The 56,620-nt window shown below is 66.2% G+C and carries 53 protein-coding genes and 2 tRNA genes (2 of these 55 only partly in view); 34 read left to right on the forward strand and 21 right to left on the reverse strand.

What is annotated here, in order from left to right:
* The 7 genes from dapB to Q5H94_RS13675 form a co-directional block, all read left to right on the forward strand.
* Positions 1 to 694 carry the 3' portion of a 4-hydroxy-tetrahydrodipicolinate reductase gene (dapB, locus tag Q5H94_RS13645; protein WP_304561833.1) on the forward strand. The gene continues 35 nt to the left of window position 1, outside the view, so the window shows 694 of its 729 coding nt (coding positions 36–729); the start codon falls outside the window, past its left edge; the stop codon is at positions 692 to 694.
* Positions 691 to 1,344: an endonuclease III gene (nth, locus tag Q5H94_RS13650; RefSeq protein ID WP_304561834.1), complete on the forward strand. Its 654-nt coding sequence runs from the start codon at positions 691 to 693 to the stop codon at positions 1,342 to 1,344. The genes dapB and nth overlap by 4 nt, the downstream gene beginning before the upstream one ends.
* A gap of 44 nt (positions 1,345 to 1,388) precedes the next feature.
* Positions 1,389 to 1,465, forward strand: a tRNA-Arg gene (locus Q5H94_RS13655).
* Between the two features lie 225 nt (positions 1,466 to 1,690).
* Complete coding sequence (locus Q5H94_RS13660; RefSeq protein ID WP_304561835.1) at positions 1,691 to 2,320, forward strand: glutathione S-transferase family protein; 630 nt, start codon at positions 1,691 to 1,693, stop codon at positions 2,318 to 2,320.
* A 202-nt stretch (positions 2,321 to 2,522) separates the two neighbouring features.
* Positions 2,523 to 3,443, forward strand: a complete 921-nt coding sequence (locus Q5H94_RS13665; protein WP_304561836.1) for a hypothetical protein — start codon at positions 2,523 to 2,525, stop codon at positions 3,441 to 3,443.
* Positions 3,440 to 4,798: an MmgE/PrpD family protein gene (locus Q5H94_RS13670; protein ID WP_304561837.1), complete on the forward strand. Its 1,359-nt coding sequence runs from the start codon at positions 3,440 to 3,442 to the stop codon at positions 4,796 to 4,798. The genes Q5H94_RS13665 and Q5H94_RS13670 overlap by 4 nt, the downstream gene beginning before the upstream one ends.
* A 15-nt stretch (positions 4,799 to 4,813) precedes the next feature.
* Positions 4,814 to 5,623: an alpha/beta fold hydrolase gene (locus Q5H94_RS13675; RefSeq protein ID WP_304561838.1), complete on the forward strand. Its 810-nt coding sequence runs from the start codon at positions 4,814 to 4,816 to the stop codon at positions 5,621 to 5,623.
* Between the two features lie 46 nt (positions 5,624 to 5,669).
* On the opposite strand, the gene Q5H94_RS13680 is transcribed toward Q5H94_RS13675, so the two are convergent.
* Complete coding sequence (locus Q5H94_RS13680) at positions 5,670 to 6,503, reverse strand: alpha/beta fold hydrolase (RefSeq protein ID WP_304561839.1); 834 nt, start codon at positions 6,501 to 6,503, stop codon at positions 5,670 to 5,672.
* Positions 6,504 to 6,699: 196 nt separating this feature from the next.
* On the opposite strand from Q5H94_RS13680, the gene Q5H94_RS13685 reads away from it, so the two are divergent.
* Positions 6,700 to 7,494, forward strand: coding sequence for a glutathione S-transferase family protein (locus tag Q5H94_RS13685; RefSeq protein WP_304561840.1), 795 nt, complete (start codon positions 6,700 to 6,702; stop codon positions 7,492 to 7,494).
* Here Q5H94_RS13685 and Q5H94_RS13690 read toward each other — a convergent pair.
* Positions 7,483 to 8,448 carry a LysR family transcriptional regulator gene (locus Q5H94_RS13690; protein ID WP_304561841.1) on the reverse strand — a complete coding sequence of 322 codons (966 nt, stop codon included), beginning with the start codon at positions 8,446 to 8,448 and terminating at the stop codon, positions 7,483 to 7,485. The two genes, Q5H94_RS13685 and Q5H94_RS13690, sit on opposite strands and share 12 nt — an antisense overlap.
* A 160-nt stretch (positions 8,449 to 8,608) precedes the next feature.
* Between Q5H94_RS13690 and Q5H94_RS13695 the strand changes: the two genes are divergently transcribed.
* From Q5H94_RS13695 to Q5H94_RS13720, 6 genes are all read left to right on the forward strand, one after another.
* Complete coding sequence (locus tag Q5H94_RS13695) at positions 8,609 to 9,469, forward strand: alpha/beta hydrolase (RefSeq protein WP_304561842.1); 861 nt, start codon at positions 8,609 to 8,611, stop codon at positions 9,467 to 9,469.
* Entirely contained in the window at positions 9,462 to 9,653 is a 192-nt protein-coding gene (locus Q5H94_RS13700; protein WP_304561843.1) for a hypothetical protein, read from the forward strand. The genes Q5H94_RS13695 and Q5H94_RS13700 overlap by 8 nt, the downstream gene beginning before the upstream one ends.
* Positions 9,650 to 11,002, forward strand: a complete 1,353-nt coding sequence (locus Q5H94_RS13705) for an amidase (RefSeq protein WP_304561844.1) — start codon at positions 9,650 to 9,652, stop codon at positions 11,000 to 11,002. The genes Q5H94_RS13700 and Q5H94_RS13705 overlap by 4 nt, the downstream gene beginning before the upstream one ends.
* A gap of 97 nt (positions 11,003 to 11,099) precedes the next feature.
* Positions 11,100 to 12,263: an acyl-CoA dehydrogenase family protein gene (locus Q5H94_RS13710; protein WP_431312171.1), complete on the forward strand. Its 1,164-nt coding sequence runs from the start codon at positions 11,100 to 11,102 to the stop codon at positions 12,261 to 12,263.
* The gene (locus Q5H94_RS13715) at positions 12,263 to 13,381 is read left to right on the forward strand and encodes a CaiB/BaiF CoA transferase family protein (protein WP_304561846.1); all 1,119 of its coding nucleotides are present in this window, start codon (positions 12,263 to 12,265) and stop codon (positions 13,379 to 13,381) included. The genes Q5H94_RS13710 and Q5H94_RS13715 overlap by 1 nt, the downstream gene beginning before the upstream one ends.
* A gap of 54 nt (positions 13,382 to 13,435) precedes the next feature.
* Positions 13,436 to 13,726 (forward strand): DUF1330 domain-containing protein, encoded by a 291-nt coding sequence (locus tag Q5H94_RS13720; protein ID WP_304561847.1) that lies wholly within the window; start codon positions 13,436 to 13,438, stop codon positions 13,724 to 13,726.
* Here Q5H94_RS13720 and Q5H94_RS13725 read toward each other — a convergent pair whose 3' ends face one another.
* Positions 13,727 to 14,347, reverse strand: a complete 621-nt coding sequence (locus Q5H94_RS13725; protein WP_304561848.1) for a glutathione S-transferase family protein — start codon at positions 14,345 to 14,347, stop codon at positions 13,727 to 13,729.
* Between the two features lie 137 nt (positions 14,348 to 14,484).
* Between Q5H94_RS13725 and Q5H94_RS13730 the strand changes: the two genes are divergently transcribed.
* Together Q5H94_RS13730 and Q5H94_RS13735 are read left to right on the forward strand one after the other, a co-directional pair.
* Positions 14,485 to 15,963 carry a flavin-containing monooxygenase gene (locus Q5H94_RS13730; RefSeq protein WP_304561849.1) on the forward strand — a complete coding sequence of 493 codons (1,479 nt, stop codon included), beginning with the start codon at positions 14,485 to 14,487 and terminating at the stop codon, positions 15,961 to 15,963.
* Positions 15,960 to 16,868, forward strand: a complete 909-nt coding sequence (locus tag Q5H94_RS13735; protein WP_304561850.1) for an alpha/beta hydrolase — start codon at positions 15,960 to 15,962, stop codon at positions 16,866 to 16,868. The genes Q5H94_RS13730 and Q5H94_RS13735 overlap by 4 nt, the downstream gene beginning before the upstream one ends.
* Here Q5H94_RS13735 and Q5H94_RS13740 read toward each other — a convergent pair.
* Complete coding sequence (locus Q5H94_RS13740; RefSeq protein ID WP_304561851.1) at positions 16,843 to 17,466, reverse strand: isochorismatase family protein; 624 nt, start codon at positions 17,464 to 17,466, stop codon at positions 16,843 to 16,845. The genes Q5H94_RS13735 and Q5H94_RS13740 overlap by 26 nt on opposite strands.
* A 239-nt stretch (positions 17,467 to 17,705) precedes the next feature.
* Here Q5H94_RS13740 and Q5H94_RS13745 point away from each other — a divergent pair, with 239 nt between their 5' ends.
* From Q5H94_RS13745 to Q5H94_RS13755, 3 genes are all read left to right on the forward strand, one after another.
* Entirely contained in the window at positions 17,706 to 19,454 is a 1,749-nt protein-coding gene (locus Q5H94_RS13745; protein WP_304561852.1) for a tannase/feruloyl esterase family alpha/beta hydrolase, read from the forward strand.
* A gap of 37 nt (positions 19,455 to 19,491) precedes the next feature.
* Positions 19,492 to 19,941, forward strand: coding sequence for a hypothetical protein (locus Q5H94_RS13750; RefSeq protein WP_304561853.1), 450 nt, complete (start codon positions 19,492 to 19,494; stop codon positions 19,939 to 19,941).
* Positions 19,942 to 20,121: 180 nt separating this feature from the next.
* Positions 20,122 to 21,423, forward strand: coding sequence for an MFS transporter (locus Q5H94_RS13755; protein WP_304561854.1), 1,302 nt, complete (start codon positions 20,122 to 20,124; stop codon positions 21,421 to 21,423).
* Between the two features lie 79 nt (positions 21,424 to 21,502).
* Here the strand turns inward: Q5H94_RS13755 and Q5H94_RS13760 are convergent, their stop codons facing one another.
* The 3 genes from Q5H94_RS13760 to Q5H94_RS13770 are packed head-to-tail and all read right to left on the reverse strand — an operon-like array spanning position 21,503 to position 24,268.
* Positions 21,503 to 22,282, reverse strand: a complete 780-nt coding sequence (locus Q5H94_RS13760; RefSeq protein ID WP_304561855.1) for a DUF1838 family protein — start codon at positions 22,280 to 22,282, stop codon at positions 21,503 to 21,505.
* Positions 22,283 to 22,286: 4 nt separating this feature from the next.
* Entirely contained in the window at positions 22,287 to 23,069 is a 783-nt protein-coding gene (locus tag Q5H94_RS13765; protein WP_304561856.1) for a maleate cis-trans isomerase family protein, read from the reverse strand.
* The gene (locus Q5H94_RS13770) at positions 23,066 to 24,268 is read right to left on the reverse strand and encodes an FAD-dependent oxidoreductase (RefSeq protein ID WP_304561857.1); all 1,203 of its coding nucleotides are present in this window, start codon (positions 24,266 to 24,268) and stop codon (positions 23,066 to 23,068) included. Before Q5H94_RS13770 ends, Q5H94_RS13765 begins: the two co-directional genes overlap by 4 nt.
* Before the next feature lie 252 nt (positions 24,269 to 24,520).
* Here Q5H94_RS13770 and Q5H94_RS13775 point away from each other — a divergent pair, with 252 nt between their 5' ends.
* The 8 genes from Q5H94_RS13775 (at position 24,521) to Q5H94_RS13810 (ending at position 33,426) form a co-directional block, all read left to right on the forward strand.
* Positions 24,521 to 25,396 carry a phytanoyl-CoA dioxygenase family protein gene (locus Q5H94_RS13775; protein WP_304561858.1) on the forward strand — a complete coding sequence of 292 codons (876 nt, stop codon included), beginning with the start codon at positions 24,521 to 24,523 and terminating at the stop codon, positions 25,394 to 25,396.
* A 113-nt stretch (positions 25,397 to 25,509) separates the two neighbouring features.
* The gene (locus tag Q5H94_RS13780) at positions 25,510 to 26,304 is read left to right on the forward strand and encodes a helix-turn-helix domain-containing protein (RefSeq protein WP_304561859.1); all 795 of its coding nucleotides are present in this window, start codon (positions 25,510 to 25,512) and stop codon (positions 26,302 to 26,304) included.
* Positions 26,305 to 26,442: 138 nt separating this feature from the next.
* The gene (locus Q5H94_RS13785) at positions 26,443 to 27,945 is read left to right on the forward strand and encodes an aldehyde dehydrogenase (RefSeq protein ID WP_304561860.1); all 1,503 of its coding nucleotides are present in this window, start codon (positions 26,443 to 26,445) and stop codon (positions 27,943 to 27,945) included.
* 3 nt (positions 27,946 to 27,948) lie between these two features.
* The gene (leuC, locus tag Q5H94_RS13790; RefSeq protein WP_304561861.1) at positions 27,949 to 29,346 is read left to right on the forward strand and encodes a 3-isopropylmalate dehydratase large subunit; all 1,398 of its coding nucleotides are present in this window, start codon (positions 27,949 to 27,951) and stop codon (positions 29,344 to 29,346) included.
* A 2-nt stretch (positions 29,347 to 29,348) separates the two neighbouring features.
* Positions 29,349 to 29,930, forward strand: coding sequence for a 3-isopropylmalate dehydratase small subunit (gene leuD, locus Q5H94_RS13795; RefSeq protein WP_304561862.1), 582 nt, complete (start codon positions 29,349 to 29,351; stop codon positions 29,928 to 29,930).
* A gap of 14 nt (positions 29,931 to 29,944) precedes the next feature.
* Positions 29,945 to 30,799 carry an isocitrate lyase/PEP mutase family protein gene (locus Q5H94_RS13800; RefSeq protein WP_304561863.1) on the forward strand — a complete coding sequence of 285 codons (855 nt, stop codon included), beginning with the start codon at positions 29,945 to 29,947 and terminating at the stop codon, positions 30,797 to 30,799.
* Positions 30,796 to 32,262, forward strand: a complete 1,467-nt coding sequence (locus Q5H94_RS13805; protein ID WP_304561864.1) for an NAD-dependent succinate-semialdehyde dehydrogenase — start codon at positions 30,796 to 30,798, stop codon at positions 32,260 to 32,262. The genes Q5H94_RS13800 and Q5H94_RS13805 overlap by 4 nt, the downstream gene beginning before the upstream one ends.
* A 27-nt stretch (positions 32,263 to 32,289) precedes the next feature.
* Complete coding sequence (locus Q5H94_RS13810) at positions 32,290 to 33,426, forward strand: iron-containing alcohol dehydrogenase (protein WP_304561865.1); 1,137 nt, start codon at positions 32,290 to 32,292, stop codon at positions 33,424 to 33,426.
* Positions 33,427 to 33,431: 5 nt separating this feature from the next.
* On the opposite strand, the gene Q5H94_RS13815 is transcribed toward Q5H94_RS13810, so the two are convergent.
* Positions 33,432 to 34,268 carry an alpha/beta hydrolase gene (locus Q5H94_RS13815; RefSeq protein WP_304561866.1) on the reverse strand — a complete coding sequence of 279 codons (837 nt, stop codon included), beginning with the start codon at positions 34,266 to 34,268 and terminating at the stop codon, positions 33,432 to 33,434.
* 378 nt (positions 34,269 to 34,646) lie between these two features.
* Between Q5H94_RS13815 and Q5H94_RS13820 the strand changes: the two genes are divergently transcribed.
* Entirely contained in the window at positions 34,647 to 37,076 is a 2,430-nt protein-coding gene (locus Q5H94_RS13820) for a TonB-dependent receptor (RefSeq protein ID WP_304561867.1), read from the forward strand.
* Between the two features lie 170 nt (positions 37,077 to 37,246).
* Here Q5H94_RS13820 and Q5H94_RS13825 read toward each other — a convergent pair whose 3' ends face one another.
* From Q5H94_RS13825 to Q5H94_RS13845, 5 genes are all read right to left on the reverse strand, one after another.
* Positions 37,247 to 38,758: an aldehyde dehydrogenase family protein gene (locus tag Q5H94_RS13825; RefSeq protein ID WP_304561868.1), complete on the reverse strand. Its 1,512-nt coding sequence runs from the start codon at positions 38,756 to 38,758 to the stop codon at positions 37,247 to 37,249.
* Between the two features lie 228 nt (positions 38,759 to 38,986).
* A complete protein-coding gene (locus Q5H94_RS13830) occupies positions 38,987 to 40,282 on the reverse strand; it encodes an acetyl-CoA hydrolase/transferase family protein (protein WP_341850111.1) in 1,296 nt (431 codons plus the stop codon).
* Positions 40,279 to 40,551 carry a hypothetical protein gene (locus tag Q5H94_RS13835; protein ID WP_304561869.1) on the reverse strand — a complete coding sequence of 91 codons (273 nt, stop codon included), beginning with the start codon at positions 40,549 to 40,551 and terminating at the stop codon, positions 40,279 to 40,281. The genes Q5H94_RS13830 and Q5H94_RS13835 overlap by 4 nt, the downstream gene beginning before the upstream one ends.
* Positions 40,552 to 40,673: 122 nt before the next feature.
* Positions 40,674 to 42,041 carry a sensor histidine kinase gene (locus tag Q5H94_RS13840; RefSeq protein WP_304561870.1) on the reverse strand — a complete coding sequence of 456 codons (1,368 nt, stop codon included), beginning with the start codon at positions 42,039 to 42,041 and terminating at the stop codon, positions 40,674 to 40,676.
* Positions 42,041 to 42,703, reverse strand: coding sequence for a response regulator (locus Q5H94_RS13845; RefSeq protein WP_304561871.1), 663 nt, complete (start codon positions 42,701 to 42,703; stop codon positions 42,041 to 42,043). The genes Q5H94_RS13840 and Q5H94_RS13845 overlap by 1 nt, the downstream gene beginning before the upstream one ends.
* Before the next feature lie 122 nt (positions 42,704 to 42,825).
* On the opposite strand from Q5H94_RS13845, the gene Q5H94_RS13850 reads away from it, so the two are divergent.
* From Q5H94_RS13850 to putA, 3 genes are all read left to right on the forward strand, one after another.
* On the forward strand, positions 42,826 to 43,371 hold the full coding sequence (locus Q5H94_RS13850; protein ID WP_304561872.1) for a hypothetical protein: 546 nt from the start codon (positions 42,826 to 42,828) through the stop codon (positions 43,369 to 43,371).
* Between the two features lie 135 nt (positions 43,372 to 43,506).
* A complete protein-coding gene (locus tag Q5H94_RS13855; protein WP_304561950.1) occupies positions 43,507 to 44,889 on the forward strand; it encodes a phospholipase D-like domain-containing protein in 1,383 nt (460 codons plus the stop codon).
* A gap of 60 nt (positions 44,890 to 44,949) precedes the next feature.
* Entirely contained in the window at positions 44,950 to 48,561 is a 3,612-nt protein-coding gene (gene putA, locus Q5H94_RS13860) for a trifunctional transcriptional regulator/proline dehydrogenase/L-glutamate gamma-semialdehyde dehydrogenase (RefSeq protein ID WP_304561873.1), read from the forward strand.
* 7 nt (positions 48,562 to 48,568) lie between these two features.
* On the opposite strand, the gene Q5H94_RS13865 is transcribed toward putA, so the two are convergent.
* Positions 48,569 to 49,702: a glycosyltransferase family 2 protein gene (locus Q5H94_RS13865; protein WP_304561874.1), complete on the reverse strand. Its 1,134-nt coding sequence runs from the start codon at positions 49,700 to 49,702 to the stop codon at positions 48,569 to 48,571.
* A 112-nt stretch (positions 49,703 to 49,814) separates the two neighbouring features.
* Between Q5H94_RS13865 and Q5H94_RS13870 the strand changes: the two genes are divergently transcribed.
* A tRNA-Val gene (locus Q5H94_RS13870) sits at positions 49,815 to 49,890 on the forward strand.
* 156 nt (positions 49,891 to 50,046) lie between these two features.
* Positions 50,047 to 51,339 (forward strand): tyrosine-type recombinase/integrase, encoded by a 1,293-nt coding sequence (locus tag Q5H94_RS13875; RefSeq protein ID WP_304561875.1) that lies wholly within the window; start codon positions 50,047 to 50,049, stop codon positions 51,337 to 51,339.
* Between the two features lie 131 nt (positions 51,340 to 51,470).
* Here Q5H94_RS13875 and Q5H94_RS13880 read toward each other — a convergent pair whose 3' ends face one another.
* The gene (locus Q5H94_RS13880; protein ID WP_304561876.1) at positions 51,471 to 53,312 is read right to left on the reverse strand and encodes a methyl-accepting chemotaxis protein; all 1,842 of its coding nucleotides are present in this window, start codon (positions 53,310 to 53,312) and stop codon (positions 51,471 to 51,473) included.
* Positions 53,313 to 53,772: 460 nt separating this feature from the next.
* On the opposite strand from Q5H94_RS13880, the gene Q5H94_RS13885 reads away from it, so the two are divergent.
* On the forward strand, positions 53,773 to 54,366 hold the full coding sequence (locus tag Q5H94_RS13885; RefSeq protein ID WP_304561877.1) for a hypothetical protein: 594 nt from the start codon (positions 53,773 to 53,775) through the stop codon (positions 54,364 to 54,366).
* Between the two features lie 109 nt (positions 54,367 to 54,475).
* Here the strand turns inward: Q5H94_RS13885 and Q5H94_RS13890 are convergent, their stop codons facing one another.
* The 6 genes in view from Q5H94_RS13890 to Q5H94_RS13915 are tightly spaced (each overlapping or abutting the next) and all read right to left on the reverse strand, a layout consistent with a single transcriptional unit that may run on beyond the window.
* Positions 54,476 to 54,703, reverse strand: a complete 228-nt coding sequence (locus Q5H94_RS13890) for a helix-turn-helix transcriptional regulator (RefSeq protein ID WP_304561878.1) — start codon at positions 54,701 to 54,703, stop codon at positions 54,476 to 54,478.
* Positions 54,693 to 55,085 carry a hypothetical protein gene (locus Q5H94_RS13895; RefSeq protein ID WP_304561879.1) on the reverse strand — a complete coding sequence of 131 codons (393 nt, stop codon included), beginning with the start codon at positions 55,083 to 55,085 and terminating at the stop codon, positions 54,693 to 54,695. Before Q5H94_RS13895 ends, Q5H94_RS13890 begins: the two co-directional genes overlap by 11 nt.
* The gene (locus tag Q5H94_RS13900; protein ID WP_304561880.1) at positions 55,082 to 56,044 is read right to left on the reverse strand and encodes a hypothetical protein; all 963 of its coding nucleotides are present in this window, start codon (positions 56,042 to 56,044) and stop codon (positions 55,082 to 55,084) included. Before Q5H94_RS13900 ends, Q5H94_RS13895 begins: the two co-directional genes overlap by 4 nt.
* A complete protein-coding gene (locus Q5H94_RS13905) occupies positions 56,041 to 56,337 on the reverse strand; it encodes a hypothetical protein (protein WP_304561881.1) in 297 nt (98 codons plus the stop codon). The genes Q5H94_RS13900 and Q5H94_RS13905 overlap by 4 nt, the downstream gene beginning before the upstream one ends.
* The gene (locus tag Q5H94_RS13910) at positions 56,331 to 56,615 is read right to left on the reverse strand and encodes a hypothetical protein (RefSeq protein WP_304561882.1); all 285 of its coding nucleotides are present in this window, start codon (positions 56,613 to 56,615) and stop codon (positions 56,331 to 56,333) included. The genes Q5H94_RS13905 and Q5H94_RS13910 overlap by 7 nt, the downstream gene beginning before the upstream one ends.
* On the reverse strand, positions 56,612 to 56,620 hold the 3' portion of the coding sequence (locus tag Q5H94_RS13915; protein ID WP_304561883.1) for a hypothetical protein. The gene runs 558 nt beyond the window's last position; the window shows 9 of its 567 coding nt (coding positions 559–567); its start codon lies beyond the right edge, outside the window; the stop codon is at positions 56,612 to 56,614. Before Q5H94_RS13915 ends, Q5H94_RS13910 begins: the two co-directional genes overlap by 4 nt.

The following is a 56,620-nucleotide window of genomic DNA, read 5'->3' on the forward strand; positions in this document are numbered from 1 at the left end:
GATGGGGCAGGCGATCGCCGGCGTCGTCGCCGATCTCGGCGGCACGGTGGCGGGCGGCATCGACGCGGGCGGCGATCCCCACGCGCTCGCCGCCGCGTCGGACGTGCTGGTCGATTTCTCGACGCCCGGCGCGCTCGCCGCCAACCTCGCCGCCGCACGCGACACCGGCACGCCGATCCTGATCGGCACGACCGGCCTCGCGCCTTCGCACCTTGCGCTCGTGCGCGATGCGGCGGCCGAGATCGCGGTGCTGCAGACGGGCAACGTCTCGCTCGGCGTCACCTTGCTCGCCAAGCTCGTACAGGAAGCGGCGGAGCGGCTCGGCCCCGAATGGGATATCGAGATCCTCGAAATGCATCATCGCCACAAGGTTGACGCGCCCTCGGGCACCGCGCTGCTGCTCGGCGAGGCGGCGGCCGCTGGGCGCGGCACGACACTGGCCGAGGCCAAGGTCGCCGACCGCGCGGGCCTCACCGGCGCGCGTTCGGAGGGGACGATCGGCATGGCTTCGATGCGCGGCGGATCGGTGGCGGGCGATCACCTCGTCGTGTTCGCCAGCGAGGGCGAGCGCGTCGAGATCGGCCACCGCGCCGAGAATCGCGCGATCTTCGCGCGCGGCGCGGTGACGGCGGCGCTGTGGCTCGCAGGCAAGCCCGCCGGCAGCTACTCGATGGCGGAGGTGCTGGGCGTTTGAAGAAGGCCGATGTCGTAGAGTTCTACAGCCGGCTTGCCGCCGACAATCCGCACCCGGAAACGGAGCTGGAGGCGGGCAATCCCTTCCAGCTCGTCGTCGCGGTCGCGCTGTCGGCGCAGGCGACCGACATCGGCGTCAACAAGGCGACGCGGGCGCTGTTCGCGGAGGTAAAGACGCCGCAGCAGATGGTCGCGCTCGGCGAGGATGGGCTGAAGGCGCACATCAAGACGATCGGCCTGTTCAACACCAAGGCCAAGAACGTCATCGCCCTGTCCGAGAAACTGATCACCGATTTCGGCGGCGAAGTTCCGGCCGACCGCGACGCGCTCGAGACGCTCCCCGGCGTCGGCCGCAAGACCGCCAACGTGGTGATGAACGTGGCCTTCGGCGCGGAGACCTTTGCCGTCGACACGCACATCTTCCGCGTCGGCAACCGCACCGGCCTGGCGCGCGGCAAGACCCCGCTGGCGGTGGAGCTCAAGCTCGACAAGGCGACGCCCCAGCCCTTCCGCCTGCACGCCCACCACTGGCTGATCCTCCACGGCCGCTACGTCTGCAAGGCCAGGAAGCCCGAATGCTGGCGCTGCATCGTCGCCGATCTCTGCGCCTACAAGCCCAAGACCCCGCCGCCGAAGACGCCCGCCAACTAACGGCTGGCGAAACCCCGGCGGCTTTGCTACGCGCTCGTCCCCAGGCACCCGTAGCTCAGCTGGATAGAGCGCTGCCCTCCGAAGGCAGAGGCCACTGGTTCGAATCCAGTCGGGTGCACCAGCTCAAACGCTCGCCTGAGATGGCGCTTCACCGCACGCAGCATCGCGAACGGTCCCGCTGCGATATCGCTGCCGTTCCTTTACCCTTACCGTCCGCGATGTGGACGGTCTTGCGTCCCGGCTCGCAAGCCAGACCGGCATCGTGCGTATCGTCCACGGACGAGAACTCGGACGCTTCCACACTCAGGAATGCCGAGGCTCCCACATGCCATCTGGAGGGCACAACGTGACGATCACTATCTTCGGCAGCATAGGGTCGCGCGCATCGCGGTGTTTGTGGACAATCGAGGAAACCGGCCAGCCCTATCAATGGGTGCCGATCAGCACCCTCGACGGGGCCAATCGATCGTCCGAATATCTCGCCATCAATCCTTCCGGCAAAATCCCCGCGATGACCGACGATGCCGTCGTCATGACCGAATCGACCGCGATCAACCTCTATATCGCGCAGCATTACGGGCAGGCCTCGCTATGGCCCGACGATCGGGCAGTCCAGGCCAGGATCCTGCAATGGACCTTCTGGTCGGCGACCGAGATCGAATATTATATCGGCGCGATCTTCCCGCATCTCGTGATGAAATCGGAGGAACAGCGGGATCAGGCTTTCGTCGATCGGCTGCTGGGCGAGATGATGCCGAAATTCGGCGAGCTCGAACGGGCGCTCGCCGGTCAGGAGTATGTGCTCGGCGACTTCACGCTCGCCGACATCAACCTAGTCGTCCAGACGCTGACCATTACCGATCGCTTCGGCCTGACGCTCGATGAATTGCCGAACATCAAAGCGTGGACCGAACGGTGCCGCAATCGCCCCGCACGGCGCAAGGTCGACGCTTTGGCTGCGGCCGCCCGAAAATAGCCTTGCCTCTCGCGTCGTGGCCGATTTCACCGGCAAGACGGTCATCACCGCGCCGCTTGAGCCGATCCTTGCGCCGATGTGACGAGCTGTCCGGTAACCGCACGACCGGCCGGAAACGCAACGCATCTCGACATTTGCTCATTCGATCGCGGTCGATCTGCGGTTTAGCCCGGATCGATCCACCCTGTCGGAGCTGTTGACCATGAACGCCCTCCTGCAAACCGAGAATACCGCGCAGATCGCTCGCGTGACAGCGGGATGGAAGAAGGCGGGGCTGCCGTTGGCCGCAGTCCGCCGCTACTGGCGTGACGTTCACAGCCCCGCGATCGCGCGCCGCGCCGGCATCTGGGATTATCGTCACTTCCAGTATGATCCAGTTCGCGCCGATCTTTTCGCGCCGCTCGACGGCATCCTCCTCGCCTGCCCGCAGGACGAGCAGTTGATGTGGACATCGGACGTTCGCTACGCCGACGAAGCCGCGCTCGATGCGTTCGGCGCATCGCCCGGGCCGGAGGCGAAAGCACTGATTCTCGGCGATATCGACCTGATCGTCGATCAATCGACCACCTACAAGGCCGTCGGCGCCAACGCTCGAACCTTTCGGGACGATACGGGCGAAGCGACACCCCAGGGCACACCGCTGCATCCCACCTACGAAATCTTCGTGCGCCAGCGCGGCGACGAGGCGTCTTTCCGGGCAACGATGACTAGGCTGGCCGAGGCCTGGGCCGCCGCGCCCGGCGTCATGCGGGTGCGCCTCAGCCTTCTCGACGCACCCGACATGGAAGCCGAGCGTGCCGCCGGCTATCCCATCAAGACGCATCCGGTCGAACGCCAGTATCAGGCGTGGATTGACCTGACGCTGCAGAATGATGCCGCGGCGCGGCCGTTGCTCGGCGCAGTCCCGGATCTCGCCGAGCATGTGAGCACCGTCCACGCCTATCCGGTGACGACCTTGTGTACGTTCAACTACGCCGGCAGGCCAACGCTGGCGGGGCTGCGGGGTTTTCCCGCCTATGAGGCGCTGACGGCACTCGGCGGCTTGCACCAGGCCGAGCCGGCGCTGTTGGAATGGATGTACGGTGATGTCGCGGTGGGCGTGACGCTGGACCCGAACGCATGACGGTCGCACAGCGGCTCGCCGCGTTCATCGTCTCGCAGCGCAACGCCGGTCTGCCCGCAGAGGTGATCCACGAGGCCAAGCGGCTTTTCCTGAATCAGCTCAAGGCCAGCGTCGGTGCGACCACGCACCCCGCGATCGGCATTCTCGCCGATTGGGCAACGGCGGACACGCAGGGCCGCGGCGGCGCGCACATATTGTGGTCGGGCGTTGAGACGACGCCGCAGCAGGCCGCGATCGTCAATGGGGCGCTCTATGAGGTTCTAGACTTTCATGACACTTTTATTCCCTGCTTCATGCACGCTGTATCCGGGGTTCTCCCGGCGGTCGCAGCCGTTGCGGAGCAGCGCGGCGCGTCCGGCGCGGACCTGCTGAATGCGCTGGCGATCGGGCTGGAGGTCGAGCTCGCGGTCGCGACGATTTTGATGCCCAGCGCCTATTATCGCGGCGCGGTGCCGGCGGGCCTGACCGGCGGTGTCGGTGCCGCTGCGGCGTGCTGCGCGCTGCTCCGCATCGATGCGGAGCGGACCACGCATGCCCTGGGCGCGGCGATGTGTACCGCGTTCGGGCTCTATGCGTCGGTCGGCAGCATGACCCTGTCCTATATCACCGGCGCGACCGCCCGCTCGGGCGTCGCCGCCTTCGAACTGGCCGAACGCGGGTTCACCGCGCCCGCAACCGCGTTCGAGGGGGACCGCGGAATGTTCCAGGCGCATTGCGACGAGGACCGGGCCAAGATCGAGACCGTGCTCGCCACGCTCGGCCGGGAATGGCGGATCTTCGGGCAGACGTACAAGGTGGTGCCGACCGAGACGATCACGCACGGGCCGGTCGAATGTGCGCTGGCGATCCTGCCCCGCGCCGCAGGCCGCATCGTCGATCGCATGACGTTCCGGGTGAACCCGCTGGTGCAGTCGATCGCCGACGAACGCCGTGCGCGGTTCGGCGCACCGTCGAGCGAGAGCGAGGCGTGTTTCGACCTGCGGCATTGCGTCGCGGCGGCATGGCTGCGGGGCCATTTCACCACCGCCGAAACCGCGCCCGCCTGCTACACCGATCCTGCCGTCCTGGCCTTGCGCGACCGCATCGACCTGATTGCCGATGACAGCCGCAAGACGTTCGAGGGTTGCTCGCTCGAAGTGACCTTCACCGATGGCTCTTACGAGGCGCACAACGTCGATTTCTTCCTCGGCACGCCGGGCGCGCGCGTGCCCGACCAGATGCTGGTCGACCTGCTCGCGCAATATGGCCGCGGCGTGATCCCGGATGGCCGGGCGGAAGAGATCGCCGCCGCCATCTGGACGCTCGACGAGGCGCCGAGCCTCGCCCCGCTCTTCGCGCTGTTACGCACCACCTGACTGGAGACTGATCCCATGACCATCGTTACCCTGCCCGGCGGTGAGACGATCTGGTACAAGACGACCGGCACGGGCCGACCGCTCCTTCAGATCCACGGCTCTGCATTCGGGCACAAAAATTTCGCGGCGATGACCCCGCTGATGGCGGAGCATTTCCAGACGATCGACTTCGATCTCCCGGGCTATGGCGAAAGTCGCGGCGCACCTCGCCCCGGCGGCATGGAAGGCCTGGCAGAGGTCGTCTACGAATTCATCGTCGCCGCCGGCTTCGAGAAGGTTTCGATCCACGGCACGTCGTTTGGGGCGATGATCGGCCTCACGCTCGCGGCGCGGCACCCCGAGGTGGTCGATCGGCTGATTCTATCCTGCTTCATGGCGCGCTATGATCTGGCCGCGCGTCTGATGCGATCGACGTGGAAACAGGCGGCGCGCGATTCGGGCATGCGCGCGGTCAGCGATCTCACGTCTGTCGCCGGTTTCGCGCGCAGCTATTACGAACGCCCCGAGGCGGACGCCCAACTCGACGCGATGCGCGAGGCTTTTTCCAAGACCGATCCAGCCGCCTTCATCGCAGGCACCGAGACGATCGAGCGTACCGACCTGGCCGATTGCGTAGCGAAGATCGTAGCACCCACGCTGATGATCGCCGGCGCCGAGGACAATATGACCCCGTTCCGTCCCGGTGAGTCGGGCCTCGGCATGTCGAAGATCGCCGAGATGATCCCCGGTGTCGAATGCCACGTCATCCAGGATTGCGGGCATTATCTCGTGCTGGAGCAGCCGGAGCTGGCGCGGGACTTCATCACCGCGTTCATGGCACGCTGAACAAGGCAGCCGGAGCGCACCGGACGGGTGCGCTCCGGCGCGCGTTTCACACCGTCAGAAAATCAGCGATGACGGTGAAGATGCGCTGCCGCGGATGCTGGAGATGCGCATAGTCGCCGCCGCCCGGCACGATCACCAGCGCCTTGTCCTCCAGCGGGAGCTTGCGGAAGAAGTCTTCCCGAACCGCGCCGCCCTGCATGTAATCCTGCTTGGCCGCCGCATGGCCGTACAGCATCAGCGTCGGATTGCGGAGCGCGGTCGCATCGACCTGTACCGATCCGCGCTCGTTCTCCACGCGGATGCCGTTCGGTGCCTTCAGCTCGCCGTCCTCGGCCTGGCGGGCCAGCGCCTCGCGCGCGGCGAGTTCGGTGAACTCGTCTTCGAGCTTGTTGAAGAAATAGTCGTAGGTGTTCAGCCACCACGGCGAATCCTCCGTGAAGGGAATCGTATTCCCCCCGCCCAGCGCCGCATCCATCAGCACCAGCCGCCCGACCCGCTCGGGATGGCGCGCGGCGAAATGGCCGACGATCCGCCCGCCCCACGACCAGCCGAGCAGATGCGGTTGCGCAAACCCCTGATCCTTCGCCCAATCGAACACCGCCGTCAGATCCTCGATCGCCTGCTCGGTGCCGACATCGAGCGGATCGTGCGACAGGCCGGACTTGCGATAGCCGCGCACCGCAAAGGTCACGACCGCGAAGCCGCGCGCGACCAGGGCATCCATCATCGAATGATCCGACCGGCCGTCGAACTGAAAATCATAGCCGAGCTGCCCCGACAGGTTGGCCCCCTGACACAGGATCACCAGCGGCCGCCCGGCCTCCAGGTTCTTGTGCCGCACGTCGATCTTTCCTGCAGGCCCGTCTATGAAGATATCCACGCAATCGCTCCCTGTTTCGAAACGATCACGCTAGGTTGCGGCGGGCAGGAAAAAAGCGACTGTCACGCATAGCATCTTGCGTGTCGCGCCAAGCGCGGCGGATTGCGCTTGGCGCAACCCGGTGGACCGCAAGCGCGATTGCCGCCGCCTGCCGCAGCCTTAGCATGAAGCCGTTATCCAACGATCAGGGACCGCCATGCCGGAACCAGTCTATACGCTGTATCAGTTCCCCGGCTGCCCGTTCTCGGAGCGTGTGGAGATCCTGCTTTCGCTGAAAGGCCTGGAGAATATCTGCCGCGACGTGGAGATCGACCTTTCCAAGCCCCGGCCGGACTGGCTGCTTGCCAAGACCGGAGGCACGACCGCGCTTCCGGCGCTCGACATGCCGCACGGCACGCTGAAGGAAAGCGCGGTCATCCTGCGCTTCTTCGAGCAGACCTTTCCCGAACCGCCCGTTGCCCGCGCCGACCCGTATGAACACGGCGTGGAGTCGATCATCGCCGCGCTCGACGGCGCATTGTCCGGCGCGGCCTATGCGTTGCTGCGGAACCGCGACCGGGCACAGGACGGCCATCTGCGGTTGGCCGTGGACGGGCAGTTCGCCCGCATCGACGCGGCCCTGCGCCACTATGCCACGCACGGCGATTTCGTGTTCGATCGCTTCGGCTGGGCGGAGACGGTTTTCACGCCCGTGTTCAAACGGTTGTGGTTCCTGGAATATTATTGCGACTACACCATTCCGGCCGAACTGGCGCGGGTGGCGGCCTGGCGTGCGGCCTGTCTGGAACACCCCGCCGCACAGGCAAGGAGCCGTGAGGAAATCCTGAAGCTCTATTATGATTATTCGCGCGGCGCGGGCGGCGGTGCGCTGGTCGAAGGCCGCGAGGTTTCCAGCTTCACGCTCGATCCCCACTGGTCCACCCGCCCGATGCCGCCGCGCGACAAATGGGCACCGGCGGCCAGCGATCGTGCGCTTGGGCTATTGGCCTGACGTGTCGGCGGCCGGCGCGCTGCTGCGCGGCGTGAGGGTGCGCGCCTTGCGCACGGGCGGCGTCTTGCCCAGCGCCGCGCGAAAACGGTCGAGCAGGAATTGCGCTTGCGGCGTCAACACGCCGTGCCGCCGGTGGAAAAAGCCGATCTGCGAATCCTCGACCGGCGTTTCGCAATTGAGCTGGACGATGAACCCGTCGCGGACATCGCGCGCCGCCGCCTCGGCCGGCAGGATCGTCACCGCATCGCTGTCGCGAAGACAGCTGCGGATCAGATGAAGCGAATCGGTGGTCAGCGACTGGCTCGGCGCCATCAGGCCGCGCCGCGCGAAAAAGGCGGCGAATGCCCGCTGGACCGCGCTGCTCGTCAGCATCATCCAGTCTGCCTCTGCGAGATCGGTGACCGACACCGATTCCTTTTCGGTCAACGGGTGCCCGACCCGGACGAAAACCTTGGACTGATGCGCGCGCAACCGCTCCACCACGACGCCATCGTCCTGCATCAGCGATCCGATGATGCCGAAGCCGAAGTCGATCGCCTCGGTGTTGATCATCGTCACCAGTTCGAGGAACCCGCCGGTCAGCACCTTGAGCCGCAAGGCCGGGCGCTCGCGCCGCACCGCGCTCAGGATTTCCGGCACGACGTAATTCGCGTAATTCTGCGTCACGCCGATGGTGACATGACCGAAGCGCGCCTCTTCGATCGCCCGCAATTCCTCGATCGAGCGCTGCACCTCGTTCAGGATCACCTGCGCACGGCGCAACACGCTCAGGCCGTAGACCGTCGGCTCCACGCCCTTCGGTTTGCGATCGAGCAGCGGAACGCCGAGCCGGTCCTCCAGGCTCTTGATGCTGCGACTGAGGCCGGATTGGGAAATGCAGCTTTCTTCGGCCGCCTTGAGCAGATTGCCGTGCGTTACGGCGGCCATGAGGTGTCGAAGCTGCTGAATTTCCATTGCGTGCCCTTCGCGACCATTCACTCCCAACAAAGGCGACTTGTCAAACTTTTCCGCAAGGCGAGGATCGCTCGCTTGCCGTCCGGTCATAGGACGATGCGGAAAACCACAATTCTGCATCTGCCGAAACTCTCTAGGATGGGCCGATTGCGGAGCCCTTATGTCGATACAAAATCTGCTGATCCCCGGCCCTGATGGCGACCTGTCGGTTCGGGTCAAAGCGCCGTCGCGCGCAAGCGCGGGGGCGGTAGTCCTGGTCCAGGGTTCCAATCTTACCGGCCAGTCGATGTTCGACTTCAGCTTTCCCGGCGGTGACGATTATTCGCTGATGGACCAGATCGTCGCGCTGGGCTTCACCGCGGTCACATTCGCGATTCGCGGGTACGGTGCCTCCACACTCTCGGGCGATCCCTTCGGCGTCACCACCGAAGCGGCGATCGAAGACCTTGCCGCGGTGATGGCGTGGACGATCGGCCAAGGCCATCATCGCCCGCATCTGCTCGGCTTCTCCTGGGGCGGCCGCATCGCCGGCCGCTATGTCGAAACGCATGGCGACACAGTCGATCGGCTGATCCTGTACGATCCCGCGCGCGGCGGCGGCAATGTCGTCTTGCCGGCGCCGGGGCCCGGCGACGGATGGTGGATCAATTCACCGGACTTCTATCTCGAAAAATTCGAGCCGCAGCACACGGCCGCGGATTTGCGGGCGGCACTGGCGACGCATGTCGTCGCGCATGACGCACGCGCGCCCAACGGCATCCGGCTGGAAAACGCCACGCCGGTCACCGCCATCCGGCCCGGGGAAATCCGGCGTCCCACGCTGCTGGTCTACGGAATCGACGCGGCCAAGGCGAGTTACATGCAGGGCGGCGTATCGCGCGCCGATTTCTTCGAGCAACTCGCCACGGACGACAAGAGCTTCGTGATCCTGCCCGGCGGCGGCGATTTCCTGCATTTCCAGCACGGACGGCACCGGCTGTTCCAGACGATCGCGGATTTCCTGGCGGCACCCGGTGCCTGATTCACCCCCGGCGATCGACGATGCCGCGATCGCGGCATGGGCCTGTGCGATCGGGCTGGAGACGGCGATGCGGGAACGCCCCCAGGAGATTCACGACGCGGCGCGTGCTGCGCTGACGCTGGGCGCGTCGCTCGCGCGGCTCGAGGCGGCGATGGCCGAGCCCCCGCCGCCCCTCGCGCCATGAGCGACCCCTGCTGGCTCGGGGTGGCCGGGCTTGCGAAAGCCTATCGCACGGGCAGCCTGCGTCCCACCGATCTGACCGAGGCGCTGATCGCCCGGATCGACCGCCTCGAACCCGCGCTTCACGCTTTCATAGCGCTCGATCGCGAGGCCCTGCGCGCCGACGCGCGCGCCGCCGACGCCGTGTTCGCGCACAATGGCGATCCCGCGCCGCTGACCGGCATTCCGATCGGCATCAAGGACGTGATCGACGTGGCGGGTTTTACCACGACCTGTCATTCCGCGATCCTCGAACATGCGCCACCTGCCACGCTCGACGCGGCCGTCGTCACGCATTTGCGCAGGGCCGGCGCGACCATCGCCGGCAAGCTCGCCACGCATGAATTCGCGATCGGCGGACCGGCGTTCGACCTTCCCTTTCCGCCCGCGCGCAACCCCTGGAACGTCGCCCATCACCCCGGCGGTTCCTCGTCGGGCGCCGGCACCGCGGTCGCGGGCGGGCTGTTGCCGGGCGCGATCGGGACGGATACGGCCGGGTCGGTTCGCAACCCGGCGAGCGCGTGCGGAATCGTCGGTCTCAAGCCCACCCGCGGCGTTGTGCCGACCAAGGGGGTTTTCCCGCTTGCGCCCAGTCTCGATCATGTCGGCCCGCTGGCGCGCTGCGTCGACGACGTCGCTCTGTTGTTCGCGGCGATGACGGCGCAGAAGATACGATCGGGCATGCCCGGCAAGATCGAGGACGTTCGCATCGGTGTGGTCCGCCATTTCCACGAGCGCGACATGCCCTGCGACGACGCCGTGGCGGCTGCGTTCGAAGCGGCGGTGTCGGTACTGGCCAGGCTGGGCGCCAGGATCGTTCCGATCGACCTCGCGCCGCTGAACGATTTTGCAGACGTGACACGCGCCGTCATGCAGGCGGAAGGTTTCGCCGTTCACCGTGCCTGGATGCGGGCGCGGCCGGGCGACTATTGCGCGATCACGCGCCGCACGTTGCTGCCGGGCGCGTTTCTGTCCGCCGATGCGCTCGCCACGGCGCTGCGGCTGCGGGCCGCCTTGTTCGCCAATGTCGAGGATACCTTCGCCGGCGTCGATATCCTGCTCACCGCCAGCAGCATGACGCCAGCATGCCGGATCGACGATCCAGCGGAAATTGCGCGAACCTACATGCGGAACGCGCGCGCGCCGTTCAATCTGACCGGCCACCCGGCTCTGGCGATGATGGCGGGCCTCTCGCCGGACGGTCTGCCGCTGTCGATCCAGTTTGCTGCGCGCCGGCACCAGGAAGCGCTGCTGCTGAACGTCGCGGCCGCCTATGAGCAGGCGATGGGTGGGCCGCGGCGACCGCCGATTTGATGCCAAGGATTGCAGATTCGGCATGACTCGTTGCCGTTACGGCGATGGACAGGACGCGACGCGCAGCGTCTGAGACACTATGAGTCAGGAGAACAGCGTGAACGATATCGAGGGTGAGAGCTTTCCGGAGATCCGTGAGGCCGTCCGCCGTCTTTGTGCCGGCTTTCCCGGCAGCTACTGGCAGGCGCTGGACCGCGAGCGCGCATATCCGACCGCATTCGTACAGGCGCTGACCGAGGCGGGCTTTCTCTCGGTGCTGATCCCGGAAGAATATGGCGGATCCGGGCTCGGCTTGCGCGCCGCGACCGCGATTCTCGAAGAGGTTCATCGTTCGGGCTGCAACGGCGGCGCATGCCATGCGCAGATGTACACGATGGGCACTGTACTGAAGCACGGATCGGCGGCGCAGAAGGAGAAATACCTGCCCCAGGTCGCCAGCGGCGCGCTGAGGCTCCAGGCGTTCGGCGTGACCGAGCCGACCAGCGGCACCGACACCACCCGAATCCGCACGTTCGCGCGGCGTGACGGCGACGACTACGTGATCAACGGCCAGAAGATCTGGATCAGCCGCGCCGAGCATAGCGACCTGATGGTGCTGCTGGTTCGCACCACCGCGCGCGAGGATTGCGCCAAATCGTCCGACGGGATCAGCGTGCTGCTCGTCGATATGCGCGCCGCGGCCGGCAACGGCCTGACGATCCGGCCGATCCGCACGATGCTCAACCATGCGACGACCGAGCTGTTCTTCGACGATCTGCGCGTGCCGGCGGAAAATCTCATCGGCGAAGAGGGCAAGGGCTTCCGTTATATCCTCTCGGGCATGAATGCCGAACGCATCCTGATCGCCAGCGAATGTATCGGCGACGGGCGCTTCTTCATCGACCGGGCGAGCGCCTATGCCAAGGAACGCAATGTCTTCGGCCGTGCGATCGGCGAGAATCAGGGTATCCAGTTCCCGATCGCGCGCGCGCACGTGCAATTGTCCGCCGCCGCGCTGATGGTCGATCGCGCCGCCGCGATGTACGAGGCGGAGCAACCCTGCGGCACGGAGGCGAACATGGCGAAGATGCTGGCATCCGAGGCAAGCTGGTACGCCGCCGATATGTGTGTGCAGACGCACGGCGGCTTCGGTTTCGCCGAGGAATATGACATCGAGCGCAAGTTCCGCGAGACGCGGCTCTATCAGGTCGCGCCGATCTCGACCAACCTGATCCTCAGCCATGTCGCAACGCACGCGCTTGGCCTGCCGAAGAGCTTTTGATGGCCGCTCTGGACGGATTGCTGGTGGTGGCGCTGGAACAGGCAGTCGCAGCGCCGCTCTGCACCGCACGCCTGGCGGAGGCCGGTGCGCGCGTCATCAAGATCGAACGCGCAGAAGGCGATTTCGCGCGCGGTTACGATTCGGTCGCGCACGGCGAGAGTGCCTATTTCGCCTGGCTGAACCGCGGCAAGGAATCGCTCGTCCTCGATATCAAGCAGGCCGGTGATGCGGCCCTGCTGGACCGTCTGCTGGCCCGCGCCGACGTGTTCGTGCAGAATCTGGCGCCCGGCGCCACCGCGCGAGCAGGCATAGGGTCTGCGGCGTTGCGCGAACGCCATCCCCGGCTCATCACGGTCGATATTTCGGGCTATGGTGAAATCGGTCCTGCCGCGGCGATGAAGGCCTATGATTTCCTCATCCAGTGCGAAGCGGGGCTTGCGGCCATTACCGGATCACCCGAGGCGCCGGGCCGCGTCGGCGTGTCGGTGGCGGATATCGGATGCGGGATGAACGCCCATGCCGCGGTGCTCCAGGCGCTGTTCGAGCGCGAGCGGACCGGGCGTGGCCGCGGGATCGCCGTCTCCTTGTTCGATACGCTGGCCGACTGGATGACGGTGCCGCTGCTCCACCATGATTATGGCGGCCGCGCGCCGGCCCGCGCCGGGCTCGCGCACCCGTCGATCGCTCCTTATGGGGCCTTTCCGACCAACGACGGTCCCCAGATCGTGATCGCGATCCAGAACGAGCGCGAATGGGCGGTGCTGTGCGAGCGCGTGCTGGACAATCCCGGACTTGCCGCGGACGCGCGCTTCAACGGAAACAGCCAGCGTTGTGCGCATCGCGAGGCGCTCGATACGCTGATCGCCGCGACATTCGCGCAACGGTCGCATGCCGATCTGGTCGCCGTGCTTACGACAGCCAACATCGCGTTTGCATCGGTCAACGAAGTTGCCGATCTGTCGCGGCATCCGCAATTGCGCCGCATCGAGGCGGACAGCCCGACGGGCGCGGTGTCGCTGCCTGCCTCGCCCGTGCAGTGGGACGGCGCAGCACCGGGCACCGGCGCGATTCCGGCGATCGACGCGCACGGATCCGCCATTCGCGCGGAATTCGCATGATCCACCGGCCGTCGCGACGATCGCGACGGCGACCTTCCAACACAAGGAGCCACCATGCCCGCTTATGTCATCTTCACGCGCGAAAGCACCATCGATCAGTCCGAACTCGATATCTATGCGTCGATGGTGCCGGCCGCCCGCGTCGGCCACGAGATGACGGCGCGGGTTCGCTACGGCGCGTTCGAAATGCTTGAAGGCGATCCGATAGAGGGCTGCGTCGTTATCGAATTTCCCACGATGGACGCCGCACGCAACTGGTATCACAGCCCAGCCTATCAGGAAGCCGCGCAGCATCGCTTCGCCGGCTCGCGCTACCGCGCCTTCCTGATACAGGGCGTCGAGTAACTAGCCGCGCGGGATCGCGTCGATCTTGCGGCGGGCGGCGCGATCGTAGCATCGCGCGATCCACGCATCGAGCCGCGGCCAAGCCGACAAGTCGACCTTCATCGCGTTGCGAAACAGTGCGAGCGGCGCGGCGAGGTTGATATCGGCGACGGTGAAATCCCCGAGCAGATAGTCGTGCCCCGCCAGGGCCGTGTCCAGCAACGCGAACAGCGGCTGCACCGCCGTCAGCTTCGCATCGATCGCGGCCGGATCGCGCTCGGACGCGGGCGTCAGCACCAGCAGCTTGAACAGCGGCAGGATGTGCGGCTCCATCTCGGTTGCGAGCCACATCGTCCATTGCAGCACACGCGCCTGGCGCGCGGGTTCGGCCGGCCACAGCGATCCCGTTCCGTAGGTCTGCGCCATATACAGGTTCATCGCGAGCGATTCGCTCATCACGACGTCGCCGTCCGTCAGTGCCGGAAGCTTTCCCGATGGGTTGATCGCCAGATAGGCCGGATCGCGCGTGCTGCCGTCCTTGGTGGAGAGCGGTTTCCAGTCGTAGACGACGCCCAGTTCCTCGGCCGCCCACAGGCAACGCGACGCGCGCGTGTTAATCGAACCGTAGATCGTCAACGTCATGGCAGTCTCCGCTTGGGCGAGAGCCATGCATCGGGCGGGACCACGGTACGAGCTACCGCGTGACATACGACGTCCACATATCGAACGCATGCCGCTACGCGGAGGGCGAAAGCTGCGCGCCCGGATACGGTCGCGTCATGGAAAAACGTACTCCAGGCGCCCCATATGATGTCCTGATACTTGGTGCCGGACTGGGCGGGATCGGCATGGCGTCGCGCCTCAAGGCCGCCGGCATCGGCAATTTCGTGGTGATCGAGAAAGCCGATAGCCCCGGCGGAACGTGGCGCGACAACATTTATCCCGGGGCCGCCTGCGACACCGAATCCCACCTCTATTGCTACAGTTTCAGCCTGCATCTCGGCGTCAGCCGCCTGTACGCGCGCCAGCCGGAACTGCTCGGTTACGCCCGCCGGTTGGTCGAGGAACATGACCTCGCGCCGCACATCCGCTACAACGCGGAGATCGTCTCGGCGGAGTGGGACGACGATGCGGGCCAGTGGAGGATCGGTCTCGCCTCGGGCGAAGAGCTGCGGGCCCGCAGCTTCGTACCGGCCTGGGGCCAGCTCAACCGCCCGGCGCTGCCGGAAATCCCCGGACGCGACGATTTCGCCGGCCAGGCGTTCCATTCGGCGCGCTGGCCGGATGCGCTCGACCTGACGGGCAGGCGCGTCGCCAGCATCGGCAACGCCGCCAGCGCGATCCAGTACATCCCCGAAGTTGCAGGGACTGCAGCCGCGCTGACCGTTTTCCAGCGCAGCCCCAACTGGATCGTGCCGCGCGGCGATCGCCCTTATGACGCGACCGAGCTGGCGGCTTATCAGGCCGACCCGGATCGGTTCCGCACGAGCCAGGCCGAACTGTTCGCCTGGCGGGAGACGACCTTCCTGCGGATGCGTGAGGGCAGCGACGAGGCGCAGGAGATCGAACGCCAGGCGCGCGCGCATCTGGAGGCGCAGGTGCCCGACGCGGCGCTCCGCGCGAAACTGACGCCGGACTTTCCGCTCGGGTGCAAGCGCGTGCTGCGCTCCGACGACTATTTCCCGGCGCTGATGCGCGACACCGTCGCCCTGGTGACGGACCCGATTGCGCGGATCGTGCCCGAGGGCATCGTGACCACCGATGGAACGCTGCACCCCGCCGACGTCCTGATCTTCGGCACCGGATTCGAGACGCAGTCCTTCCAGGGGCCGGTGGAGGTTCGTGGTATCGGCGGACGCAGCCTGCGCGACGATTGGGCCGGCGGTGCGCGCGCCTATCTCGGCCTCACCGCGCCGCATTTCCCCAATATGTTCCTGATCTACGGCCCCAACACCAATCTGGGCCACAATTCGATCCTGTCGATGTTCGAGATCCAGTTCGACTATATCGTCGCGGCGGCACGGACCTTGATCGATACGCCTGCCCTCTCGCTCGACGTGCGCTCGGCGGTGGCGGAGCAGTTCGATGTCGGCTTGCAGGCCGAAATGTCGGGGTCGGCATGGGCCGGCAGTTGCACGAGCTGGTACAAGAATGCGGCCGGGCGGGTGGTCAACAACTGGTCCGGCCCGGTCGAGGCGTATCGCGCCGCCGCCCGTTTCGAGCCGGGCGATTACATCCACCGTTTCGCAAAGGCATGAAGGCCGGGCCGCTCGATCCGCAAGCGGCAGCGCTTTTCGCCGCCGGTGCCGCCGCAGGGCGCCAACCCGTCGAAGCCCTGAGCGTCGCCGACGCGCGGGCCGGCTACGCCGCCGGCCGCGACACCGTGCAGCTTTCGCGTATCGCGGTCGCGCAGGTCGAGGACATCACGCTCGGCGGCCGGCCGGCGCGGCGCTACCGTCCGAATGCGCCCGAGCCTGGCACGATCCTGTTCCTCCACGGTGGCGGATGGGTGATCGGCGACCTTGAAACACACGACGGGATTTGCCGCCATCTCGCGGTTGCCGCACGTGTCGAGGTGATCGCGCTGGACTATCGACTGGCGCCAGAACACCGCTTCCCCGCCGCCTTCGACGACGCGCTCGCGGCGGCGCTCGCCATCGGGGAGACGGCGGGACGCTTTGCGATTGCGGGCGACAGCGCCGGCGCGGCGCTGGCGATGGCCGGCGCGGTCGCCCTGCGCGATCGCGGGGCGCGGCTGCCCGCGGCACTCGCGCTCTTCTATCCGGTTGCCGACATTGCCGCCGAAGCCGCGTCCTACGCCGAGGTCACGGGCGTCCCGCTTACGGCGGCGACCATGCGCTGGTTCTGGAATCACTATGCGCCGGTGATGGCCGACCGCCAGCACTGGTCGGCGTCGCCGCTGCGTGCGGAGTCCTTGGCGGGCCTGCCGCCGGTATTCGTCACGATCGCCGGGCATGATCCGCTTCGCGATGAAGGTCTGGCGTTGGCCGACCGGCTGGCGCGAGAGGGCGTCACGGTCGAGCGGCGGCACCTGCCCGGGCAGGCGCACGGCTATCTGACGCTGGGGCGGGTGATCGACGAGGCGGGCCTGTCGCTGACCGCCGCCGGTGCCTTCCTCAACCGGCAGCTTGCAGCAGCCTGATCGCTTCGTCCTCGCCGATCACCTCGGCATATTTCGCCTGCAGATCGAACAGGCTCGCCTCATGCGGCCCGGCGGCACGATCCCCGCAGGCTTCGCGCACGACGAACGGCGCGAAACCATGCTGCAGGGCATCGAGCGCGCTGGCGCGCACGCAACCCGATGTCGAAAATCCGGTCAGCATCACGGTATCGATGCCCATCGCGTGGAGTGTCGAGGCCAGCGCGGTGCCGAAAAAGGCGGAGGCATATTGTTTCGAAACGACGATTTCACTCGGCAGGGGCTGAAGCGTCGGTGGAAACGCGCCCAGCGGTGAGCCCGCATGATATGCCTGCAGCGCCGGCACCTTGCGATAGAACATCCCGCCGTCGAGCCCGCTCGCGTGGTAGACGACATTGGTGAACAGCGCCGGCACACCGGCCGCCCGCGCCGCGGCGAGAAGGCGCTGGTTGGCGGCGAGCGCATCCTCGACCCCGGCATAGAGCGGCGATGCCGGATCGAGATACGCCATCACCACGTCGACGATCACCAGGGCCGGGCGCTTTCCGAAAGGCAACGCTCCGTTGAAACCGGCGCGCGCATAATCGTCTTCCAGGTCCATTCCGCCAACTCCAAGCCAAGGCGCGGGAATATTCCTGCTATCGGTGGCCGGCGAACCGGGCGACACGCCAATGCCCACTATGCGAACGCATTCTGCCCGAACCCGAGCCGGGACAGAGCGATCGACCGCATACTGGTCGGTAGAAAACGGTCATTCAGACAAGCGCTACATCGCCGATAGCTTTTGCAGTGCAACGAAAATTTACGGTCTTGGCGATTTTGGGAAAAGGGGGAACGGCAATGTTTCGCATCCTGGCATGGGCCATGACGGCGCTGGCAGCGCTCGTCAGTCAAACGGCATACGCGCAAGCGCGTGCGGACGGCCCCGGCAATGCGGCGACCGCGACCGCGATCAGCCAGGCGGCGGATGCCTGCCGCAGCCTCGAAGGCGGCCGCTTCACCCAGATGCCGAGCGCGCCGACCTGGGTCGTCAAGGCGACCTTCAACGCCGCCAAGGACGGACGCGCCGCCTTTTGCGCGATCGAAGGCTATGTGAACCCGACGGTGAATTTCGGCCTGTACCTGCCGGTCGGCAACTGGAACGGCCGCTTCCTGATGCGCGGATGCGGCGGCAGCTGCGGCTCGGTCCAGACCGAACTGGCCTGCGGCGATCACCAGCGCGCGGGTTATGCCTGCGTGTTCACCGACATGGGCCACCGCTCGACGCTCAGCGACAATAACTGGACCGCGAACAACCTGCAGGGGCTGGTCGATTTCGGGTATCGCTCGACTCACGTCACGGTGTTGGCGGGCAAGGCGATCGCCAAGGCGTTTTACGCCAGCGACCCGATGAAATCCTATTATTTCGCCTGCTCGACCGGCGGACGCCAGGGCATGGTCGAGGTCCAGCGTTTCCCCGAGGATTTCGACGGCGTTGTCGCGATGGCACCCGCGAGCATGGGTCCGTACGGAAGTGGCGGCCTGGCCGGCATTACCGCCCTGATGAACCTCAACCGCGACGCCGCCGGCAACCAGATCCTTCCCAACCGCAAGGCGCTGCTCGTCCATCGCGCCGTCGTGAAAGACTGCGATTTGAACGACGGGGTCAAAGACGGCCTGATCGGCGATCCGCGCCGGTGCGGCTTCAAACCCGAAGACCTGCGCTGCAAGACGACCGACACCAGCAACTGCCTGACCGACGCGCAAGTCGGCGTGGTCAACGCCTTCTACGCCCGGCGCGGCGCGTCGAAGGGGTCGGAGTTCAACTGGATCGGCGCATTCATCGCCAACGCCCGTCTGCCCGGCGAACCGGCTGCGGCGCTGCCCGATCTGGCGCAGGGGCGCGGCGATCCCGCCATCGTCGATTCGCTCAACAACCCCAGCTACCCCGATCTTCGCCCGTTCGAGGCGCATGGCGGCAAGCTCATCATGGTACACGGTTGGGACGACCCCTCGGTGATGCCGCCGCCCACGATCGACTATTACGAGACGATGACCCGCACGATGGGCGGCCCCGTGCCGACGCGCCAATTCGCGCGGCTGTTCATGATCCCCGGCATGGATCACTGCTCCGGCGGATCGGGCGCCTACGCGATCGACTATATGACGGCGATCACCGACTGGGTCGAGCATGACAAGGCGCCCGATGCGCTCAAGGGTATCCATCCGAAGCCCGGCGCACCGCTTGATTTCTTCAGTGTCCGGCTCCCGCAGCTCGATCCGAAATGGATTGCCTTCAGCCGCACGCACCCTGCCTATCCGGCGACCGGAAAGGGCGGCGACGTGCCGCCGGTCGTACCGGCCGGTTCGCTCTCGCAAGAGCTCGGCGATGCCGTCGAACGGGCGGACCGCGAAGCCACCGCGGCCTTCTTCCCGCGGCGCAACGTGATGAACGCGATCTCGCAAGCGATGTGGCAGACCTTCTACCACCACGACGCGACGCTCGCCGAGCAGGAGGCGGCGCTCGCCACCGTCAAGGCATCACGCCCGCTGACCCCCGTCGCCACCGAGGCGGTCGAACGGATGAAGGCCGAACTCGCGCTAAACTAGGCTGCTCCTGCCGCCACCCTTTCGACAAGGAAACAGCATGTTCATCTCTCTCTTGGCCACCGCGGCCGCCGTCGCCTGCCCTGCCCCGCACGCCTTTGCGAACACCGCGCCCGACGAACTCAAGGGCTATCGCATCGTCGTTGCGGCAGACGGCAATTCCGCCGTCGAGGCGGCGACGCTGCCGGCCAAACATTATCCCTTCCCCGGTAGCGACAAGGTGATGTCGGTGATCGACCTCGCGCCGTCTCCCGCCAAGGCGGCAAAGCTCGTCATCGGTGCGGCCGATCTCGTCATTCCCGCCAAGGCATCCCCGTCCAAGGAGATGATCCTGGTGATCGAGGGATCGTCGCGCATCGAAACGCCGCATGGCACCGCCGACCTGTCGCCCGGCATGTTCGTGATCTTCGAGGATATCGGCGCCAAGATCGGGCATGGCGGCAGGATCGGCCCGTGCGGCTATGTCGGCCTCGCCATGTCCCCGCCGTGACGGCGCGCGCGGCTGACCCGCGACGCATAGGCGCATGACCTTTGAGCCAGTTCCGTCACGCCGGCGCTCTGCTAGCCTGTCACATCAATGACATCATCCGGCGATGATGTCTTGTTCCCTCGAAAAGGTGCCCGGAAGATGGACGCATCATTGCAGCAAAGGCGCCTAGGCCCGATCCTCTTGGCCCCGGGCATTACACGCGCCCAGATCTTCATCTTCTTCTTCGTGATCTGCACCGCGAGCATCTCCGAACGCTTCGTCGGGCTGTTGCAGCCCTTGTTCCTTACCCAGCAGCTCCACATCCCGACCGCGCATCAGGGCGAACTGACCGGCCTGCTGGAAAGCGCGAAACAGACGGCGATCCTGCTGCTGATCGGCGTCGCCGGCGCACTCGCCGACCGGATCGGGCGGCGTACGGTGCTGATGATAGCGGTGCTGGGCTTCGGACTATGCTTCCTGGTCTATCCGTTCGTTGCCGCGGTGTGGGCGCTGTTCATCATCCGCTTCATCTGGGGCGGTGCCTTCGCCTGCTGGACGGCGGGTGCCGCGACCAAGATGATGGATTATCCCGACAATGCCTCTCGCGGGAAATTCATCAGCCTGATGTTTGTCGTGCAGATCGGCTTCGGCGCGATCTTCCTCGCCTTTGTCGGATCGAAACTGCTCGGCTGGTTCAAGGCATGGGGCTTCGACGCCGACGAGACGGTGCGCTACGGCTTCTGGTCGATGGCGGCGATCGCGTTGTCGGGCGCGCTGGTCGCCTATCTGTTCCTGCAACGCGATGCCGTGGTGCCCGAAGGTGGACGCAAGCCCGGCTTCGTCGCCGGCTTCAAGGCGCTGTTCGGCAGCATCGGCGAAGTGTTCGCCCACGCTCGCACCAATCCGCGCTTCGCGCTTACCTTGCTGATCGGCCTGGTCATCCGCACCGATACGGTGGTGATCTATGCGTTCCTGACGCTCTGGGTCGTCAGTGCGGCGCGCCAGGCCGGTATCGATGCGGTGGCCGCCACGGCGACCGCAGGCACGTTGCTCGCCATCCTCAGCGCCGCGCAGTTCATCACCCCGCCGATCTTCGGCTATCTCGCCGATCGCTTCAACCGCGTCGGTTTGCTGTTGTTCGCGCTGTTGCTGACGACCATCGCCTTCCTGTCGTTCGGGCTGGTACACGATGTGTTCGGCACGATGATGATCGTGGCGGTCGTTTTGGTCGGGCTGGCGGAGGGCGCGCAGATCATCGCCGCGCAGTCGCTGTTCGGGCAGGAAGCGCCGGATCACATCCGCGGCGCGGCGACCGGGGTGTTCACCTTTCTCGGCAATATCAGCGTGCTGATCATCAACGTGCTGGGCGGCTATCTGTTCGACAAGGTCGATTTCCGCGCTCCGTTCCTGATGGAGGGCGTGCTCCACCTCGTGTTCTTCATCCTGGCGGTGGTGATCGCAGGCTATCAGGTCCGTCAGGCCCGCTCGCCGTCCGCCGCCTGATCCGGCACCCCCCGAACAGAAAAGGCGCCCCATCCGGCCGGATGGGGCGCCTTTTTTGCGCGCAGGCTCGTGAATCAGATCATTCCCACACGGGCTTGATCACGTCACCGGCAAAGCGGTTGGGAAAGATCTGCTTGAAACGCTGCCAGGCCCCCGGATTCAGGATCGCGTCGGCCGGCGCCTTCGCCATCGTTCCACGCACGATCGCCTTGCCACCGCGGGCGGTCTCCTCGTCGAGACCGAGCCATGCCGGCGGCGAGGCGAGTTCGAACGTGTAGGCACCCTTGCCCTCCGGCGAGACCTGCGCCGCATCGTCGAGGTCGGCACGCCGGCCGTACATGGTCAGCACGGTGCGCGCGGGAGCTGCGTCGATCGAATCGGGATCGGGCAGGGAACCGTCGGGCAACGGGAATCCGCGACGCTTGACCTCCTCCTGGTCGATCCGCAGCATGCCGTCCTGCTCGGTCAGCGTCACTGCGAGCCGATCGACCTTGGCGGCGTGCTGCACCAGCGTGACGTCGACGCCGGTGTCGGTCGCGGTGACGGTGTAGGTCGCCGGGCCTTCTTCGAAACTGCGCGGCGCCTTCACGGTCCTGCCGGTGATCGGGTTGAGCCACTGGTCGATGATCTCGCCCGTCACCGGATCGCGGAAATAGCCGATCTCCCACCATTTGATCGTACAGGAATCCTCTGACAGCGTGGCGGTGCGATAGAGCATGATCGTCTCCGCCTGCACCACCGCCTGCTCCGGCCGGCCCGGCAGCTGCAGATAGACCTGGCCGAAATACCACCAGGCGACGTCTTCGTCCCGGGTCGAGGTGAACAGCTTGCGAAAGTCGCGATAGGGTTGAGGTGCCATTCGATCAGAACTCCGACATGAGACGGCCGAAGCCGTCGAATTGATCCAAGAATCCGTTGGCCCGCAATGCGTGCCAATAGGTGGCGGTGTTGATCGCGACGACGGGCTTGCCGAGCCACTTCTCCGCCTCGGCGGCGAGGCGGACCATCGACAGATTGGTGCCCACCTGCGCGATCGCGTCGATATCCGGGCCGTCGAGCGCTTTCAGCGCCTCGATCAGCGTCGCCTCGCTCACACGCGCGATGTTGGTCCAGCTCGTGCAGCGCAGCGGTATGTCGCGGACCACCTCCAGCCCGTAATCGCCCATGAAGCGCTTCACATTGGCATTGGCGGTCTCATAGTAAGGCGACAGCACCGCGATCCGCCGGGCACCCATCGCCTGCAGCGCCTGCGCCGTGGCGATCGATCCGACACTGATATCGAGCCCGGTGATCGCGTTGACGTCGCGAATGAACGCATCGCACCCGTCGCGTCCGCCGACAAAGCTGATCGCCGACACGCCGAGCACGAGATAATCGGGCCGGCACGTCACCGCGGTGCGCAGCGCCTCGGCCATCCCGGCGGAAATCTTGGCGGCCCCGTCCTGAAACGCGGCGTCGGACAGCGCGGCGGGATCTTCGACATAGATGTCGCGGTAGGCGTTGGTCACGCCGCGGGGGCGGAACAGCTCCATGTCGGGCTGCACGATCGTGTTGGTCGACGGTCCGATCACCGCGAAGACGCGGCGGTGGCCGAGCGCATCGGGATCGTCGCGCAACGAGGGCGGGTTGAGGCTATAGTCTCTCACTGGATCGCCGCCGCCTGTTCCAGGCTGGTGAACATCGCCTGGCTCAGCAGGAATGCGCGCCTTGCCTCGCGGTCCTTCGACAAATCCGCCATCTTTTCCCGGCGCTGGTCGCGTGCGGCCCCCCAGCCGCTCCGCATCATCGCCATGTTCGCGATCGACTGCGCCTGGATGAAATCGTGCGTCATCTGCCGGCGCTGCCGGTCGAACAGCTCGACGAGCCGGGCGTCGCCGCCCTCGCGCAGGATCGCGACCAGCTTCTGACCCAGATTGATCCCGTCGTGGATGCCGCTGTTCATGCCGAAGCCGCCCATCGGGCTGTTGAGATGCGCGGCGTCGCCGACCAGCGCCACCCGCCCGGCAACGAAACGATCGGCGACGCGCTGATGCAGCCGGTAGATCGTGCGGTGATGCGTCGTGACCGGTGCGTCATGGCCAAGGATACGCCGGAACACCGCGTCCTTGCGCGTATCCGACAGCAATGTCTGATCATCCTCGTCCTCGCGGACAGGCAACATCACGCGCCAGACCGAGGGCACACGGAGCAGCACCAGCCATTCGTCCGGGTCGGAGACGTAGTTGACGTGGCACAGCCCGTCGAACGCCTCCTCGATCGGATATTGCGTCGACAGGCAGAGATATTTCTCGCCGTAGGTAAATCCGTCGAAGCCGAGCGCCATCAGCTTGCGAACCAGGCTGCCCGCGCCATCCGCGCCGATCACGTAGCGCGCGCGGTAGCATTCGACGTCACGCGACGTCTCCACATACGCGCTGACGCCGCCGTCGTGCTCGCCCAGCCAGATCAGCCGCTGGCCATAGCGCAACTGGACGCTGGCTTCCCCGCCGAGCTGATCGACGACATCTTCGGCGAGCTTGTGCTGTTCGCACTGCACCCGGAACGGAAAGCGCGTGCGATCCGCGAGCTCGCTCATGTCGAACGAGAAGGTTTCGCCCGATTGCCGGTCGCGAAACTGGTATTCGGGCGCGCGCAAGCCGTAATTGAGCACGACATTCGCGGCGCCGAGCGCGTCGAGCATCTCGATGGTGGGCGCGTGGACGGTCGATGCGCGCAGATCGCTGGCCGGCGCCGGCAGCGCCTCGATCCCGGCGACGGTGATGCCGTGCCGCGCCAGATAGAGCGCCGTCGTCGCGCCAACCGGCCCCAATCCGACGACCAGCACCTCAACGTCGTGGGTTATCACGCAAGCGGCTCCCTTCGAACCAGATCGTCGCGCCAGACCGGTGGGATCGTCACCGCGGCAGGATCACCGGGAGGATATGATGTTTGGAAGGGCGCTGAACGGCGGATGCACCGGCGTCCACTAAGTGGACGCATGGCACCGGATCACGCTGCGCAGACGTTTGCGTTCGATATGTGAACGGGGTGGGGATCACCGGCGACTGGGTGCGGGCCGCGGGTTTACCAGCGTCCCGACATCAGCGGAGATGACATGATGACCCAGCGATTTACCACTGCGGAGCTCGCCGAGATGCGGGCCTTCTATGAGAAGCATGGCGCGCTCCACATCCCTGGCCTGATCGATCCGGCCAAGGCGCAGGAGATCCTCGACTTCGCCGATCAGATGGCGGCGCAGGCGGACGAGCCGATACCGGCAGGCTCGCCGGTGTCCTATGGCCGCGGTGTCGGCCGCATGACGATCCGCTATCTGTGGAAGGACAAGCCGCTCATCAACGAGTTCCTGCTCGACGGCGATCTCGGCCGTACCGTCGCCGGCATCATCGGCGCCAAGCAATTGCGGTTCTGGTTCGATCTGACGTTCATGCACAATGGCGCCAACGACGGCGGTGCGGGCGAAGGCACCGCCTGGCATCATGACATCGCCGCCTTCGGCTTCAAGGGCGACCAATTGCCATCGCTGTGGATGGCTCTGACCAGCGCGACCCTCGACAACAGCCGCCTCGAATTCATCGACGGCAGCCACAAGACGGTTCCAGGCTATTACCGCCCGCCGACCACCAACCCGACGGCTTGGGACGGCTATCTGGAAATCCCGGATTTCGACGCGAAGCTCGCCAGCGGCGAGGAGAAGATTCTCGGCTGGGATTGTGCGCCGGGAGACGCGCTGCTCATCCACCCATACACGATTCACGGCGCGCGCGGGAATGCGGGCGGCAAGACCGGCGGACGCCGCGTCGCGATCACGACGCGGTGGCTCGGCGACGACGTGCGCTGGCTTCCCACGAACGGCCAGTCGCCGACGTTGCCGGGGCTGAAGGAATCGAACCTCGCCGTCGGTGGCCGTCCCGACGGCGAGTGGTTCCCGCTCGTGCATGACGAAACCGCGCCGGCACTTTCCGCCGCCGCCTGACCGGCCCACCCGGCAACATCCGCCGCCGCGCCGACGCGGCGCGGCGGCGGATGCTTGACACGGTTCGGGTCGATGCGATTACCGTCAAGGATGGAACGCGACGAGTGGCAGCCTTGAGCGGCGAATTGCAGACGTTGAAACGGGGGCTGGAGGCGCTCGCTTTCATCAACCGCAATGGCCCGACCAATCTCGCGACACTGACGCGGCATCTCGAACTCCCGCGCCCCAACACCTATCGCCTGCTGCAGACGCTCGTCGCGGAAGGTTATTGCGCGCGCATCCCGCATTCGCGTTTCTATGTCGTCGCGCCGCGCGTGCATCGGCTGTCGCACGGCCTGCAACGCGACGAGATGCTGACGACCGTCGCGCTGCCGATCGTCGAGGCGCTGGGCAAGGAGATCGAATGGCCGGTCGGCCTTGCCACGCCAGACGGCAGCGAGATGGTCGTCCGCCTCGCGACGGACATCTCGACCCCGCTTGCACTCATCAAGGCGCGGCCGGGGCTGCGTTCGCCGATGCTGATGACGACCACCGGCATCCTGTATCTGGCATCGCTGCCCGCCGATGCGCGCAAGGATCTGCTCGACGCCATGCAGGTCTCCGGCGTGATGGACCGGGTGTATTCGAGCCGAATGTTGCTCGATCTCGACCTCGAAAGCGCGCGCGACAACGGCTATCTCGTGAAGGATGCCCAGTTTGCGGAGGGCAGCATGGGCGTGCCGATCCTGGTCGAAGGACGTTTCGTCGGCGGCCTGATGATGAAATATATCCGCGCCGGGATGCCGCGGCAGCAAGCGATCGATGCTTTCCTGCCCAAGCTCCGGCGAACCGCGGAGGCCATCGCGGCGCGGTTCGCGGCGACGGCCGACTGGGTCAGCACGATGCGCACCGACGACATGCCGGACTGACCGGTCGAGCGTCCACTATGCGGCCATGCCGGCGCGATGATTTGCCGCGGGCCGCACCACGGCACATTTTCGCTGGCAATACCGCGATGCGGACGCACGTCAGCGCCGCCGTGTGACCTCCCGGCCAAGGACATCACCGTGAACATTGCCACTCGCCTCGCGCCCGACCGCCGCCTCGTCACCAGCTTCATCGACGGTGCGGCCGCCGCCACCGGTCCGGGCACGTTGATCGAGGTGATCGACCCGGCGACCGAACAGGTCGTCGGCGAATTGCGCGAGGCGGATGCCGGCGAAGTCGGCCAGGCGGTTGCCGCCGCGCGCCGCGCCTTCGATACCGGCCCCTGGCCCCGCATGTCGAGCGACGAGCGCAAGGCGATCCTGTACCGCATTCGCGACGTCATTCTCCAGCATCGCGACGAGCTGCTCGCGCTCGAGGTGATGAACACCGGGCTGCCGGTCGCGTCGGTCGCCTGGCAGGTCAGCCGCGCCGCCGCGAATTTCGAGATGTTCGCCGATGTCGCCTCGACCCTCGCGGGGCAGACCTTCACGCAGGATCCGCGCTACCTCACCTACGTCACACGCGAACCGAAGGGCGTCGCGGCGCTGATCGCGCCCTGGAACGCGCCGCTCGCACTCGCCTCGATGCGCATCGCGACGTGCATCGCATTCGGCAATACCTGCGTCCTGAAGCCGAGCGAATACACGCCGCATTCGATCCTGCGGATGGTCGAGCTGTGCCATGTCGCCGGGCTGCCGAACGGCGTGCTCAACCTCGTCAACGGCCGCGGGCATGTGACGGGCGAAAGCCTCGTCTCGCATCCCGGCATCGACATGGTCGGGTTCACCGGCGGCTCCGAGACCGGCCGGTCGATCATGGCCGCCGCGGGCCGCAACCTGAAGCCCTGCATCCTCGAACTCGGCGGCAAATCCGCCAGTATCGTCTTCGATTCGGCCGATCTCGACCAGGCGATCGACGGGACGCTGATGGGCATCTTCTCGAACAACGGGCAGCAATGCCTCGCCGGTTCGCGCATCCTGATCCAGCGCAGCGTCGCGGATCGCTATATCGACGCCTTCACCAGGCGGGCGCGGGCGATCAGGATCGGCAATCCCCTCGATCCGAATACCGAAATGGGCCCGCTCGCATTCCGCCGCCATATGGAACGGGTGCTGTCGTTCGCCGACATCGCGCGCGCCGAGGGCGGAGAAATCCTGACCGGCGGCAAGCGCGCGGAGGGCTTCGACGCGGGCTATTATGTCGAGCCGACCATCGTGCTCGCCAAGGACAATGAAGCGCGCGTCTGCCAGGAGGAGATTTTCGGGCCCTTCGCCTCGCTCGTTCTGTTCGACGATCCGGAGGAGGCGGTGGCGATCGCAAATGCCTCGGCGTTCGGGCTGGTGTCCTACGTCTGGTCGAACGACCTTGCCGTGACGATGAAGGCCAGCCGCGACATCCGCGCCGGGACGATCTGGGTCAACACGCCGATGATGCGCGAATTGCGCGCGCCGTTCGGCGGCTACAAGGAAAGCGGCATCGGCCGCGACGGCATGTCCAGCAGCGCGGACTTCTTCACCGAGCTCAAGACCACCAGCATTCCCTATGGCCGGATCGCGATACCGCGGATCGGCCTCGGCGGCTGATCGATGGCCGGCACGCTCTACGACAAGCTGTGGGACGCCCATGTCGTCGAATCGAGCGCGGACGGGCAGGCGCTGATCTATATCGACCGGCACCTGCTGCACGAGGTGAGCACCCCGCAATCCTTCGTCGCGCTGCGCGAATCCGGCCACGTCGTGCATCGCCCGGAGACGAACCTCGCGGTCGCCGATCATGCGGTTCCCACGCACGGCCGCGGCCAGCCTGTCGCCGATGCGCAGGCCCGCGCGCAGATCGCGCTGCTGGAGGAGAATTGCCGCGCCTTCGGTATCGACTATCTGCCGCTCGCCGGGCCGGACCAGGGGATCGTCCACGTCATCGGCCCCGAGCAGGGCTTCACCCTGCCCGGCGTCACTCTGGTCTGCGGCGACAGCCATAGCGCGACGCACGGGGCGTTCGGCGCGCTCGCCTTCGGCATCGGCGCGAGCGAGTGCGGCACGGTGATGGCGGCGCAGGCGTTGTGGCAACGCCGCGCCAAGACCATGCGCGTCCGCGTCGATGGAGCGCTGCCCGATGCCGTTTCCGCCAAGGATCTCATGCTCGCCCTGATCGGCCGGACCGGGGCCGGCGGTGCCGTCGGACATGCGGTGGAATATACCGGCCCGGCGATCCGCGCGATGTCGATGGAGGCACGGATGACCTTGTGCAACATGACGATCGAAGCCGGATCGCGCACCGGCCTGGTCGCGCCCGACGCCACGACGTTCGCCTATCTCGCCGGGCGGCCGCGCGCGCCGCAAGGCGCGATGTGGGACCGCGCAGTCGCATATTGGCGCACGCTCGCCAGTGATGCCGACGCGGTATTCGACCAGGAAATCGTGATCGACGCGGGCACGTTGGTGCCGCAGGTGAGTTTCGGCACGAGCCCCGATCAGGTTCTGCCGATCGACGGCATCGTGCCCGATCCCGCCGCGATCGCCGATCCCGGCCAGCGCCGCCGACTCGCCGCCGCGCTCGACTATATGGGATTGACGCCGGGCGAGCGCGCCGATGCCATCGAGATCGACCATGTCTTCATCGGCAGCTGCACCAACGGGCGGATCGAGGATCTGCGCGCCGCCGCCGCCATAGCCCTGCGCGGGCATGTTCACGACCGCGTCCGGGCGATGGTGGTGCCGGGGTCGATGGCGGTAAAGCGCATGGCCGAGGCAGAGGGCCTCGATCATATCTTCCGGGCCGCAGGCTTCGAATGGCGCGAGCCCGGCTGCTCGCTGTGCGTTGCGATGAACGACGATCGCCTGCCGCCCGGCGCGCGCTGCGCGTCCACTTCAAATCGCAATTTCGAAGGCCGTCAGGGCGTCGGCGCGCGCACGCATCTCGTCAGCCCCGCGATGGCGGCGGCGGCGGCGATAGCGGGCCGGCTGACCGACGTCCGCGCGGTCTGACGATGCGCGCCTTCACCGCCCTCACCGATCGTGTCCTGTCGCTGCCGTTCGACGAGATCGATACCGATATCATCTTCCCCGCGCGTTTTCTGCTGGTCACCGAGAAGCGCGGGCTTGGCCGCTACGCCTTTGCCGACCGGCGCGGCACAGCAGGGTTTCCTGTCGGCCTGGACGACACGCAGACGCCCGCGATTCTCGTCACTGGTGCCAATTTCGGCTGCGGATCGAGCCGGGAGCAGGCGCCGTGGGCACTTGCCGATCTCGGCATCCGCGCCGTGATCGCCCCCAGCCTCGGCGAGATTTTCCGAACCAACTGCACGCGCAATGGCATCGTGCCCGTCCTCCTCCCGGCCGATACCGTCTCCGCCCTCCACGGCGCGGCGGAGCTCACGGTGGATCTGGTGTTGCAGACCGTCCGCATGTCGGACGGTCGCGGCATCGGTTTCGACATCGCCGCAGCGGAGCGCGAGGCACTGCTGAACGGGTGGGACGAAACCGCCCGCATCATGGCGCTCTCCAGCGCCGCCATCACCCGTTTCGAAGCCGGCCAGCGAGAGCGCCAACCCTGGCTTTGGAGCGCCTGACACCGAGGACAATCATGCTCGACTCCCGCCTGCGCGACCGACTAGCCTCCGGCGACTTCTTCGTCGTTCCCGGCATCCACGACATGATCGCTGCGGTCGTCGCGGACCGCGTCGGCTTCGACATCGTCTATGGTTCGGGCTATTGGCTCACCGCCTCGGCATCCGGCCTTCCCGACGCGGGCATCGCGACCTACACCCAGATGCTCGACCGGATGACGACGCTCAAGCGCACCAGTTCGGCCGCGCTGATTGCGGACGCCGATACCGGCTTCGGCGGTCTGCTGAACGTCCATCACACCGTCAAAGGCTATGAGGCTGCAGGCGTTTCGGCGATTCAGATCGAGGATCAGGAATTCCCGAAGAAATGCGGCCACACCCCGTTCAAGCGCCTGGTGCCGATCGAGGACATGGTCGAGAAGATCAAGGTCGCGGTCGATGCGCGTGAGGACATGCTCGTCATCGCCCGCACCGATGCGCGCCAGTCCGAGGGGCTCGACGGCACGCTGCGCCGGCTCGAAGCCTATGCCAAGGCCGGTGCCGACATTCTGTTCCCGGAAGCGCTGACCAGCGAGGAGGAGATGCGCCAGGCGTGCCTCGCCTTCGAACAGCCGGTGATGGCGAACATGGCCAACGGCGGGCTCACCCCGGTCTTGAAGGGCGATGTGCTCGCCGATATCGGCTATGCCTTCGCGATCTATCCGTCGCTCACCAGCCTGATCGCCGCATCGGCGATGGAAACCGCGCTGATCCGTCTGCGCGACGAAGGCGACGGCGAACCCGCCGATCTGCCCATGTTCGACTTCAAGACTTTCTGCGAGATGATAGGTTTCGCGGATGTCTGGGCGTTTGAGAAGAAATGGGCGAAATGATCATGCTGAACCTGTCCGATCCGTCGCTGCTGCGCACGCAATGTCTGATCGGCGGGACATGGTGCGATGCCGACAGCGGCGCGACGATCGCGGTGACCGACCCCGCGACCGGCGCGGTGATCGGCACCGTGCCCGACATGGGCCGCGCCGAAACCGCCCGCGCGATCGCCGCCGCTGATGGTGCGTTTCGCGATTGGAGCGGGCGCATCGCCAGCGACCGCGCCACGATCCTGCGCCGCCTGTTCGATCTGATGATCGCCAACCGCGAGGATCTGGCGCGGATTATGACCGCCGAACAGGGCAAGCCGCTGGCCGAGGCGCGCGGCGAGATCGGCTATGCCGCGAGTTTCATCGAATGGTTCGCCGAAGAGGCCAAGCGGGTCTACGGCGACATCATTCCCGAAAATGCCCCCGGCCGCCGGATCCTCGTCCGCAAGCAGCCGATCGGCGTCTTTGCGGCCATCACGCCGTGGAACTTCCCGGCTGCGATGATAACGCGCAAGGCTGGCCCCGGCTGGGCGGCCGGCTGCACCGGCGTGATCCGCCCGGCGAGCCAGACGCCGTTCTCCGCGCTGGCGCTGGGCGTTCTGGCCGAGCGCGCGGGCATGCCGCCAGGCGTCTGCAACATCGTCACGGGTCGCGCCACGGCGATCGGCGCGGAACTCACCGAAAGCCGCACGGTCCGCAAGCTGAGCTTCACCGGATCGACCGAGGTCGGCGCAAAACTGCTCGCGCAGTGTGCGCCGACGATCAAGAAAACCTCGATGGAGCTGGGCGGCAACGCCCCCTTCATCGTGTTCGACGACGCCGATCTCGAGGCGGCGGTCGACGGCGCGGTCGCCGCCAAGTTCCGCAACGCCGGCCAGACCTGCGTCTGCGCCAACCGACTGCTCGTCCAGTCCGGCATCCATGACCGCTTCGTCGCCGCGCTGGCGGCAAAGGTGCGCGGGTTCAAGGTCGGCGACGGCCGCGACGATGGCGTGACGCAGGGCCCGCTGATCGACGGCGCCGCGGTCGCCAAGGCGAATGCCCATGTCACGGATGCGCTGGCGAAAGGCGCAAAGCTGATCGAGGGCGGCACGCCGCACCCGCTGGGTGGCCATTTCTTCACGCCGACCGTGCTCGCCGACGTGCCGCTCAGCGCCGATTGCTTCCGCGAAGAGACGTTTGGGCCTGTCGCCCCCGTGTTTCGCTTCGAAACCGAAGACGACGCGATCGCAATGGCCAACGACACCGAGTTCGGCCTCGCCTCCTACCTCTATACTCGCGACCTGGCGCGCGCCTTCCGCGTTTCCGAAGCGCTCGAATACGGCATCGTCGGCATCAACGAGGGCCTGATCTCGACGGAGGTCGCACCGTTCGGCGGCGTCAAGGCATCGGGCCTCGGCCGCGAAGGGTCCAAATACGGCATCGAGGATTATCTTGAACTCAAATACGTCGGCATCGGCGGCATCGCCGCATGACGAATGCCCGTATTCCCGGAGAGTGACATGCGTTTTACCTATGGCCCCAAGCTGATCGTCGGCGCCGGCAGCGCCGATGAGATGGACGCCCTGCTGCCTGCGGGTGCCGTGCTGTTCGTGACCGATGCCGGCGTGCGCGGCCTGGGCCTTGCCGACAGCGCGATCGCCGCGCTTGAAGCGGCAGGCCGCACAGTCCTGGTGTTCGACGCGGTCGAGGCCGATCCGTCCGCGACGACGGTGGAGGCGGCCACCGCCGCCGGACGGTCGGCGGGCGCGGTCGCCGTGATCGGTTTCGGCGGCGGCAGTCCGATGGATGTTGCCAAGATTGCCGCCTATCTGCTCGGCTCGGGCGACGGGCTCGATACGATCTACGGGGTCGATCAGGCGCGCGGCGCGCGGCTGCCGCTGGTCCTGGTGCCGACCACCGCCGGCACCGGATCGGAGGCGACGCCGGTCGCGATCGTCACGGTCGGCGGCGCGGAGAAAAAGGGCGTGGTCGCACCGGCCCTCTATGCCGACTACGCGATCCTGGATGCGGCACTGACGGCGGGTCTCCCCGCGCATGTCACCGCCGCGACCGGCATCGACGCGATGGTCCACGCGATCGAGGCCTATACTTCGGCCCGGCTCAAGAATCCGCTGTCGGACATGCTGGCGCGCGAGGCGCTCGGCCTGATCGCGGCGAACCTGCGCCGCGTGATCGCGCAGGGTGACGATCTCGCGGCGCGCGAGGCGATGCTGCTCGGCGCGCATCTGGCCGGCATCGCCTTCGCCAACGCGCCGGTCGCGGGCGTCCACGCGCTCGCCTATCCGCTGGGCGGCCATTTCCACGTGCCGCACGGCCTGTCGAACGCGCTGATGCTGCCGCACGTCCTGCGCCACAATATGGCGGCGGCGATGCCGCTATACGCCGAGCTCGGCGCGATCATCGATCCCGCACTGGCGCCGCTTGGCGATCAGGCCCGCGCGCAGGGGCTGGTGGAGGCGGTGACGGCGCTTGCGCTGGACTGCGGCCTGCCTGACCGGCTGCGCGCCGTCGGCGTGACGGAGGATCATCTCGATCTCCTCTCCGGCGAAGCGATGAAGCAGCAGCGGCTGCTCATCAACAATCCCTGCCCGATTGACGAGGAGGACGCGCGGCGGCTCTACGCCGCCGCGCTGTAATACGCTCACGCCGTCACGAAACGCTCGATGACATCGACGTATTCCGCGGCGCGGCCGGTGCGGGACAGGTCGTGAATGGGGTGGACTCCGGGAAAGGCATGCCGCGCCGCGCCGGGCAGCGCAGCGGTGAAATGATGATAGGTGCCGCGATTCCAGTCGGTTTCGCTGGTCAGCAACAGGACCGGCAGGTCGCCGATCGCCGCCAGCTTTTCCTCGATCGGAAAGCCGGTCAGCGCGTCCATCGTGCTCGGCCCGAACGCAAACACCTCGAGCAACGCGAGATAGGCGTGGCGATATCGCGCGTCGGGCACGGCCGGCAATGCGAAATCCGGGTTCAGCATGTGCGCGAGATGGTGGAAATGCTTCCAGTGATCGACCGCGTGACTGCCGTCCTCCCGCCACGGAACCGGCGGCGTGATGCCCTTCTCGATCAACGCCGCGCGTTCGTCAGGCGTCCGGTACGGCGTTCCGTCGAGGACGAGACGCCGTACCGCCGGTGACCGCCGCGCCGCCAGTTCGATCCCCGTCAGGCCGGCGAAATGCCCGGTGACGAGCGTGGTTTCCGCGATTCCCAGCGCGGCCATCGCCTGTTCGGTCGCGTCCGCGAATCGCTCGACCGGCCAGAGGCCATAGCGCTTGTCGGAGCGGCCATATCCCATCAGATCGATCGCGAGCGCCCGGTATCCGCGCGCGGCGAGCAGTTCGAGTGCCTCGCCGACCAGCGCACTGCCGAACGACGTCACGCTCAGCAGGGTGATCGCCGCACCGCCCCCGTCGGCCTGCTGGACATAGATGTCGCCGTGCTCGGTTTCGGCGAACGATTTCGATATGCGGTGGGCCACGACTTTCTCCCCGGGGTTGTGCGCCCGGCTTAAGGGTGCCCCGGAGACAATCGAGCCGTAGCTGTCAGACGTTCGGTCTGTGGACACTCTCGCCTTCGGCGAGCGTGCGGGAGGTCGCATTGCGTAAAGCGCAATGCCGCTCAACCAAATTGCACTAATTCCGCCCGTTTCTGTCCGTAAACTCAACGCTGTCGACGTACGGATCGAGCCAAGCGGCCTTTAGGCCCCTTTGGTTGCAGGATGATGACGGGCAAAGGCCCGCGTTCCCTTTCCAGACGACGGTTACGGATCAAGCGGGCCCGGCACGCCGGAGATCAGCAGAACGTACGCAGGGTAACTTTTCAGCAATCGAAAATGCCGACAAAGGGGCCAGATTAGATGTCGAATTTCACAACTACACCGCGCGGGGCGAAGGCCGCCCTCATGCGATCGGCGGTTTCGCTCGCGGCGCTTGCCGCCTCGGCCACGCCCGCCTTCGCGATGGACGCGCCCGCCGCCACGGCGGCGATCGAAGCGCCAGAAGCCCCCGCCGCCGACCAGGCCGAGTCGCAAGTCCCGGGCGACATCGTCGTTACGGCGCGGCGCAAGGAAGAATCGCTGCAGGAAGTCCCGCTCGCGATCAGCGCGATCACCGGCGAACAGCTCAGGGCCGCGGGCGTGCGCAACATCCGTGACATCGCGTACCTGACGCCGGGCGTGACGATCAACAGCGGCGGCGCGGAATATACGACGCAGCCGATCATCCGCGGTGTCGTCGGTCTCGGCGGCAATTCGGGCGTCGTGTCGTTCATCGATGCGGTGCCGCTGCCAGGTGCGGCGTCGGTCAACGTTTCGATGCTCGACATCTCGCGGGTCGAGATCGTGAAAGGCCCTGTCGCGGCCCTTTACGGTCAGAACGCTTACTCCGGCGTCATCAACTACGTCACCCGCGTGCCGGGCAACACGTTCTCGCTCGATGCCGAAGCGACCGCCGCATCCGGCGACCTTTACCAGTTCAAGGGCTTCGTCAACGTGCCCGTGGTCAGCGATCTGCTGGCGGTGAGCGTCGCCGGCAACTACGAGAATTACGGCGGCGGCTTCCGGGACTCGGTGAACGGCAACAAGACCGGCGGGTATGAGAAGAAAGACGTGCGCGCCTCGGTGAACTTCACGCCGACGGATCGCCTTTCGATCGCCGGCAGCTTCTACTACGGCAACGACGTTTTCGACGTGACCCCGCTCGTCTACGCGACGAACAATTGCGGCGCCCTGTCGACCAACGTCAACACGCGCGGCCAGTTCACCAATTATTGCGGCTCGCTCAACTTCAACCCGCTGGAAGTGGCCAGCATCCCCAAGAATGCCGGCGTCGCGGGCAATCAGCGCGAAGTGTTCCTCGGCAACGTCCGCGCGCACTACGACATCGGCTACGGCGACATCGGCTTGCTCGTCGGATATCAGAAGAGCGATACGCACCGCTTCAACGATTTCACCGGCACGCGCAGCGGCATCCCGTTCGTCGGGTCCGATGGCCGTACCTACAATCTGCTCGAATATTTCGGGTCGGACAACAACGACAAGGGCTGGAACGCGGAGCTGCGGTACACCTCGCCGCAGAACAAGCCGCTGCGCTTCGCCTTCGGTGGTTTCTACCAGGCCAATGACAGCTATTCGAACACGATCATCAGTGTCGACGGTACGCCGCTTCCCACCGGCGTGACGTTGGTCGATCCGACCGCGCTTCGCTATCTGACGGTAAACGGCGCACCCGCCAACGCCGCCGCCACGGCCAGCTTTTCGACCACCAAGAGCTATTCGGGATTCATCAGCGCGGACTATGATCCGTTTGCCGGCATGACGCTGTCGGGCGAGTATCGCCGCGGACACGCGACGGTCGATGCGTACAACACGAGCGGACTGACCAATCCCATCGTCACGCTGGCGCCGTACACGTTCAGCTACGACACCGACTCCTACCGGTTGTCCGCGAAGTACAAGATCACGCCGCACATCATGGTCTACGCAAGCTATGGGCAGGGCGTGAAGCCGGCCGGCGTCAATCCGCGCGCCACGATCGCTTCGGAGCGCTATTACGGCGCGGAGACGAGCAAGACCTACGAACTCGGGTTCAAGTCCTCGTTCTGGAACAATCGCGTTCAGGTCAACGCAGCCATCTTCCAGATCGACTCGACGAACTTCCAGATCAACGGCCCGTCGGACGATCCCACCAATGCCGGCCTCGTCATCAAGAACTTCGGCGGCGCGCGCAATCGCGGCTTCGAATTCGAGACGAGCTTCCGTCCCAATCGCTTTTTCGGCCTGCACTACGGTATCGCCTATGTCGATCCGAAGTTCAGCGCGGGAACGCTCGACTTCTCGTTCGGCACGATCTGCGCGACGACGCCCTATTGCGACCAGAGCCGCGTCGTTCGTGTGACCACGGCCTCCGGCGCCACCAGGCTCGCGCTTAATCTGGCGGGCCTGCAGCTTCCGCGGGTCAGCAAGCTGACGGCAAGCGGCGGTGTGGACTTCAACGGCGACGTGACCGACACGATTTCCTGGTTCGGCCGTGCCGACGTTCGCTACGAATCGAAGCAATATGCCCAGCAGGACGACAACGCATATTATGGTGAGCGTATCGGCGTGAACCTGCGTGCCGGCATCAAGACCGAAAAGTACAGCATCACCGCCTATGTCGACAATCTCACCAACAACCAGACGCCGGAACAGGTGCTCAAGCTGACCCGGCTCAACGATTTCCAGGGCAATCTTTCGGGGTATCTTCCGCTGCCCCGCACGTACGGCGTAACGGTTTCCGCCAGCTTCTGACCGAGCTTCACCGGTCCTGAAGGGGGAGCCCGGCGTATCGCCGGGCTCCCTTTTCTGTGTCTTGCGCCGGGCCCCGGCACGAAAATCCCGCGCCCCGGTCTGGCGATCGGACCGGGGCGCGGGCGATGTCGTTCAGAAAGAAAGCGCGGGGTCGATCGCCCCGCCGCGTGTCAGTCGCGCGGCCCCAGGTTGATGCTGATCGCCTTGGTCTTGAGATAGGGCAACAACCCTTCTTCGCCGAATTCGCGGCCCCACCCCGATTCACGATTTCCACCGAACGGCGTCTCCGGGCTGACCGCCGCATGGACGTTGATGCCGACCTGGCCGCTGTCGACCTGGCGCGCAACGCGCAGGGCGCGGGTGATGTCGTTGGTCCATACCGAGCCCGAAAGGCCATAGGTCGTCGAATTGACGTCCCGCAGCATCGCCGCCTCGTCGTCGAAGCGGATCGCGGTCAGCACGGGTCCGAAAATCTCCTCCTGGGCAATCCGCATGTCGGCGGTGGCGTCCGCAAAGACGATCGGCCGCACGAAGTTTCCGGCGCCTTCCCACGGCACGAAACCGTTGCGGTTGGCGACGCGCGCGCCTTCGGCGATGCCGGTGCGAATATAATCCTCGACGCGCGCGCGCTGCCGCGCCGAAATCAGCGGGCCGAGGAAGATGCCCGGCTCGAGCGAATCGCCGATGGTCAGCGCATCGGCATGATCCGCGACGCGCTGCACCAGCTCGTCATAGATGTCCGCATGGGCGAACAGCCGCGTCGCCGCCATGCAAGCCTGCCCGCTCGCGACGAAGCACGCCAGCGCCGTCGCGGGCACGAGCGCGTCGAGATCGGCGTCGGGAAAGACGATGATCGGCGATTTTCCGCCGAGTTCCAGCGTCACCTTCTTGAGATTCCCCGCCGCCGCCTGCACGATCGACCGCCCCGCGACGGGGGAGCCGGTGAAGCTGATCTTGTCGACGCCGGGATGGCGCGCCATCGCCGCGCCCGTTTCGTGGCCGAGCCCGTGAAGGATGTTGAGGACGCCGGGAGGGCCGCCCGCTTCCAGGAAGAAGCGGCCGAAGAACTCGCCCGTCAGCGGCGCGAGCTCGGCCGTCTTGAGCACCACGGTGCAACCGGTCGCGAGCGCCGGCCCGAGTTTGAGCCCCATCATGCCCGCCGGCGCATTCCACGGCACGATCGCGGCGACCACGCCGATCGGCTCGCGCAGGGTCGATACCATGAACTGCGTGTTCGCCCGCGCGCCACCAAGGCTGGGCAGGAAACTGTCGCCGGCGATCTTGGTCGCCCAGCCTGCATAATAGCGGATGATCTCGCACGCCAGCACCCGCACGATGCCGGTACAGGCCGCCAGCGACTGGCCGTTGTCATAGGCCATCGCCTCGGCGATCTCCTCGGCATTGGCGTCGAGCAGGTCGGCGAAGCGGAACAGGATCCCGGCACGCTCGCGCCCGCTCATCCGCCCCCATGGACCGTTCAGCGCGACGCGCGCCGCGGCGACCGCCCTGTCCACATCCTCGTCGGACGCCGCATCGACGGTAGTGAGATGTTCGTTGCGCGACGGATTCTCGACCGCGATCGGTTCGGCTCTGCCCTCGACCCATTCGCCCCCGATCAGCAGCCGGTGCGGCGCATCGAAAAAGGCCTGGGCGCGGGGCGTGGGCTGGATGAGAGCCGACATCTTGATCTCCATTCGTCAGGTTGCCAGCGCACGGCGCACCGCGAGCGAACGCGATGGTGCTGGAATACGGTATCGACGCATTGCGACGCCTCCATGCGAGTGGCGATGCCCGGCTGTCCACATAGCGCACACTTTCCGGGCAAGACTCGCCGCTTCGGCCGCTACGACACCCATGGTCGCCCCACATACGCGCCACTCGATCATCGGCGTTATGGCGTGGATGCCCGCCTAGCCCGAGAGCTGGTCGCGAAAGCGCGGATGGGCGATGGCGGTCAGCGCTTCGGCCCGTTCGCGGATCGACTTGCCCCGCAGGTCTGCCGCGCCGAATTCGGTGACGACGACGTGGATATCGTTGCGCGGCGTCGTCACCGGCCCGCTCAGCGTGCGCACGATGCGCGATACCGTGCCGCCCGCGGCGGTCGAATGACAGGCGATGATCGATTTTCCGCCCGGCGCTGCGGAGGCACCGCGCACGAAATCGAGCTGGCCGCCCGCCGCGCTATATTGGCGTCCGTTCATCACCTCAGAATTGCAGGCGCCCTGCAGGTCGATTTCCAGCGTGGCGTTGACGGAAACCATGTTCGCATTGCGCGCGATCACCGCCGGATCGTTCACATAACTGACCGGATGGCCCTCGATATCGGGATGGTCGCCGATGAAATCGTAGAACGGCGCGTCCCCCATCGCGAAGGTGAAGACGGTCTTGCCGGGGTGAAGGGTCTTGCGGCTGTTGTCGACGACGCCGGATTTCATCAGCGCGGCGAGGCCCGGCGTCATCAATTCGGTGTGGATGCCGAGATGGCGATGATTGCGCAGCGCCGCGCACACCGCTTCCGGCACGGCGCCGATTCCCATCTGGAGGCAGGCACCGTCATCGATCAGGCCGGCGATGATCGCGGCGATCGCGTCATCCTCGGGGCGGCGAACCGTCGATGGGATCTCGACCAGCGGACGGTCGTGTTCGACGATGGCCGTCACCGCCGAAAGCGGGATCGTGCTCACGCCGCGCGTGCGCGGCATGTGGCGGTTGACCTCGACGATGACGCGCTGGCAGCGCCGCGCCGCCGCATGGGCATAATCGATATTGGTGCCGAGGCTGAATTCCCCGTTCGCGTCCATCGGCGCGACCTGCGTGACGAGCGTGTCCACGCCGATCTCGTCGCACAGCATCTTCGGCGCACGGCTGAAGGCGACGGGGAGGATATCGACCGAAGACGCGCCGAGCTTCGCGGCCTCGACGTCGAGCGCGCGCTCGACCGAACTGTGGAACAGGCTCATCGGGCGCAGACGGCCGTTCAGCTCGCGACGCAGCACGCTCTGCCCGGCGGTCGCCGTCGACAGCAGGTAATAGAGGCTGGCCCCCTCGATCTCTCCCCGCGCGGCGCGGGCGGCCAGTGCCTCGAGCAGCGCGGGCGGCTGCGCGACGCCCAGCGCCATGCAGATGCGCGCGCCGTCGGGGATGAGGGCGGCGGCGGCGTCCGCCGTCATCACGCGGTCGCGGTACGCCTGGAGGTCGATCGTCACGGCCGCCCTCCCGAGACCGCGTCGTCGGCCAGGCTTTCACGGATCGCCTTCTTGTCGATCTTGCCGAGCGCCGTGCGTGGCAGGGCATCGACGCAGATCACCGCATCGGCAAGCGCGAGGCGGCTGATCCGCCTGTCCGATACGGCGGCGGCCAGGGTCTCGCGCACGGCCTCGAACGTGAGCGCGCAGATCCACTCGCCCCAGGTCTCGATAACGTCCTTGAGCCGATCGCGGATGCGGATCGCGCCGTCGCGCGCGATCGTCGCCATCGTCGGCGAACCGGGCGCACCGTATCGTTTCTTCATCATCCATGTGCATATCGCCGCATCGATACGTCCAGCAAGCGATTAGCCACGGTCGGCCAGTGGCGATGCGGGGCGGATCGACCGAATTACGGCCCGCGATCGGGGATGTTGAGGTCCACCGCCAGCCCGCCCAGATCACCTTGACGCAGGGTCAGCGTGCCGCCGTGCAGCTCGGCCAGCTCACGGGCGATCGCGATCCCGAAACCGTAACCCGTCGCGCGTTCGTCGAGGCGACGCGCCACGTTCAGGTCCGAAATGCGATCCGGCGGCAGACCTGGCCCGTCGTCGTCGATCTCGATGCGTATCATGCGATCGACGGCCCTGGCTTTCACGCGCACGGTCCTCTTCGCGTGTTGCCAGGCGTTGTCGAGGATGTTGCCGAGCATCTCGTCGAGATCCTGCGCGTCGCATTGCACACCGATCGTCGCATCGACCGCGATCAGCGGCACGATCGCGCGATCGGCGTGGATACGCGACAGCGCGGCGGCCAGATCGTGAAGGCGCGGCGCGAGCAACTGCCGCCCCGCCATGATCCCGGCTTCGGCAGCGCGCGCGCGGCTCAGGTGATGGCGTATCTGCCCTTCCATACGCTCGACCTGAGCGCGCAAACGCCCTTCGCCGGCGGCGTCGAACCGGGCGAGATCGAGCTTGAGCGTCGCAAGGGGGGTTTTCAGGCCGTGGGCGAGATTGGCGACATGCCCGCGCGCGCGCTCCAGCGCCTGTTCGTTGGCGTCGATCAATGCGTTGAGTTCTTCGACCAGCGGCAGCAGTTCCGTCGGTTCGTCCGCGCGGATATGGCGGATACGCCCGGCACGGACGTCGATCACGCGCTGACGCAACGCCACGAGGGGTCGCAGGCCGATGCGGAGCTGAACGATCAGCGCCAGCGCGAGAAACCCGGCCAGCAGGATCACGGAAAGCAGAAGCGGCAACATCGCCGCGCGCAGCGGACGGTCGACGATCGCGCGCGGGCCCGCCGCCAGCACGATCGCGTCGCCGCGCAGGGTGGGGAGCGTGGCGATCCGGTAATGGATCGCGCGGCCCTCCGTATCGACGCCCTCCAGCGGATGCGGACGTTGCCGGATGCGGCCATGCCTTTCATCGCCGCGCCCGAACGGGCTCCAGTCCCGCCCGCGCGGCAGGGGAAGATCCCCGCCCCGCAACGAGGCCGAGCGCAACGTGCCGGCGGGACCGATAACCTCCCATGCCCAGCCCGAACCCGGTTGATCGAACGGCGGCAGATCGATCGCCTTGGCGGCATCCAGCCTGCCGTCCGCCTCGACGGCGCGTGCGACGATGGCGATCTGCGCGTCGAGCCGGTCGTCGAGGCCGGCCATGACGAAGCGTTCGAGCACGTGACCGATCGCAAAGGCGGCGAGCAGCAGCGCCACCGCGATCGTCACGGCCGCCGTCACGAGCAGGCGGCCCGACAGCGATCTGGGCAGGAGGCGCATCAGCCTCCGTCCGTCACGCGGTAGCCGAGCCCGCGCACCGTCTCGATCAAGGTCGTGCCGATCTTGCGCCGCAGCCGCCCGATGATCACCTCGAGCGAGTTGGAATCGACATCGGCATCGCCCTCATAGACCCGTTCGAGCAGGTCGAGCCGTTCGATCACGGCGTTCTTGCGCAGCATCAGCGCCGACAGCACGCGCCACTCGAACGCCGTGAGCTTCAGGGGAAGGCCGTCCAGCTCGAACTGGCCGGTCGCGCTGTCGAAGGCGAGCGGCCCGCACCGGATCACGCTCGCGGCATGTCCGGCCGCACGGCGGACGAGCGCGCGCAATCGCATCACCAGTTCCTCCACGCGGAACGGCTTGACGAGGTAGTCGTCCGCACCGGCCTTGAAGCCCAGCACCTTGTCCGACCAGCCGTCTCGCGCGGTGAGGATCAGGACGGGCAATGTCCGTCCCGCCGCGCGCCAATCGGCGAGGACCGACAGGCCGTCGCGTTTCGGAAGGCCGAGATCGAGCACGGCGACGTCATACGCCTCGGTCGCGCCGAAATGGCCGCCGTCCTCGCCATTGGCGGCGATATCGACCGCGAACGCCTCGGCACGCAAAGCGCGCGCGATCGCCTCCGCCAGCGCCTCGTCATCTTCCACCAGCAATACGCGCATCGCCGTCCTTCTCTCCCGCTTGCGCTACCCCGCAGGGTTAAACCGAAACTGAACAACGCGGTTCAGCCAGCATCCGCCCCCGCCCGGTACAAGCGACCCATCAACCGCTGAAGGAACCTGAAATGTCCGATATCGAAACCTCGTCGCTGCGCCGCCGCCTCAAACTCGGGGCGGCTGCCATCGCATTGCTCGTGATCGGGGGAGGTGCGGGTGCCTTTGCGGGCCACGCCTTCCACCCCGCCATCGCAATGGCGCCGATTCACGCAACCGCAATCAAGGGCCTGACCGACGGTTCCGGTATCGTCACGGTCAAAGGCCGCGTTGCCGAGCGGTACGGAAACCAGTTCGTACTGGATGACGGCACCGGCAAGACCCTGATCGACGCCGGTCCGGCCGGAGAGGATAGTTCCCTCGCGCCCGCAGGTTCGATCGTCAGCGTACAGGGCCGGTTCGAACATGGAGGATTGCGGCCGTCGTTTCTGGTCGACCCGGCCGGAAAGGTGATCGAGGTCGGTCATCGTGGACCTGGACGCCACGATCATCGCGGCCACGGCCCCCGCGACCTTGCCGGGGACGACGGCGATGGTCCCGATCGCGCTCCCCCGCCGCCCGCGCCCGGCGCGGCACCCCAGCCGACTACGCCATCGGTGCCAAACACGAAGCAATAAGGTCTGCCGGCGGCGACAAGCGATCCCGGCAACGCTGTTCAGCGCCCCCCGCCGCCCCTAGAGCGGATTCGCAAATGGGAGGCCGCGTTGGGGTTGGACGAAAAGACATTCTGGCGCGTCGCCAAGGCCGGCCGGATGAGCGTGATCGTCGATGCCGACGACTATTTCAGCAACGCCAGGCGAGCGATGCTGAAGGCGAAGCGGCGCATCATGCTGATCGGCTGGGACTTCGACGCGCGCATCGCGCTCGTCAACAAGGGGCGCGGCAAGGGCGAGCCCGCCGCCGTCGGCGACTTCATCTACTGGCTGGTCGAGCGCAACCCGGAGCTTGAAGTGTACCTGCTGCGCTGGGACGTCGGCGCGATCAAGACGGTGCTGCGCGGCTCCAACCTGCGCACGCTGTTCCGCTGGATGCGCCATCCCCGCATCCACACCAAGCTCGACGGCTTTCATCCGACCGGCGGATCGCATCACCAGAAGATCGTGGTGATCGACGATTGCCTCGCCTTTTGCGGCGGCATCGACATGACGAGCGAGCGCTGGGACACGCGGAAGCATCGCGATGGGGAAACTCGCCGCGTCCTGCCGAACGGAAAGCCCTACAAGCCCTGGCACGATGCGACGACGGCGCTGGAGGGGCCTGTCGCAGCCGCGCTCGGTGAGCTGGCGCGCGACCGGTGGGAGCGGGCGGGCGGCGGTATCATCGCGCCCGTCGCGGGCAAGACGGAGTGCTGGCCCGACAAGCTCGTGCCCGATTTCCGGGACGTCGCCGTCGGCATCGCCCGCACCCGCCCCGACATGCCGGACTGTCCCGAGGTGCGCGAGATCGAGGCGCTATTCGTCGAACAGATCGGTGCGGCCAGAGCGAGCATCTACGCAGAGAGCCAGTATTTCGCGTCGCGCCGCATCGCCGAGGCAATCGCCACGCGGCTGGCCGAAGCGGACGGGCCGGAGATCGTAATCGTCAATCCACTGACCGCGCAGGGCTGGCTGGAGCCGGTGGCGATGGATACGGCACGCGCGCGGCTCGTGACGGCGCTGCGGCAGCGTGACGTGCATGATCGCCTGCGACTCTATCATCCCTTCACCGCGAAGGGTGAGCCGATCTACGTCCATGCCAAGGTGATGATCGTCGACGGCCGCACGCTGCGCATCGGGTCCGCCAACATGAACAACCGGTCGATGGGCCTCGATACCGAATGCGACGTGACGATCGACGCGGGCCCGAGGGGCATGAAGGCCGTCCGCGCCATTCGCGACGGGCTGATCGCCGAACATCTCGGCACGACGCCCGAGCGCGTCGCGAGCGAGATCGACCGGCGCGGATCGATCATCGCCACGATCGAGGCGCTGCGCGGCAAGGGCCGTTCGCTGCGGCCGTTCGAGATCCCCGACCTGAACGCGGTGGAGACCTGGCTCGCCGACAACGAGGTGCTCGATCCCGAAAGCCCGTCGGAAATGTTCGAGGCCACCACCAAACGCGGCCTCTTCCGCCGCCTGCGGCATCCGCTCGGCTGAAGATCGAGCGCCCTGAACAAAAGCCGGATCGTTCGTAAAAATCTGCCCTATATTGTGAACATGGCCGATACCCCTCTCCCCGCTGCGCCGTTCGGCGCTTTCGCTCCCGCCATCCGGGCGCCGTCGCCATTGCGGCAGGCGATCACCGCCGCCTCTCGCCGCGACGAGGCCGGGGCGATTGCGCCGCTGATCGCGGCGGCGAGCCTCGACGAGGAGACCGCCGCTGCCGTGCGCGAGACGGCACGGGCGCTGGTGACGCGGTTGCGCGCCACGCACCGGGGCACGGGCGTCGAGGGCCTCGTCCACGAATATTCGCTGTCGAGCGAGGAGGGCGTGGCGCTGATGTGCCTCGCCGAGGCGTTGCTCCGCATTCCCGACGACGACACGCGCGACGCGCTGATCCGCGACAAGATCGCCGACGGCGACTGGGGCTCGCATCTCGGCGGCGGCAAGTCGCTGTTCGTCAATGCCGCCACCTGGGGTCTGGTGGTGACGGGCAAGCTCGTCGGCAGCGTCGACGATCGCGGGCTCGGCGCGGCGCTGGCGCGGCTGGTCGCGCGCGCGGGCGAGCCGGTGATCCGGCGCGGCGTCGATCTCGCAATGCGGATGATGGGCGAGCAGTTCGTCACCGGCGAGACAATCGCCGAGGCGTTGAAGCGCGCGCGCGAGCGCGAGGCGAAAGGCTTTCGCTACAGCTACGACATGCTCGGCGAGGCGGCGACAACGGCTGCGGACGCGACGCGCTATCTCGCCGACTACGAGAATGCCATCCACGCGATCGGCAAGGCATCGGCGGGGCGCGGCATCTATGCGGGGCCGGGCATCTCGATCAAACTCTCGGCGCTCCACCCGCGCTACAGCCGCGCGCAGGCGGACCGCGTGATGCGCGAATTGCTGCCGCGCGTGAAGGCGCTCGCAATGCTGTCGAAGGGCTATGACATCGGCATCAACATCGATGCGGAAGAAGCCGACCGGCTCGAACTTTCGCTCGATCTGCTGGAGAGCCTCGCGCTCGATCCCGAACTGGCGGGATGGGACGGGCTCGGCTTCGTCGTGCAGGGCTATGGCAAGCGGTGCCCGTTCGTGATCGACTGGATCGTCGATCTCGCGCGGCGCAGCGAGCGGCGGATCATGGTGCGGCTGGTCAAGGGCGCCTATTGGGATGCCGAGATCAAGCGCGCGCAGGTCGACGGGCTCGCGGATTTCCCGGTCTATACGCGGAAAGTCCATACCGACGTCGCGTATATCGCCTGCGCGCGGAAGCTGCTGGCGGCACCCGAGGCGGTTTTCCCGCAGTTCGCGACGCACAATGCGCAGACTCTGGCGACGATCTACCGGCTTGCGGGGCCGGACTTCGCGGTCGGTAAGTACGAATTCCAGTGCCTGCACGGCATGGGCGAGCCGCTCTATGAACAAGTTGTCGGCAAGGCCGGGCTCGACCGGCCGTGCCGTATCTATGCGCCGGTCGGCACGCACGAGACGTTGCTCGCCTATCTGGTGCGGCGCCTGCTGGAGAACGGCGCGAACTCCTCGTTCGTCAACCGGATCGCCGATCCGGCGGTGTCGATCGACGAGATGATCGCTGATCCGGTCGAGGTGGTGCGGGCGATGCCGCATCCCGGCGCGCGGCACGACCAGATCGCGCTGCCCGCCGGCCTCTATCCCGATCGCGCCAATTCGGCGGGCATCGACCTCAGCGACGAAAGCGCGCTGGCCGCGCTCGATACGGCCTTGCGCGAGAGCGCCGCGACCGTTTGGCACGCCGGTGGCGAGGGGCAGAGCCGCCCGGTCCTCAACCCGGCGGACCATGCCGATGTGGTCGGCACCGTGACGGAACCCACCGCCGACGATGCGACCGCCGCCGTCGCGCGTGCCGCCGCCTCGCGCTGGGGCGAGACGCTGGTCGGGGAGCGCGCCGCCATGCTGGAGCGCGCGGCCGACGCCATGCAGGCGCGCATGCCGGTGCTGATCGGGCTCGCCGTGCGCGAGGCGGGCAAATCGGTGCCCAACGCCATCGCCGAGGTGCGCGAGGCGATCGACTTCCTTCGCTACTACGCCGCGCAGGCGCGCAACACCTTCGGCGCGGCGCAAGCGCCGCTCGGGCCGATCGTGTGCATCAGCCCTTGGAACTTCCCGCTCGCGATCTTCACCGGGCAGGTCGCCGCCGCGCTGGTCGCGGGCAATCCCGTCCTCGCCAAGCCCGCCGAGGAGACGCCGCTGATCGCCGCCGAGTGCGTGTGGTTGTTGCATGAGGCGGGCGTACCGGCCGACGCGCTGCAGTTCCTGCCCGGCGACGGTGCGATCGGCGCGGCGCTCGTCGGTGCGGCGGAGACAGCAGGCGTGATGTTCACCGGATCGACCGAGGTCGCGCGGCTGATCCAGCGCCAGCTCGCCACGCGCCTCTCTCCCGCCGGCAAGCCGATCCCGCTGATCGCCGAAACGGGTGGCCAGAACGCCATGATCGTCGACAGCTCCGCGCTCGCCGAACAGGTGGTGGCGGACGTCATCGCCTCCGCCTTCGACAGCGCCGGCCAGCGATGCTCCGCGCTGCGCGTGCTGTGTCTGCAGGAAGAGATCGCCGACCGCACGCTGACGATGCTTAAGGGCGCGCTCAAGGAACTCAGCATCGGCCGTACCGACCGGCTCGCGGTCGATATCGGCCCGGTCATCACCGCCGAGGCCAAGGCCAATATCGAGGGGCACATCGAGGGCATGCGCGCGCGCGGCCGCCGCGTCGAGCAGCAGGAGCTGCCGCCCGAGACGCGCGCGGGCACCTTCGTCGCGCCGACGATCATTGAGCTGGAGGACATCGCCGACCTGACGCGCGAGGTGTTCGGGCCGGTGCTGCACGTCATCCGCTTCCGCCGCGACCGGATGAACGCGCTGATCGATGCGATCAACGCGACCGGATACGGCCTCACCTTCGGGCTGCACACGCGGCTCGACGAGACGGTCGCCCACGTTACGGCGCGGGTGAAGGCCGGGAACCTCTACATCAACCGTAACGTCATCGGCGCGATCGTCGGCGTGCAGCCGTTCGGCGGGCGCGGGCTTTCGGGCACCGGGCCGAAGGCGGGCGGGCCGCTCTATCTCGGGCGGCTGGCGAGCGCGCCGCCGCCGTTCGGCCCTCGCGCACGCTACCTCGACACGCCACTGCACGATTTTGCCGACTGGCTGGAAGCGACGGGCGCGGTCGACTGTGCGGCGGCCGCGCGCCGCTACGGCGAGGCATCGGCGTTGGGGGCGGAAATCGCGCTGCCCGGCCCGGTCGGCGAGCGCAATCTCTACGCGCTGCACGCGCGCGGCCGCATCCTGATGCGCCCGGCGACCACGGAGGGGCTCCACGCGCAGATGGCGGCGGTGCTGGCGACTGGCAATAGCGGGACACTGGAGGGCATGGCGCTGCCCGAGGGTATGCCGCCGAGTGTCGCGGCGCGCTTCGCGCCCGATGCCCGCACACCCTTCGCGGCGGCGCTGGTCGAGGGCAATGCCGCGCGCGTCGCGGCTATGGCGGAGACGGTCGCGGCGTTGCCCGGCGCGATCGTGTCGGTCCACGCCGCCGATCCCGCGCAGCCGCTCGCATATTCGGTCGATCTGCTGCTCGAGGAGGTATCGACCTCGATCAACACCACGGCGGCGGGCGGCAATGCCAGCCTGATGATGATCGGCTGACGCCCGATCAGCCGCGCTTGCGCCAGGTGAAGATCGACGACATCGCGTAGTTCCACACCGTCGTCACCGCGATTCCGGCAAGTGCCGCGGCGGCGATGTAATTGTGGCGCTGGTACAGCCAGCGCGCGATGCCGACATTGGCGAGGAAACCCACGCCACAGACGATGTTGAAGGTCAGCCAGCCCCAGGCGAGCCGCGCACCCGTCAGCCGCTGGTCGCGGTAGGTGAGGTAATTGTTGAGGAAGAAGTTGCTCGACGTCGCGGTCAGCGCCGCCACGCCTTGCGCAATCGCGAACCAGCGTTCCTCCTGAACATTGCCGTAGAGCGCCAGCAGCACCTGCAGCACCAGCGTCAGCACCAGGAAATGCACGACCACGCCTGATCCGCCGACGATCGCGAAGCCGATGAAGCGCACCGGGATGATGTGCCCAAACGCCTTGTCGAGCAGGAGCTGGAGATATTCCCACAGCACGAGCCCGTCGAGCTTGCTCTCGCCGTGCTGGCGGGCGCGGAAGGTGAAAGGCACCTCGGCGACGCGCAAGGGCGTCGGCGAGGATGCGGCGATGTCGAGCAGGATCTTGAAGCCGACCGAGGACAGACCCGGCAGTGCCGCCATGAAGGCGGAGCGCGTGAGCATGAAGAAGCCGCTCATCGGATCGCCGATGGCGGTGCGCGTCAGGCGGTTCGCGAGGGCAGTGGCGAAGCGGCTCATCGCCGCGCGGCGCTTGTCCCAATCGCCGACGCCGCCGCCTTCGACGTAACGGCTGCCGACGACGAGATCGACGTCGCCGGCGATGATGCGGCGGAACATGGCGACCAGCACCGCCTCGTCATGTTGCATGTCGCCGTCCATCACCGCGACGAAGGGTGCGGCGGTGGCGAGGATGCCCTCGACACAGGCCGAGGCGAGCCCGCGCCGGCCGTAGCGATGCAGCACGCGCACGCGCGGATCGGCGAGCGCGAGGGTGCGCGCTTCTTCCGCGGTCCCGTCGGGCGAATGATCGTCGACGAACACGATCTCCCAGCGGATATCGCCGAGCGCCCGCTCGACCGCCGCGACGATGAGCGGCACGTTGCGCACCTCGTTATATGTCGGGACGACAATCGCGAGTTCGGCGGGAAGGGCGTCGGGCCGCGGCATCGCTCGTGCATAGGAAGCCGCACCGGACGCGGCAAATCATTCGTGCGGCGGCGAGGCCCCGCCCGCTAAATCGCTTGCGATTGCGCACGCGCGCTGGCATCGGCCCCTTCGCGGGCGATTAGCTCAGTTGGTAGAGCGTCTCGTTTACACCGAGAATGTCGGCGGTTCGAGCCCGTCATCGCCCACCATTCCCGCTTTGCAAGGGTCGCCAGCGGGCATCATATGATTGCACCCGCCGCAGAAACACGCCACTTTCACTCCGTCAGGGCTTCTCAAGGCCCATCACCCAAGATGCCCCCGGTTGGGGGCAGTCTGGGGACACTCAACCGGAAGAAGGGGGCATTGTGGCACTCACCGATACACAGGCCCGCAAGGCCGAGACGCGAGAGAAGGATTACAAGCTCGCCGATTCCGGCGGGCTCTACCTATTTGTCACCTCTCGCGGCTTCAAATCGTGGCGGCTCAAGTACCGCTTTGGCGGCAAGGAGAAGAGGCTGATCTTCGGCCCCTACCCTGAGGTTTCGCTCGCCAAGGCACGCGAGGCGCGGGATCGCGCTCGTATTCTGCTGCGCGATCACCGCGATCCTGCTCTTGAAGAGCGGAAGCGCAAGATGGCCGCACACGCCGCTGCCGGTGCTACGTTCGAGCGGGTGGCGAAGGAGTGGCACGATGCGCAGAAGCCTCGGTGGTCACCTCTTCAGGCGAAGAAGGTCATTCAGGCGTTCGAGCGCGATGTGTTCAAGGAAATCGGGGCGCTCCCGCTACTCGACATCGACGGGCCGATGATCCTCAAGATGCTGCGAAAGGTCGAGGCGCGTGGCGCGATCGACACGGCCAAGCGCATCCGCCAGCACGTCTCAGGCGTGTTCGGCTACGGCATCGCCGAAGGGCTGGTTGCCGCAGATCCGGCGGCGACGATTGGCCGCGCGCTGAAACCAATCGGAAAGAAGGGCAAGCAGCCAGCGGTGCGCACACTGGAGGCGGCTCGGCAGCTTCTCAAGGATATGGACGTTACGACCGCCGGGCCCCTAACGAAGCTGGCCTCGCGACTGCTCGCGTTGACGTTGGTACGCCCCGGCATCGTGCGGGCGGCGCGGTGGAGCGAGTTCGAGGGAATTGACTGGTCCGATCCCGACGCGCCATCGCCGGACGCCATCTGGCGCGTCCCGGCCGAGCGAATGAAGCTCGAACTGGAAAACAAAGATGACGAGGCGTTTGAACATATCGTGCCGCTGCAGCCGCAAGCGATCTCGGTGCTTCACGCGGTCCGGCGGCTGACCGGCCGCATCGATTACCTGTTCCCCAGCATCCGGTCGACGGCGAAGCCGATGTCGGAAAATACGATCGGCTACATGTACGCCCGCAACGGCTATAGCGGCCGGCACGTGCCGCACGGCTGGCGCGCGACTTTTTCCACCCTGATGAATGAGATCGCGGTCAACGAGCAGCGGCCGGACGATCGCGCGCAGATCGACGCGATGCTCGCCCACAAACCGAAGGGCCTCTCGGGCTCTGAGATGGCCTATAATCGGGCGAAGCATATGGGCCGACGCCGCGAATTAGCAAACGAGTGGGCGAATATTCTGACCGCTGACCTGGCCCCGCCGAGCGATCTGCTAAGCGGGCAGACGCGCTAGCTGGTAGCCAGCCAATAGAGCGGTCAGGCACGGTCGTGAATGTCCGCTGGGGGTGGGAAGCGGACAATCTGCTTCTATGAGTCCACGATTTAAGTTGTCCATCACACCGTGGGGCATTGGTCGGTCGCTCATCAGGCGGCGATGGTGAAGTTCGACACCAAAGTGACGAGCCGCGATGTTTCGTCCGAAAAGTCATGTAGGGACTGGGTCGCGTCCTCGACCAATTGGAAGTTTAGCTCCGTCATCCGATCGACCTCCGCGATCGCGGTATTTACTTCGCTCAGCGCACGCGACTGATCTCTCGTTGTCGTAATGATTTGGCGCGCGCCCTCGCTCACCACCATGAAGCGATCGACAATCACTTGCAGCGCCTGCCCGGTCTCGGTTACGAGCCCAACGCCCTCTCGAATGTTGATTTCGGACGCAGCGGTAAGACGGCGAATTTCGGCGGCAGCGTCACTCGACTGCTTTGCGAGCGTGCGGACTTCCGATGCGACAACGGCGAAACCACGACCCTGTTCGCCGGCGCGTGCGGCTTCAACGGCGGCGTTGAGCGATAGTAGGTTGGTCTGAGCGGCGATCTGGTCAATCAGGCCGCTGAACCCGGCGATGCGTCGCGACGCCTCCTCGATCACCGCCATCTTCGCGCTGGCGCGGCGCACGACGTCGCCCGAGTCGTGAGCGCTGGCGCGTGCCTCTTCAATAACGATCTCGGTCGTCGACGCAGCATCTGCGGTCTGCTTGACCGTTTCCGTGATGTCCGCCAACCGTTCGGCTGCGTGGCGGAGGTTCTGCATCTGCCGCGAGGTTCGCTGCGACAATTGGTCTGACCCCGCCCGCATCGTGGTAACCCCGCACTCCAGCCCCACCGTATGCCGTGCGACTTTGGCAACAGCTTCGCGAAGTTGCTCAACGGTGGCGTTGAAGTCGCCGCGCAGTTCCTCGTAGTCGGAGGCGAACGGCGTATCGAGACAAATCGTGAGGTTACCCCAAGCAAGAGCGTTCAGCGCACGGGCAAGTTCGCCTACCACCAGATCTTGTGCGGCGGCGCGGACGGCCAGTTCCGCGTCATGGGCCCGGCGCTCACGTGCGATCCGTTCGCGGTGCTTGGCGTCGTCATGCTCGAGCCGCAATTTCTCAAGCGCTGCTGCTTGGAAGATTGCTACCGCACCGGCCATCTGGCCGACTTCGTCGTCGCGGCCTTTTGCCGGAATTGTGACGCCGAGATTACCGTCGGCAATGGCGAGCATCGCCGTGGTCATCGACCGTACCGGTCGGGTAACCGAACCGATAATGACAGCGCAGGCTGCAATGCAGAACACGGTGACGAGACCTGCGGCGATAAGCGTTAGCCGGCCAGTCTGCGCGACCGCGGCGTCGCCGCGAACATCCCACTCGCCGCTCCACGCGTCGATATGTTTGCGCACAGATTCGTAAAGCGCGTCATCGGCGTCACTTTCCCCAGGGTCACCGCTCTCAAGTTCGACCACGTTACGGCGTTCGACATTTGCGTAGCGATCAAACAACGGCAACAGATCGGGCCGGTCCTTGGAGAGGAGGGCGTGCCCCTCGGCTGCCAACTGGGAAATGCTAGTTATCTTGTTGGTCAGACGGCGCGATTTTTCGGCGGGCGCGAGATGGAGATCGTCAAGATTCTCGGCATGGAGCGCTGCGATATGAATTTGGTCTAACGCGCTCAGCGCTTTGTCGGAGGTGGTGTTGATCCGCTCATAGGCTGCGAGCTGACGGGTCTGCAGGAAGGTCGCGCCGGCGATCAGGAGTGTCACCATGATCATCGCGCTGACGCTCAGGATGACTTTCTCAGCGAGATTTAGGGGGCGCATTTTCGGAAAACGCAGGTGCGAGCCGCACTGTACTTTGCGACCAAGCCAATGAATCGACGCGCGGGTTTTGCCCGACGACGATGCGTCTGGCTGATCGACTGTCCAGAATGAGGAGAAAACTGCGGTCATGTGATTGCGGTCCGCTGAAGGGTCGATGCGGTACAGCGCTTCGCTTGCTACAAACTCGTAAAGGACTAGGGGATCAGGAGGGCGGATTAGACCAAGGTCTAACGCGGCAATGAATCATCTACTGAATTTCCGGAAAGCAAGGCCGCCGGAATGTCTGCTGTGGGTCGGGGGCGGAAGTCCGCTGGGGGTGGGAAGCGGACGTTGGCTGCATGACCGGGATTAGGTGGAAAGCAGACCTTGGCGGTATGGCGAGACTTGGGTGGAGTGCCGACAGGCAGCTCTCAGGAGGCAGATCGGGATAGCTGCCATCCTTGGTGTAGTGCTACGTTTGTTCATAGTCCAAATTGGAGCACACAGGATGGGTCTTTCCCGGTCGAGGAACATCAGCCAAACGATAACTCGCTCGATCGAGTGGTTGGCTATCCTGAGCGGCCTCCTTGGAATATGCTCGTTCGCAAGCTTGATCACGTACATCACGTCGCCGGATCTTCAGATGGAGGAGTCTGGCGCGGTGGCGCCGATAGGACAACTGCTCCTGACCGCCCAGTTTTTGTGTTCCGCCGCCCAGGTCTTTCTGATGATTCCCGTTGCGATTTGTTTTTATCGCTGGGACCAACGGCGGTTGCCCGGCGTGGGTCGGAATTTGGTGGCCCGACATTGGACGATGCTGGGGGTTGTTGCTTTGGGCGCTGTGGGTGTTCTTCGTTTGATAGCTATGATCGACGTCGCCATCTCCGACATAGTCTTCATGCTTCCGATGGGCCTGGTCGGCGCATGGCTCATAGCTATCAACTGGGCGAACCCAATGGCATTGCCCAAGTGGTTGAGAATTTGGGGTACTGTCGCGGGCGTCGGTTTGGTTGGCGTGGGACTAAACTTCATTTTTAACGGAGGCCTTGCCGTCTTTACCGAAGGCCCGATGGCATATGGGAACAACGTGCAATTTCATATCGGTTTGGGATTGTTCGGATTTCCCGGATTTGTTCTATTCGCAACTTGGTCGGTCCTGCTCGGTTTGCGGCTGTTAACATTGTCACGTGGACAGACACATTGATCACTGTGCGCGAGGGGCCAGTTTCGGGATCTCCCGCCGATCTACCCTAGACCGACTTTGGGGCGATAGCTGCTAATTCGTGATCGCCGCCGATGTCCGCTATGGGTCGTTAGCGGACATCGGGAACGGCCTGTGCTGCATCCTCCCACCCCATCGGATTCGCGACCCAGCGGCCAACATCACTCTCGTACCAGGCGACCACGTTGGCGCTGAGCTGGACTTTTGGCGGAAACTCCCCGCCTTTCATTTTTCGATAGATGGTCGCCGTCGATAGGCCGGTGCGTCTTCGAACCTCGGGCAGCCGGACCAGGCTATCACGGTTCCGGTCAACTGGCATCGCCCGCCTCCCCTGTCACTTGCAGCTTCACTCGCGCGACCTCCTGAAGGATCACAAACGAGCTTTCGGGAAACAGGCCGAGCAGGCGCTTCGCTTCGGTCTCTGCGGCTTCGAATGAACTATGGCGAAACTTTGGGTTCCCGCCCCCGCCCGGCGTGCCCTTACGCAGCCGCGCACCAGCGCGCCGCCAGACGAGATAGCTGCCGCTAAACGACTTCGTGTCCGGCGCGTACGCCCTCTGCTGCTCTCGCACCCAGCGTGCGTGCGCCTCGAACACTCCGGCGCTGTCGCCTTCCGTCGGCACCTTGGGCGCCGGCGCGGTGACGAATTCTGCGTCAGTCATTTCGTGCTCCGTTGAGATATTCATGGGGACATTGGTCATGCCGCGTACACCTTGTCGACAAAGCCGCGGCCGCGAACGACGGTGGAGTTGACCCACGTCACGCGGTCGCCGCTGAGGCGGCGGATATGGCCGCGCCGGAGATGGGAGCGAGGCCCGGATCGATCGCCAGCCCCGCCACCGGTGCCGGGCATATCGCCGCCGCCGTTGAGCTCGAGCACATGGAAGCCCTTGAGCGGCAGTTTGCCCGCCTTGAGCCGCTGCCGATTGAGATTCTTCGGCGGTGGCACTTCGCGCGTCGCAACGTTTTTACAGGCCAGCGCGTAGCAGAGGTCGAGGTATGCGTTTGCCTCGTCCATGACATCGCCGCCGGCTGCAACCAGCAGCGCGTCGAAGCCACCGACCAGCGGGGCCATCATTGCGAATTGCTCTGGTGCCAGCAGCAGAGGCGTAGTCTCTGGCTGCCGCGCGTCCACGTGCGCCTTGGGCAGACGCCCCGACCGGAGCATCTCTTCGCGGAAATGGTTGTCAGGTGGGCGGGACCAGACCGTGTCGTAAGCAATGTGCGCAGCGATCGTCACCGGGATCCATGAGGCTCGATCGTCAAACCAGCAAATCGATGCCACGACGACGCCCTCGCCGAGGCGGGGTGGCAGCATCGGGCGCAGCTCCGGCGGGAAATCGTCCGTATATTCCCACGCTAGCGCAATGCGCCGGGTCGAGCGCGCTTGGGTGTAGACCGAATCCCCCCACTCGCTCTCCGCCGCAAGGTATTCGAGCGCGACCACCGGGAAAGGTGGCCGAAAGACACTCGCGGCCACCTCCGGTCTCGGTTTCGAACGGTCGAGAAGTTGCCCACCGTCCTGCAAGACAAAGACCTGCGCCTCGCGCAGCTTTGCCGCTAGATACCGCATGCCAGCCGCCATCATGGGCATGCCAGGACAGTCGTATGAGAGCAGCGCCTCGATCGCCTTGGGCGTGTAGTTGAGCGCCTGCGTCATGCGACAGCACTCAGCTTCACGACATTGTCGGGCGCGATCTCTTCGCCACCACCGCCGCCGTCATGACCTGGATAGACCTCCTCCCACTCGCCGCACACGCGGCTGGCATGGACCTCGGGGAACATGCTGACCGGGAACCACTTCGTCTCGGCCAGCACCGGCGGATAAAGCTGGCACGCGCCGACGTTCGGATCTTCGCGCCGGTTGCGGGTGCCGGTAGCCAGCGGTGGCGATGCGCGATGCCAGTGGCGGCAAATCTCGCAGCGGGGCGGGATTTCGTCTGCGGTCAGCATGTCGGCTTCTCCGGCCGGGTGCTGGCGTACTCGCCGCACCAGTCGTTGCAGAAGGTCACGGGCACTAGCCCGGCCCAATAGAGCGAAATGTTGTCAGCCGGATCCTCGGGGTCGTATTGCTGGCCGAAGCTCGGCGTACCGACGGAAATGCTGGCCATGTGATCGCTGATCTTTGGGGGATAGCGCCGGCAGCGACCGTAGGAATGTGGCTCGTCGTCGAACTCCGCCGACTTGATATCGACCTGCCAGAAACGGCAGCGGTTGCATTGGTCCGTCATGCTGG

Origin of the sequence: Sphingomonas immobilis (assembly GCF_030580995.1) — a bacterium.
Lineage (GTDB): Bacteria > Pseudomonadota > Alphaproteobacteria > Sphingomonadales > Sphingomonadaceae > Sphingomonas > Sphingomonas immobilis.

What these genes read in the sequence shown, in the direction of transcription:
- Q5H94_RS13910 (WP_304561882.1), bottom strand. Translation starts at nt 56,615, where the DNA reads ATGACGGACCAATGCAACCGCTGCCGTTTCTGGCAGGTCGATATCAAG.
- putA (WP_304561873.1), top strand. Translation starts at nt 44,950, where the DNA reads ATGGCCGATACCCCTCTCCCCGCTGCGCCGTTCGGCGCTTTCGCTCCC.
- Q5H94_RS13760 (WP_304561855.1), bottom strand. Translation starts at nt 22,282, where the DNA reads ATGGCACCTCAACCCTATCGCGACTTTCGCAAGCTGTTCACCTCGACC.
- Q5H94_RS13670 (WP_304561837.1), top strand. Translation starts at nt 3,440, where the DNA reads ATGACGGTCGCACAGCGGCTCGCCGCGTTCATCGTCTCGCAGCGCAAC.
- Q5H94_RS13890 (WP_304561878.1), bottom strand. Translation starts at nt 54,703, where the DNA reads ATGCCAGTTGACCGGAACCGTGATAGCCTGGTCCGGCTGCCCGAGGTT.
- Q5H94_RS13820 (WP_304561867.1), top strand. Translation starts at nt 34,647, where the DNA reads ATGTCGAATTTCACAACTACACCGCGCGGGGCGAAGGCCGCCCTCATG.
- Q5H94_RS13675 (WP_304561838.1), top strand. Translation starts at nt 4,814, where the DNA reads ATGACCATCGTTACCCTGCCCGGCGGTGAGACGATCTGGTACAAGACG.
- Q5H94_RS13805 (WP_304561864.1), top strand. Translation starts at nt 30,796, where the DNA reads ATGATCATGCTGAACCTGTCCGATCCGTCGCTGCTGCGCACGCAATGT.
- Q5H94_RS13690 (WP_304561841.1), bottom strand. Translation starts at nt 8,448, where the DNA reads ATGGAAATTCAGCAGCTTCGACACCTCATGGCCGCCGTAACGCACGGC.
- Q5H94_RS13735 (WP_304561850.1), top strand. Translation starts at nt 15,960, where the DNA reads ATGAAGGCCGGGCCGCTCGATCCGCAAGCGGCAGCGCTTTTCGCCGCC.
- Q5H94_RS13810 (WP_304561865.1), top strand. Translation starts at nt 32,290, where the DNA reads ATGCGTTTTACCTATGGCCCCAAGCTGATCGTCGGCGCCGGCAGCGCC.
- Q5H94_RS13705 (WP_304561844.1), top strand. Translation starts at nt 9,650, where the DNA reads ATGAGCGACCCCTGCTGGCTCGGGGTGGCCGGGCTTGCGAAAGCCTAT.
- Q5H94_RS13715 (WP_304561846.1), top strand. Translation starts at nt 12,263, where the DNA reads ATGGCCGCTCTGGACGGATTGCTGGTGGTGGCGCTGGAACAGGCAGTC.
- Q5H94_RS13825 (WP_304561868.1), bottom strand. Translation starts at nt 38,758, where the DNA reads ATGTCGGCTCTCATCCAGCCCACGCCCCGCGCCCAGGCCTTTTTCGAT.
- leuC (WP_304561861.1), top strand. Translation starts at nt 27,949, where the DNA reads ATGGCCGGCACGCTCTACGACAAGCTGTGGGACGCCCATGTCGTCGAA.
- Q5H94_RS13725 (WP_304561848.1), bottom strand. Translation starts at nt 14,347, where the DNA reads ATGACGTTGACGATCTACGGTTCGATTAACACGCGCGCGTCGCGTTGC.
- Q5H94_RS13880 (WP_304561876.1), bottom strand. Translation starts at nt 53,312, where the DNA reads ATGACCGCAGTTTTCTCCTCATTCTGGACAGTCGATCAGCCAGACGCA.
- Q5H94_RS13900 (WP_304561880.1), bottom strand. Translation starts at nt 56,044, where the DNA reads ATGACGCAGGCGCTCAACTACACGCCCAAGGCGATCGAGGCGCTGCTC.
- Q5H94_RS13750 (WP_304561853.1), top strand. Translation starts at nt 19,492, where the DNA reads ATGTTCATCTCTCTCTTGGCCACCGCGGCCGCCGTCGCCTGCCCTGCC.
- Q5H94_RS13720 (WP_304561847.1), top strand. Translation starts at nt 13,436, where the DNA reads ATGCCCGCTTATGTCATCTTCACGCGCGAAAGCACCATCGATCAGTCC.
- Q5H94_RS13835 (WP_304561869.1), bottom strand. Translation starts at nt 40,551, where the DNA reads ATGGCGACGATCGCGCGCGACGGCGCGATCCGCATCCGCGATCGGCTC.
- Q5H94_RS13740 (WP_304561851.1), bottom strand. Translation starts at nt 17,466, where the DNA reads ATGGACCTGGAAGACGATTATGCGCGCGCCGGTTTCAACGGAGCGTTG.
- Q5H94_RS13895 (WP_304561879.1), bottom strand. Translation starts at nt 55,085, where the DNA reads ATGACCAATGTCCCCATGAATATCTCAACGGAGCACGAAATGACTGAC.
- Q5H94_RS13855 (WP_304561950.1), top strand. Translation starts at nt 43,507, where the DNA reads ATGAGCGTGATCGTCGATGCCGACGACTATTTCAGCAACGCCAGGCGA.
- Q5H94_RS13745 (WP_304561852.1), top strand. Translation starts at nt 17,706, where the DNA reads ATGTTTCGCATCCTGGCATGGGCCATGACGGCGCTGGCAGCGCTCGTC.
- Q5H94_RS13840 (WP_304561870.1), bottom strand. Translation starts at nt 42,041, where the DNA reads ATGCGCCTCCTGCCCAGATCGCTGTCGGGCCGCCTGCTCGTGACGGCG.
- Q5H94_RS13905 (WP_304561881.1), bottom strand. Translation starts at nt 56,337, where the DNA reads ATGCTGACCGCAGACGAAATCCCGCCCCGCTGCGAGATTTGCCGCCAC.
- Q5H94_RS13775 (WP_304561858.1), top strand. Translation starts at nt 24,521, where the DNA reads ATGACCCAGCGATTTACCACTGCGGAGCTCGCCGAGATGCGGGCCTTC.
- Q5H94_RS13845 (WP_304561871.1), bottom strand. Translation starts at nt 42,703, where the DNA reads ATGCGCGTATTGCTGGTGGAAGATGACGAGGCGCTGGCGGAGGCGATC.
- Q5H94_RS13665 (WP_304561836.1), top strand. Translation starts at nt 2,523, where the DNA reads ATGAACGCCCTCCTGCAAACCGAGAATACCGCGCAGATCGCTCGCGTG.
- Q5H94_RS13850 (WP_304561872.1), top strand. Translation starts at nt 42,826, where the DNA reads ATGTCCGATATCGAAACCTCGTCGCTGCGCCGCCGCCTCAAACTCGGG.
- Q5H94_RS13695 (WP_304561842.1), top strand. Translation starts at nt 8,609, where the DNA reads ATGTCGATACAAAATCTGCTGATCCCCGGCCCTGATGGCGACCTGTCG.
- leuD (WP_304561862.1), top strand. Translation starts at nt 29,349, where the DNA reads ATGCGCGCCTTCACCGCCCTCACCGATCGTGTCCTGTCGCTGCCGTTC.
- Q5H94_RS13730 (WP_304561849.1), top strand. Translation starts at nt 14,485, where the DNA reads ATGGAAAAACGTACTCCAGGCGCCCCATATGATGTCCTGATACTTGGT.
- Q5H94_RS13800 (WP_304561863.1), top strand. Translation starts at nt 29,945, where the DNA reads ATGCTCGACTCCCGCCTGCGCGACCGACTAGCCTCCGGCGACTTCTTC.
- Q5H94_RS13865 (WP_304561874.1), bottom strand. Translation starts at nt 49,702, where the DNA reads ATGCCGCGGCCCGACGCCCTTCCCGCCGAACTCGCGATTGTCGTCCCG.
- Q5H94_RS13685 (WP_304561840.1), top strand. Translation starts at nt 6,700, where the DNA reads ATGCCGGAACCAGTCTATACGCTGTATCAGTTCCCCGGCTGCCCGTTC.